We start from the raw sequence: 53,228 nt of genomic DNA, 5'->3' as shown, positions 1-53,228 counted from the left end.
CGCGCTGCCCGGCGGAGGCACCGTGCCCCGCCTGCCAGGCTACCGGCGCTGGATGTGGGACGGCGAGTTCTGCGGCAGCATTCAGCTACGCTGGCAGCCTGGCACCAACGCCCTGCCCATCTACTGCCTTGGCCACATCGGCTACGGCGTGGTCCCGTGGAAGGGCAACCGAGGCTACGCCAAGGCTGCGCTGCGCGCGCTGCTGCCCGAGGCGCGCACCAGGGGCCTCGATCACGTCGACATCACGACCAGCCCCGAAAACCTCGCCTCGCAGCAGGTGATCCGCGCCAACGGCGGCGTGCTGGTGGAAGAGTTCGTCAAGCTACCCGAGCTCGGCGGCACGCCTGAACTGCGCTTTCGCATCGACGTGCGGGAGCTCCGGTAGCGCTACATCTCGAAGGCCTCGACCTGCCTGCCGTCGATGTCGGTAAAGCCGTACTCGCGCGCCAGGTCGGCCACGCGCAGCACCTCGCCGCTCTTGTCCATCACCCGCGCATCGCCGGCCAGCGCCGCGATCGCCCGTCCCAGGTAGCGCGGCGACTCGGTGCGCGCCAGCGCGGGCCGCTCATGCCAGTGCGCCTCATCGGTCTTGTGGCCGGCCAGCACGAACTCCGTGCGCATCCAGCCGGGCGACACGGCAATGGAGGCGACGTTGTGCGACCGCAGGTCTTGCGCCATGCCGAACGCCAGCCGGGTCATCGAAGCCTTCGCGAGGTCGTAGAAGAGGCTGCCGCGCAGATAGTGATCACGGTCCCAGAAGGTGGTGGTGAGGATCAGCCCCTTTTTCTGTCGCACCATCAGCGGCGCGGCACAGCGGCTGGCCACGAGGTGGTTGCGCACGCCGCGGTCGAACATCGAATCCCAGTTCGACAGCGGGTGCTCCCAGAAAGGTGCTTCGAACACGCCATTGAAGGTCTCGTGGCCACCCCAGGCGTTGTTCACCAGCAGGTCGATGCGGCCTGCCTCGCGCTCCACGCGGGCGAAGAGCGCCGCCACTTCTTCCTCGCGGGTGTGGTCGCACTGCACGGCGATGCTGTGTCCGCCCATGCGGGTGAGTTCGTCTGCGGTGTCGTCGATGCTGCCGGGCACGGCCTGCATATCAGACAGGGCCAGCAACTGGCCGTAGGTTTGCGCGGGCCGTTCGCGCGTGCTGCGCCCGGTGACGTACACCGTGGCTCCGGCGGCGCCCAGTTCCAGCGCGATGCCGCGCCCTGCTCCTCGACTCGCGCCAGTCACCACTGCCACGCAATCCTTCAACGGGCGACGGGTGTTTTCGTTCTGCATGTTCGGTTGCTCCTTCGATCTGCCTGTGCAAGAGCGGACGAAGATAGTGCGCGCTCAACACGCCGTCTTGGAAGAACCCGAAACGGCGTGCCCCATGAACTCCGTCGGCGTAACGCCGCAGAGCGCGCGGAACTCGTTGGCCATGTGCGACTGGTCGTAGAAGCCGGTCTCCAGCGCAACATCAGCCCACGCGGGCGACGACTGCAGCCGCAGCGCGCGCAGACAACCATGCATGCGCGCGAGCCGGCTCCAGGCGCGCGGCGAAAGGCCCACATGGGCATGAAAGAGCTGCTGCAGTCGCCGTTCGCCAATGCCGACGGCCATTGCCACCTCGCGCAAGGAGCGACGCCCATCGGATGCGGCGATGAGCTGCGCGGCATGCATGGCAGCGCCTGTGTTGCCTGCGGCGGCGCTGCTGTCGCGAAGCCGGCGTTGCAGAACGGCGTGCAGCAGCGTCACTCGCGCTGCATCGTCCGGCGCCTCGGCCATGCGCCCCAGCAGCTCGGTGCCTTCACCCTGCCACAGCGCATCGAGGTCCACGGCGCTGCCGCCGATCTCGCCCACTGGCAACCCCAGCAGCGCAGCGGCGGCACCAGGGCGCAGGGTGACGGAGAGCCCCTCCACCTTGCGCCGCATGCGCACCACCACAGGCGCGGCCGAAGCGCCAATGGCTTCCACCGCCAGCCCCTCGCCTTCACCGGCGGACGGTGCATCGCCGAGGTTGAACACCAGCCGCACCGCGCCGTCTGGCAGCACGCGTTCGCGCACCTCGTGCCCTTCGGCGAAGGTCTCGCGGTACAGCATGATGTGCGAGACGTGGCCGCGCAGCGCAGCCCCAACCGGGAACGCGCGCAACGTACCCGCAGGCACGCCAGATTCCGGCCCGTGCAAGGGGTCGTCGTCGAGGCGAAGGAAGAGGCGTTCGGCCATGGCAGTCCATTGTGATGAAAACCCCGCCCGGCTGCGAGCCAGCCGCGGTCGCCGAAAATCGACCGCTTCGCCCGCACACACGAATGCCCGCCACCGCCCTCCCCGTCCTCTATTCATTCCGCCGTTGCCCCTATGCGATGCGGGCCCGGCTCGCGCTGATTGCGAGCGGCCAGCGCTGCGAGCTGCGCGAGGTGGTGCTGAAGAACAAGCCAGCCGAGATGCTGGCGGCCTCGCCCAAGGCCACGGTGCCCGTGCTGCTGACCGAAGACGGCACGGTGCTGGAGCAGAGCCTCGACGTGATGCTGTGGGCCCTGCACCGCAACGACCCGCTGCGCTGGCTGCAGCCCGACACCGGCACGCTGCAGGACATGCTCGCACTGGTCGCCATCTGCGACGACGGCTTCAAGCCCCAGCTCGACCGCTACAAGTACCCCGACCGTCATGCGGATGGCGGCGAACCCGCGCGCGAGCGTGGCGCCCAGTTCCTGCGCGACCTCGAAGCCAGGCTGTCGACTTCGCCCCACCTGACTGGCGCGCATGCCACGCTGGCCGATGCCGCCGTCATGCCCTTCGTGCGCCAGTTCGCAATGGTCGAGCCCGCGTGGTTCGATGCACAGCCCTGGCCCCGCCTGCAAGCGTGGCTGTCCGGCTGGACCGCCTCGGACCTGTTCGCACGCGCCATGCACAAGTACGCGCCCTGGAAGACCGGCGACGCCGGCGTCAGCTTTCCGCCGCTCTAGCTAGCCGCCCATCGCCACCGCCGAGGCCCGCTGGATGCATTCGACGAAATGCTGCGCGGCCGGCGTCAGCAGTTGCCCACGGCGCTTGATGACGCTGACGCTCAGCATGGGCAGCTCTTCCTCGATCTCCACTCGCCGGATGCCGTGGCGCTTGAAGGTCAGCGTTGCCAGCGGCTCCACGAACAGGCCGACCAGGTCCATCTGCCCGACCAGCGCCAGCGCCACCGTGACCGATTGCCCCTGGATTACCCGCGCCGGCGGCGGCAGGCCCAGTGGCAGCAGCGGCGACACGGCCTCGCGGCCGCTGAAATGGTCGTCGCCCGGAAGAATCCACTCGGCCTTGTAGAGCTCGCGGATCGAGCGGCTCGCGCGCAGCGGATGACGCTCGCGCAGTCCCACCACCAGCCTCACCGGAAAGAGCTCCATCGCCTCGAACTGCGGATCGAGCCGGCCCGGCACCACATGCGCCACCGCAAAGTCGAGCGAGCCCTCGCGCAGGCGCCCCAGCATCCAGGGCAGCACCGTTTCGCTGAACTGCACGTCGACTGCCGGCAGCCGCGCGTGGAAATCCTTGAACGCGGCCGGCAGCACCGTGAGCGCGAACGAAGTGCTGACGGCCAGCGAGACCTTGCCCGTGAGCCCGTCGCGGATCTGCGCGATCTCGTCGCGTGCGCGCTGCATGTCGGCCAGCAGCAGCCGGGCGCGTGGCGCAAAGGCCTTGCCGAACTCGGTGAGCCGCACGCCCTTGACGCTGCGCTCCACCAGCGGCGCCCCGACTTCGCGCTCCAGCTCGCGCACGATCTTCGTCACGGCCGGCTGGGAAATGCCCAGCACGCGGGCCGCGGCGCGAATGCTCATCTGCTCGACCACCGCCACGAAGGCGTGCAACTGATTGGGTTTCATGACAACCAAAAGTTATCTTTGACGCCCAATTATTGTCTTTTCATGACAGCAGCGAGTCTCTAGCATCCGGCGCGGTCAGTGCGTAGATACCTTCGACCGACATCCTCGAAAAGCAAAGCCAACACTGGAGAGCCATGAGCAACCCAAGCAAGCAGCCCGCGCCGTCCTCGTCCCCCGCTCGCCCCGCACGCAGGCGCCAGACCATCGTGGCCACCACCATCGGCAACGGGCTGGAGTTCTTCGACTTCACCGTCTACGGCTTCCTGGCATTGGTGATCGGCAAACTGTTTTTCCCGACCTTCAATTCGTACGGACAGCTGCTGCTGACGGTGGCGAGCTTCGGCGTGGGCTTCATCATGCGGCCGCTGGGCGGCATCGTGATCGGCGCGTATGCCGACCGCGCGGGCCGCAAGAAGGCCATGACGCTCACCATTTTCCTGATGGCGCTGGGCTGCGCGCTGATCGCCTTCACGCCCACGTACGCGGCCATCGGCGTGGCGGCGCCGGTCGTCATCGTGCTGGCGCGGCTCATCCAGGGCTTCTCGGCCGGCGGCGAAGTGGGTGCATCGACCACGCTGCTGGTCGAGCACGCCACGCCGTCCAACCGCGGCTACATGGCGAGCTGGCAGTTCGCGAGCCAGGGCCTGGGCGTGATGCTCGGCGCTGTCGTGGTGGGCCTGCTGACCTTCACGCTGTCGACGGAATCAATGCAGAGCTGGGGCTGGCGCGTGCCCTTCATCATCGGCATGCTGATCGCGCCGGTGGGCATGTACATCCGCCGCCATCTCGAAGAGTCGCTGCACATCTCGCCGGAAGAAGCCGCCGCGCCGCGCGAGAGCAGCCTGAAGATCGTCTGCACGCAGCACGGCAAGACGGTGTTGGCAGCGATTCTTTCGCTGGTGGGCGGCACCACGGCCGCATATGTCGTCACGTTCTACATGCCGACGTACGCCGTGCGCGAGCTGGGCTTTACGCCGTCGGTGGCGCTGTTCGGCGCCGCGCTCACCGGGCTGATCTCGTTCGCCTTCGCGCCCTTCGTCGGCAAGCTGTCGGACGTGGTGGGCCGCAAGCCGCTCATCGTCTGGAGCCGCATCGCACTGGCGATCCTGATCTACCCGGGCTTCCTGTGGCTCAACGCCTCGCCCACGCCGACGGTGCTGTTCGTCGTGCTCGGCGTGTTCAGCTTCGGCCTGGTGGTGCAGACGGTGCCCGGCATCACGATGCTGCCGGAGATGTTCCCGAAGGCGGTGCGCGCCAGCGGCATGTCGCTGGTGTACAGCGTGGGCGTGGCGCTGTTCGGCGGCTTCGCGCCCTTCATCAGCACCTGGCTGCTCAACGCCACGGGCAGCAAGCTCGCGCCTGCCTGGTACCTTGTGGCGATGACGGTGGTTTCGCTGCTCGGCCTGCTCTGGCTGCGCGACCATACGGGCCGCGACATCGATGCCGCGGGCGCCCACGCAACGGCCTGACGACTTTCTTCACCATTCCACGCACAGGAGTCCCCACCTCATGCCAACAACACAACGCTCCGCCGCCACGCGTTATTTCTCGGGCACGTATGCCGAAGCCCGCGCCAAGTTTCTCGAGGCCGCAGCGCAGCGCGGCGCGGCTGTCGAGTCGTTCGTGCTCGAAGCGCACCTCGGCGCGCTCGGCGAAGAGCTCGCCACCGACGTGGCGTTGATCGGCGCGATCGACGCGAAGAAGCTGCTGCTCGTGACCTCGGGCACGCACGGCCCTGAAGGCTTCTGCGGCTCGGGCACGCAGATCGCCACGCTCAACGATGCCGACCTGCTTTCGCGGCTGGAAAAAGCCGGAGTCGCGCTGCTGCTGGTGCATGCGGTCAACCCGCACGGCTTTTCGCACCTGCACCGCACGAACGAAGACAACATCGACCTGAACCGCAACCACATCGACTTCAATGCGCCCCTACCGGTGAACGCCGAGTACGCGGATGTCGAACCGCTGGTGCTGCCCGCGACCTGGCCACCGACACCCGCCGACGAAGCTGCCGTGGCCGCCTACGTCCAGCAGCACGGCATGACCGCCTTCCGCGCGGCGGTGACCAAGGGCCAGTACACCTCGCCCGACGGCCTGTTCTACGGCGGCACCGCGCCCTCGTGGAGCAACGGAACCATCCGCAAGATCCTGCGCAAGTACGCCGCATCGGCTACCCACATCGGCTGGATCGACGTGCACACCGGCCTCGGCCCCTACGGCCATGGCGAGAAGATCTACCCGGGCCGCAATACGCCCGAAGACCTTGCGATGGCCCACGCCTGGTGGGGCGCGGACGTGTTCGCGCCCTTTGCCGGCGACTCGGCCTCGGCCGACGTGTCGGGCCCGGTGATCTCGACCGCGTACGACGAATGCCCGAACGCGAAGATCGCGCCGATGGGCCTGGAGTTCGGTACGTTGCCCGACCTCGAAGTGCTGACTCGCCTGCGCGCCGACACCTGGCTGCGCCGCCACCCCGAGGCACCGGAAGCGCAGAAGCGCGAGATCCGCGCAGAACTGCGCGACGCGTTCTACTGCGACAACGACGAGTGGAAGGGAATGATCCTCGGGCAGACCCGCGTCGTGCTGCTGCAGACGCTGCAGGGCCTTCGCAAGGCCTGATCGATCAGCTGAAGTTCGGCGCGCGCCGTTCGCGCAGCGAGGCAATGCCCTCACGCACGTCGGCGCCCGCAAAGCCCATGAATTCGAGCGCCAGCGAGGCGTCGAAGGTCGGGCCGGCCTGGCGCAGCCAGTTGTTCAGCGCGTACTTGGTGAGGCGAATGGCGCTCTGGCTGCCGGCCGCGAGCCGGTCGGCCACTTCGTAGGCACGCGGCAGCAGGTCGGCCTCTTCCACCGCGAGCGACACGAGGCCGATGCGCTCGGCCTCCTCGCCGCTCACCGGCTCGCACAGCAGCAGGTGGTACTTGGCCTTGGCCATGCCGCACAACAGCGGCCAGACAATAGCCGCGTGGTCGCCCGCAGCCACGCCCAGTCGCGTATGGCCGTCGACGATCTTCGCGTTCTTCGTGGCGATGGAGATGTCGGCCAGCAGCCCCGCCACCAGCCCCGCGCCCACGGCCGGGCCGTGCATGGCGCTGACGATGGGCTTGTCGCAGTTGATGATGTTGTAGACAAGGTCGCGCGCCTCGCGCCACACGCGCTGGCGCACTGCGTCGTCGGTGGTCATGTCCTGCACCATCGCGAGGTCGCCGCCGCCCGAGAAGCCCTGGCCTTCGCCCCGCAGCACGGCGCAGCGCACCGTGTCGTCGGCGGACACGTCGCGCCAGATCTCGGCGAGTTCTCGGTGGCCGTCATGGCCCGCCGTGGGCAGCTTGCCGTTGGCCGCCCGCATCTGGATGTCGAGCACCGCGCCATTCGCACCACGGCGCGCGATGGCGAGGGTCTGGTAGCGGGCGTAGTCCATGGCGGGTGTCTCTTTCTGTGGCTTGTCTGCCGTCTATTTTTTCGCGGCCACTTCGCGGCAGCGCTGCACGTTGGTGTCGAAACGCGAGGCCAGTCCGGGCTCGCACTCGTCGGACGGCGTGAGCTTGCACATGCCGACGACCACGTAGTCCATGACCGCCGACGTGCACATCGGGTAGGCCGCCAGATCGGGGTTGGCCTTGACCTTGAAGCCCCAGCGTTCGGAGAACTGCACCGTGCGGATCATCGCGCCATGGAAGAAGCTGCGGTCCTTGGCGGCGATGGCGGCTTCCATGCGGGGCAGTTCCTCGTTCAGATAGCCGACCGAATCCAGCGGGAAGCCGGACGGGTCCTGCTGCGCGGTGGCCATCGATGCGGCAACGACCAATGGCAAGGCAGCCAGGAGGCGCAGGACGGGAGAAAGCGAGGGGCGGAGGGGCGTGCGTGGAAGGTGCATGGCTTCGAATTCTGCAACGTTTTGAAGCACTTTTGAAATCGCCGCGGTGCGCCCGCGCCACACCTACTTGCCCTTCTTCTGCTTGTCGAACTTGCGCCAGTACTGGAATTCGTCCTCGTGCACCTCGAGATCGACCTCCGAAATGCGCGACTGCAGGCGCTCCTGCACCTCGGCCACGGCCTTGTTGTAGACCAGCGGGCCGATCTCTTCCAGGAAGAAACCGAGCAGCGCCCCCGCCGCGATGTTGCCGATCGGCTCTTCCATGTTCTCGCGGAAATAGCGTTCGATGGACGTGATGGCCTGCTGGCGTGCTTCCTTCGGTATCTCGATGGTCATGGCGGGGTCTCGGGGGTTGGGTCGATCGATTGTGCCGGGGCACGGGGCCTGGCGACGAAGCTGCCGCTACCATGCGCGCACACAACTACACCGGAGACACACACCATGCAGTTCCGCCCCGCCGCACTCGCGGCCTTGGCCCTGGCAGCCCTTGCCGCTCTCCCCGGCTGCACGAACCTGACCCCCACCGTGCCGCAGCGCCAGCTGATGCTGGTCGCCAATGACGAGAAGCAGTCGTGGAACGACGCCGGCGTCGTGAGCCTCGGCCCGATGGGGCGCGACACCGTGCAGGTGCTCGACATCGGCACCGACCCGCTGGCGCCCAAGGTCGTCGGCACGCTGCAGCTGGACAACACCATCGCCGGCCCGCCGACCAACCTCGCGATCACGCCCGGCGAAACGCTGGCGCTGGTCGCCAACTCGCTCAACGTGGTCGAGGAGAACGGCGCGCGCAAGCAAGTGCCCGACAACCGCCTCTTCGTGATCGACCTGACGACCACGCCGCCCAAGCTGCTCGACACCCTGCAGGTCGGCAAGCAGCCCTCGGGCCTGTCGATCAACCGCACGGGCGACCTCGCGCTGGTGGCCAACCGCGCCGACAACTCGGTGAGCGTGCTGCGCATCTCGGGCAAGAAGGTGACGCTGATCGACACCGTAGCCATGGGCGATTCGGTGGCGCACGTGCGCTTCACGCCCGACGGCAAGCGCGCATTGGCGGCCAAGTTTCCGAGCCACAAGATCGCGCTGCTCGACGTGAACGGAGAGAAGGTCAGCTACAACAAGGTCGACCTCGCGGCGGGCCTGTGGCCCTACAACGTCGACGTGACGCCAGACGGCAAGCTCGCGCTCACGGCCGACAACGGCAACTCGGGCGCATCCGACGGCCAGGTCGACACCGTGAGCGTGATCGATCTCGAAGCCGCGCCGCCGCGCGTGGTCGACAAGGTGGTGGTCGGCGACGGCCCCGAAGGCCTGGCCGTGAGCCCGACCGGCAGGCACGCCGTGGCGGTGATCCTGCGCGGCAGCAACTCGTCGAAAAGCGCCTACTTCTACAACCGCAACGGCTCTGTGGTGCTGCTGAAGATCGACGGCAAGAAGGTCACGCGCGCCAACGAGGTGGTGGTGCGCGGCCTGCCCGAAGGCGCGGTGTGGAGCGCAGATGGCAAGTACCTCTACGTGGGCAACTTCATCGACCAGGACATCACGATCCTGCGGCTCGATGGCGACACGCTGGTGCCTACGGGCAAGTCGTTCCAGCTGCAGGGCCACCCGGCTGCGATGCGCGGGACAATGACGCACTGATCGATCCACCCTCCCCCGAACCCGAACGAAGAATCCATGGCGCAACCCAAACGACAACTCCGCACGCTCGAACGCGGCATCCTCTGCCTCGTGATCGGCGCCGCCGTTCTGCTGGGGCCGCGCTTTCTCCAGGGCACGCGCTGGTTCGAGATGGTCGCGGGCGCCTACCTGGTCGGCTGGTTCGCGCTGGTGCTGGGCGTGGCGCTGATCGTGGTCGAGCTGATAAAGCGCGGCAAGACGCGCCAATAAAAAAACCCGCCTTGCGGCGGGTTTCAGCAGCAGGCTCAGACCTTCTTGCCGCGCAACTTTCCGACCAGCTCCACCACGACCAGCACGATGGCGCCGGCCACGATGCCCACGCCGGCATTCACGCCCATCGAGCCCAACGTACCGAACACACCGCCCGTAGCCGCGGCCCAGCCCTCGACCGCATGCCCCAGCGCCGGCACGCCGTGCACCAGGATGCCGCCGCCCACGAGGAACATCGCGGCCGTGCCGGCCACCGACAGCGCCTTCATGAGCCACGGCGCCGTGGCCAGAATGCCGCGGCCCAGGGCCCGCGCGCCTGCGCTGGCGCGCTGGCTCAGGTAGAGGCCCGCGTCGTCGAGCTTCACGATGCCGGCCACGAGGCCGTACACGCCGATGGTCATGATCAGCGCGATGCCGACCAGCACGCTCAGCTGCGTCGTGAAAGGCTGGCCCTGCACGGTGCCCAGCGTGATGGCGATGATTTCGGCCGAGAGGATGAAGTCGGTGCGCACGGCGCCCTTGATCTTGTCCTTCTCCATGGCAACCACGTCGACCGATTCGTCGGCCACGGCCTTCTCGTGGCGCTCGGTGTCGGCGTCGTGCTCCTTCTTGTGCAGGAACTTGTGCGCGAGTTTCTCGGCGCCTTCGAAGCAGAGAAAAGCGCCGCCGACCATCAGCAGCGGCGTCACCAGCCAGGGCAGCCAGGTGCCGATGGCCAGCGCCGCGGGCACGAGAATGGCCTTGTTGACGAACGAGCCCTTGCACACGGCCCACACCACCGGGATCTCGCGATCGGCCTTGACGCCGGACACCTGCTGCGCATTGAGGGCAAGGTCGTCGCCCAGCACGCCGGCCGTCTTCTTGGCGGCCACTTTGGTGAGGATCGACACGTCGTCGAGAACGGTCGCGATGTCGTCGAGCAGCAGGAGCAGGCTGGTGGCCATGGGCAGGATTCGGGCTGAAAAAGAAGCGGCGAGCTTATCCGCAGCCGCCAACCGCCCTTGCAATAACCGTACGAATCACAGAGCGCTGAGCGCAATGGCCAGCACTGCGGCGAGCGATGCGCCGAACAGCGCCAGCCCCACGCGGCGGCGGCGGTGCGTGAGCATCCACAGCGCCATGCCCGACATCGACAGGAAGATCAGGCTGCCGGCCAGCGTGTCGACCAGCAGGATCCACGGCAGCGGCATGCCGCCGCCCTTGTGCATGTTGGTGAGCGTGGCGACAAAGCCGTTGTGCGTGGTGGTGACGCCGACCGAGCGGTTGCCCTGCCAGTACTCGACCTGCACGATCTCGTTGGGGCCGCCGAAGTTGAACACCCAGCGCGCGGGCTGCGTGAGCACGGGGGCGCTCTTGTCGCTCTTGTCGGCCCAGGCGACGGGCTTGGCGGGCTCGATGCGGCGGGAGTTAGGCGGGCCGCTCATGCGCAGCGCACCCTGCAGCCACTGGCTCATGGCCTCGGGCGTTTCCGGCGCAGGGTCGGGCAGTACCAGCTGGGCGCGCGTGCGCTCCTGGGCCTGCGGCAGCTTCAGCACGTCGCGGTGGTTGAGCCAGATGCCGCTGAAACCGAACAGCAGCCCCAGCACCGCGCCCCAAAGGCCGAACCAGCCGTGGGTGCGGCGGATCCACTGCACGGCGGTCGTGCGGCGCTGGTGCGCGCGCACGCGCGCAGCGTGGCCGAGGGCGGTGCTGCCGGAGTCCATGTCAGGAAACGTCGCGCTTCAGGCGGATTTCCTCGACGCGCACGGTGCCGAAGGCGGTGGTCTTGGCGGTCTTCATCTCGCGCTTGAAACCCGCGAGTTCGTGGAAGCGCATGGCGCGGTCGTTGCGGATCGGCACCCAGATGGTGACCGTGGTGCAGCCCTCTTCTTCCAGGCCTTCGCGCGCGGCGTCCCAGAGGGCCACGCCCACGCCCTTGTCCCAGTGCTCGGGCTTGACGTAGATAGCCCAGATTTCGCCGGTGGTGGGCGGGGTCTTGGGGTCGCGCGAGCGATCGAAGCCGACAAAGCCGACGATTTCGCTGCCCAGCACGGCCACACGCACCTGCGGCTCGCTGTATTCGATGGCTTCGCGCCACTTGGCTTCGCGGGTGGCCGGGGCCAGGGCGCGCAGCTCTTCCTCGGGAAGGATGCCTTCGTAGGCGGCCTTGGCGGCGAGGGAATGGATTTCGGCGACGGCCTTGGCGTCGCGCAGGGTGGCGGGGCGAACTTCGTAATCTGACATGAATGCGGGGAAATCAATGGAACCGCGTATTGTCGCCGCACCGCTAAACTGCTTGCCGCATCCGTCGTAACAACAGGAGAAATCGACATGGCCAAGAGTCAGCAACGCAGCACCAAGGAAGCGAAGAAACCGAAGAAGGACACCTCGCCGCCCAAGCCTGTGGGCACTGGCGGCATCGAGCCCGTTCGCACGATCACGACGGCGGTCATTCCCCGCGGCAAGCTCAAGAACAAGTGACGAACGACGCTCCAGCACCTGCCCCAGCGGCCCCCGCGGCCGCGAAGGCCCAGCCGCGCAACCCGCTGCATGGGGTCACGCTGGAGGCCATCGTCACCGCGCTGGTCGACTACTACGGGTGGGAGCACCTGAGCGAGCTCGTTCCCATCCGTTGCTTCACGCTCGACCCGAGCGTGAGCTCGAGCCTCAAGTTCCTGCGCAAGACGCCGTGGGCGCGCGAGAAGGTCGAGAGCCTTTACCTCTTCATGCTGCGCGAGCAACGCCGCGAACAGCAGCAACAACAGCAAAGCCAGCCACCGCAGCCATGAAGGTCCGACTCGAGCCCTCGGGCCTCGACTTCGAGACCGATGCCGGCACCACGCTCCTGAAAGCCGCCGAGGCCGCCGGCATCGAGCTGCCGAGCTCGTGCCGCAACGGCACCTGCCGCACCTGCATCTGCCAGCGGCTGTCCGGCGAAACCCGCCACATCATCGAATGGCCCGGCCTGAGCGCCGAGGAAAAAGCCGAAGGCTGGATCCTGCCCTGCGTAGCGCAGGCGCTGGGTGACATCACGCTCGACGCGCCGGGCGCGCGCGCCCTGTTCGCAGACTAGGACTTGACCGGCGGCCTGACCGAAGGCGCCGCCACCACCAGCCGGTCCCGCTGGGCCAGCGACGGGAAAAGCCTGAACCAGGTCAGCGCAACCAGCATCGTCCCCACGCCGCCCACCACCACCGAGCCGACCGGCCCCAGCAGCGCCGCCGTGGCGCCCGACTCGAACTCGCCGAGCTGGTTGCTCGCGCCGATGAAGATCGAATTGACCGCGCTCACCCGCCCGCGCATGGCATCGGGCGTTTCGAGCTGCACCAGCGTCTGGCGGATCACCACGTTGACCATGTCGGCGCCGCCCGAGACCGCCAGCGCGATCAGCGAGACGACGAAGCTCTTCGAAATGCCGAATACCACCATGCACAGCCCGAAGAGCCCGATGGCCAGCAGCAGCGTGCGCCCCACGCGGCGCTCGACCGGCCGACGCGTGAGCAGGATCGACATCACCAGCGCCCCCACCGCCGGCGCGCCGCGCAGCAGGCCAAGCCCCCAGGGCCCGGTGTGCAGGATGTCCTTGGCATAGATCGGCAGCAGCGCCACCGCGCCGCCCAGCAGCACCGCGAACAGATCGAGCGAGACCGCGCCGAGCACGGGCTTGCGCTTCCAGATGAAATCGACGCCCGCGAACACGGTGGCCAGCGTCACCGGCTCGCGCGCGGCCGGCGTGTAGGCATAGCGAAGCCGCAGCACCAGCGCGCAGGCGACGACAAAGAAGGCCACGCTGGCGCCGTAGACCACCGCCATGCCCGCCACGAACAGCAGCCCGCCGAGGGCAGGCCCGCCGATGATCGCGCCCTGCATGCCCGCCGAGCTGAAGGCCATCGCACGCGACAGCATGCTGGGCGGCACCAGCAGCGGCGTCAGCGCCTGCTGCGCCGGCATCTGGAAGGCCCGCACGGCGCCCAGCACCAGGGACAGGCCCAGCAGCAGGCCGCGCGAGTCGTGCTTTTCCAGCACCGCCAGCAGCAGCACGAGCGCCACCAGCCCCTGTACCGCGAAACAGGCCGCCACGATGCGCCCGCGGTGGTGGCGGTCGACGACGTGGCCAGCCAGCAGCGCCAGCAGCAGCGCGGGCACGAACTGGTAGAGGCCGACGAGGCCCAGGTCCCAGGCGCTGCTGGTGAGCTCGTACATGTGCCAGCCAATGGCCACCAGCAACATCTGCGAGGCGGCGGTGCCGAACAGGCGCGCCGTCCACATCTGCATGAACGGGCGTTCGCGCGTCAGGTCGGAAAAGCTGGGGGGAGAAGAGGAAACGGAGGCTGGGGCGGGGCCGGACATTCGCTCAAGGATAGCCGAGGCCGGATGAGCGGGGCATGAGGGGCCGGGAACGCGGGTGCGGGCCACCATCGCGCTCTCTACACTCTGCGGCATCCATGACGACCGCGCCGCCGCTCCTGCAACCCGTTCACGAAGACCCGCACCTGCTGGTGCTCGACAAACCCGCCGGCCTGCTCTGCGTGCCCGGCCGTGGCGAGGACAAGCAGGATTGCCTGAGCGCACGCGCCATGCGGCAATGGCCCGACGCGCTGATCGTGCACCGGCTCGACATGGCCACGAGCGGGCTGGTGGTGATGGCACGCGGCATCGAAATGCAGCGGGCGCTGAGCGCGGCCTTTGCCGAGCGCCGGGTACACAAGCGCTATGAAGCCATCGTCGATGGCGCGATGCCGGTGCTGGAAGACTGGTCGCTGATCGACGCACCGCTGATGGCCGACTGGCCGCGCAGGCCGCTGCAGAAGACTGACCCGGCCGGCAAGCCCAGCGTCACGCGATGGAAGGCGATTTCATTGCTGCCTGGCGAGCCTGCCGCGACCCATGTGCTGCTGGAGCCACTGACCGGCCGCTCGCATCAGCTGCGCGTGCACCTGCTGTCGATCGGGCACCCGATTCTTGGCGATGCGCTATACGGTGATGCCGCCTTGCAGGCACGCGCGCCACGGCTGCTGTTGCATGCGAGCGAGTTGGGGTTCGTGCACCCGGTGACGCAGCAGGAGCTTTACTTCAAACGGTCGCCCGATTTCGTCGTGGTTTCCTGACCAATTAGTCAGCCAGTCAGCCGCCCTTGACGACCAGCACGGGCATGTTGGCGTCCTGCAGCACGCGCTGCGTCACGCTGCCTAGCAGCAGTTTCTCGATGCCGCTGCGGCCGTGCGAGCCCATCACGATCAGGTCGGCCGCGATGGCGATGGCCGTATCGACGATGCCTTCGTGCACCACGTGGCCGTCGATCACGCGCTGGTCGCTGTGCAGGCCTTCGGCCGCCAGGGCAGCCACGCCGCGTGCGAGCGCCGCGTTGGCGCTGGCCGTGGCTGCTGCGAGGTATTCGTTCTGGCCGAGCGCATAGTCCGCGCCCACGCCGATGAAGGGGTAGTTGTCGATCACGTGAATGAGCGTGATGCGGCTACCGAAAGCCAGCGCGAGGCCGCTGGCCTTGCTGACGGCGAGCATGGAAGTTTCGGAGCCGTCGATCGGAACCAGGATGTGATTGAACATGGCGGGACCTCGCTTTCGTTCGCAGACAGACACGGCCCACATGGAGCCGGGCCCCGAATTTAACCGCTGTTCCGCGGACGGACTGTAGGACTCGTGCCAGCGACGGCGCACTGCACCGCCGCGCGGCTTCAGTCCCCCTGGAAACCCTTGGCGCGGCAGGTGATCACGAGCGTGTCGCGCCAGCCTTCGCCGCCCTCTTCCAGCGGCTGGATCGGCGTCGATTCGTGGATCACGCGCGCATCGTCGAGCACGAGCAGGGTCCAAGGCTCGGTCATGGTGAAGCGCTCGCCGCGGCGGCCGTTGGCTTCGAACACACGCGTCTCGCCGCCCTTGATGCCGTGCCGGCCGACCAGTGCCACGGCCACGAGATCCACACCATCGCGGTGCGCGCCCTCGGGCGTCGGGCGGCCGATGCCGCCGGCGGTGTCGATGCGGAACTGGTGCGCTTCCACGTACCAGCGCTGCCGCGCACCACGCATGTCGCTGCTGGCCTTGCCGAGCTGCTGCAGCAGCCGCTGCCACACGGGTTGCGCCACGGTGGCCTCGAGCATCGGCGCGAACCAGCGCTGCATGCCCCCGTGCAGGGCGTTGTATTCGACCGGCTGCCAGTGCGCGCGATGCGGCACCTGTGCCAGCGTGGCATGGTCGTCGGCTTCGACGGTGAAGCAGGCATGGCGCCGCGTGCGGTAGCGGCCGCCGTCCTTCAGGTATTCGTCGGGCGGGAGATCGTTCCAGTCCGCGTGCAGCGCATTCAGCTGCGCGAGCGGAACGCCGAGCCATTCGCTGACGCCCTGCGGACTGAGCACCGCATAGCCTTGATCGCGCAATGCGGCAGGCAGCTCGGCGGGGGCGATGAACGGGGGAGTGAAAGCGGCCGTGGTCACTGCGCGCTGACCTTCACGTCCTTCCAGAACGCGACGCGGTCGCGGATCTCTTCGGCTTCGGGCTTCGGGTCGGCGTAGTACCAGGCGGCGTCGGTGTTGAGTTCGCCGTTGACCAGCAGCGAGTAGTAGCTTGCGGTGCCCTTCCAGGGGCAGGTGGTCTTGTGGTTGCTGAAGGTGACTGCGTCGCGATTGAGCGAACTCATCGGGAAATAGTGGTTGCCTTCGACGAGCACGGTGTCGTCGCTTTCGGCGATGGTGACGCCGTTCCAGGTTGCTTTCATGGTCTTGGTCTCCAGGGGGAGGGTTGCGGGCGCTGGCCGTTGCGCTGCCGCACGGGGCTTGGGTATTGTGCCGTTGCTTGGCTTGCCCGCTTTCTTCGGGGCGATATGGGCACTATTGCTTTGTTTGTTTTCCGGGGCCGGGTCTCGGCCCGGCGGCCGACTCACTTTCTTTTGCTTCGCCAAAAGAAAGTAAGCAAAGAAAAGGCGACCCTGCCGTCTGCGTCCCTACGCTTCGCTTCGGGCAACCTGCGGTGCTCGACGTAGACGGGGGTCCGCAGAACTCGCTTCGCTCAAACAGCTGCGGCCCTGATCCCGTCTACGTCTGCGCTCCTCGGCGCAGCCAGAAGGGATGGGGGAGCCCACCAGGCCTTCGCTGCGCTCGGCGGGGTGCGACTGCAGGCGCTGCGCGCCTGCGGTGGCCTCATGGCCGAGCGAAGCAAAGGGCCGAGTTGTCTCCAACCCCTCTGGCTGCGCCGAGGAGCGCAGCGTTTCGCGGATAAGGGCTCGCCCTTGTCTGAGCGAAGCGAGTTTGGGCGAGACCCCGCGAAACGCGAGCACCACAGGTTGCCCCTTCGCAAAGCGAAGGGGTCGCAGACAGTGGGGTCGCCTTTCTTTTGCCTACTTTTCTTTGGCGAAGCAAAGAAAAGCAGGTCGCCCGCCGGGGCGAGTCCCGGCCCCGGAACAAAAACTAGGCAGCCAACCAGTGAACGCTAAAGAGCTTCTCAGGATCCGTCCAAACCGCACCAGGCCGAAACCCAGCCCGAGCAGCCAAAGCCCGAAGCCCTTCAACAGTGAACTTATGCGAGTACTCGGTATGAATAGTCTCGCCCTCCTCAAACCCAAACCGTTCCCCATTCAACGAAACGCTCTGAGCCCGCCGGCTAACAAGATGCATCTCGATCCGCTGCCGAGGCGCGTTGTAGAACGCCGCATGCGCAAACCCATCGACATCGAAGTCCGCATCCAGCTCGGCATTCGCCCGACGCAGCAGATTGAGATTGAACTCCCCCGTAACCCCTTGCGCATCGTTGTAGGCCGCATGCAAGCGCCCCGGATCCTTCACCAGATCCACCCCAATCAGCAGCCCACCCCCACGCAACATCCGCGCAGCCAGCTGCAAAAAGGCCAGTGCCTCCTCAGGCTCGAAGTTCCCAATAGTCGACCCCGGAAAAAATCCGACTCGTCGCCCCGAACCAGCCATAGGCGCAGGCAGCACCAGAGGCATCGTGTAGTCCGCAGCAATGGGCTGCACCACCAGCTTCGGATAGTCCGCCTTCAGCCGCTCGGCCGCAGCCTCCAGGTGCTCCCCTGAGATATCGATGGGCAGATAGCGCTTCGGCGCCCGCAGCGCATCGAGCAGCAGCCGCACCTTCGTGAGCGACCCCGCCCCGAACTCCACGATCTCCGCGTTCGGCCCGATCTGTTCGGCGATCTCCCCGGCGCATTCGCCAAGAATGCGCAGCTCAGTGCGCGTCGGGTAGTACTCCGGCAGCTCGCAGATGCGGTCGAACAGCTGCGACCCCGCCGCGTCGTAGAAAAACTTCGGCGAGATGCTGCGTGGCGAGCGCGCAAGCCCGGCTTGCATCTCCCGCCCGAACTCCGACAACGGCGTCGCGGCCGTGGAAGAAGAAGAAACACGCGGCTTCGCAGCAGGCGCGAACGACAGCGACGAGGAAGAAGTTGGATTGCGCATGATCAAAGGTCTTTCGCGAGCCGCAGCCCCGAGAACTGCCAGCGCGCCGCCGGCGGAAAGAAGTTGCGATAGCTGGGCCGCGTGTGCCCTGCCGGCGTGGCCACGCTGCCGCCGCGCAACACCAGCTGCCCCACCATGAACTTGCCGTTGTATTCGGCCGCGATGCCAGGCATCGGACGGAAGCCGGGATACGGGTCGTACGACGAACGCGTCCACTGCCAGACATGCCCGGTCATCTGCGAGATGCCGGGTGCATCGAACGCTGCTTCCCATTCGAATTCGGTCGGCAGCCGAGCGCCGGCCCATTCGGCGTACGCGGCGGCTTCATAGAAACTGAGCTGCGATACGGGTGCATCGGCCTCCATCGGCCGCACGCCGTGCAGGCCGAACACCTGCCAGCCTGCATTGCCCTGCTGCTGCGCGCCAAGGCCAAGGCGTGGATCGTCCGGTTCGAGCCAGTACGCCGGATGCCTCCAACCGTTCGCCTGCACGGCGGCCCAGCCATCGGACAGCCAGAGCTCGGCCCGTTGATAGCCGCCGTCCGCGATGAACTGCGCGTAGTCGCCGCAGTTCACCAGCCGGTCGGCAATCGCATAGGGCTGCAGCAGGGCTTTGTGGCGCGGCGTCTCGTTGTCGAAGGAAAAGCCCTGCCCCGGGAACCCCACGTCGAGTACGCCGCCGGCTTGCTCGATCCAGCGCACGGCGGGCGGCACGGCAGCCAGCCGCAGCGCGGGCCCGCTCGCGGGCTTGTAGGCGGGCAGCAGCGGGTTGCACGACAGTGCGTGCAGGATGTCGGTGAGCAGCAGTTCCTGGTGCTGCTGCTCGTGGTTCAGCCCGAGCGTGACGATGGGCTCGACAGTGGCCCAGTCGAGCCCGCCCTCTTCGAGCAGCGCGACCACGGCCTCGTCAACGTGCCGGCGGTAGGCATGCACCTCGTCTACCGAAGGCCGCGTGAGCAGTCCGCGCTGCGGCCTCGGATGCCGCGGCCCGAGCGCCTCATAGTACGAGTTGAAGAGGTAATGAAAACGCGCGTCGAAGGGCTGGTAGCCGCCGGAATGCGGCTGCAGCAGCACGGTCTCGAAGAACCACGTGGTGTGCGCGAGGTGCCACTTGGTCGGGCTCGCGTCGGGCATCGACTGGATGCACTGGTCTTCGGCGGAAAGCGGAGCGGCAAGCGCCAGGCTCGTGGCGCGCACCTCGCGAAACCTGTCGCGCAGTGTGCTCGCCGCCTGTGTGATCGGCCGGGAAAGCGTCATGGGGTCTCCAGTCGGGTCAGCCGCAAGTTTTAGCCCATCCGGGCTGCGGCGGCGCGTAGGACAAAACGCCGCCGCCCTGCCGCCGGCACTTCGGCAAAGGGCAGCCACTGTGGCACAAGATTCGAGGCCTTGCAGGCGGCTGCGTATCATCCGTGCGATGCAAACGACCAACCCCTCGGGCAGGCCCAAAGTCGTCATCGTCGGCTGCGGATTCGGCGGACTCGAAGCGGCACGCAAGCTGCAGAGCGCCGACGTGGACGTGACGGTGATCGACAAGACCAACCACCACCTGTTCCAGCCGCTGCTGTACCAGGTGGCAACCGCCGGGCTCGCCGCGCCGTCGATCGCGGCGCCGGTGCGCGCGCTGTTCCGCAAGCAGCCGAACATCACGACGCTGCTGGGCGAGGTGGGCGGCATCGATCCGGCCACGCGATCGGTGCAACTGGCCAATGGGGACCGCGTGCCGTACGACCACCTGATCGTCGCGGCCGGTGCCACGCACAGCTATTTCGGGCACGACGAATGGGCGCCCATGGCCCCGGGCCTGAAGACGCTGGCCGATGCCTTCGAGATCCGCCGCCGCGTGCTGCTGTCGTTCGAGAGCGCCGAGGTCGCGGCCGACCTGGAGCGCCGTCGCGCCCTGCTCACCTTCGTGGTGATCGGCGCCGGCCCCACGGGCGTCGAGATGGCCGGCACGCTGGCCGAGATCGCCAAGCACACGCTGTCGGGTGAGTTCCGCCACATCGACCCCGCCAGCGCACAGGTGCTGCTGGTCGAAGGCGGCCCGCGCGTGCTGCAGGCCATGCCCGAGTCGCTGAGCCAGAAGGCACTCGAACAGCTGGAGAAACTGGGCGTCGAAGTGCGGCTCAACGCGCGCGTGACGTCCATCGATGCCACCGGGCTCGAAGTGCAGACCGGTGGTGGCGCAGACGGTGCACCGGTCGCCAGCTACCGAATCGATAGCAGCTGCGTGGTGTGGGCGGCGGGTGTGGCGGCCTCGCCGCTGGGCCGCATGCTGGGCACGGCCACCGGCGTCGAATGCGATCGCGCGGGCCGCATCAAGGTCGAGCCCGACCTGAGCCTGGCGGGCCACTCCGAAATCAGCGTGGTCGGCGACCTCGCCGCCGCCATGAGCCATGCGCCCGGCAAGCCGCCCAAGCCCGTGCCCGGCGTATCGCCCGGCGCCAAGCAGATGGGGCGCGCAGCGGCCGCCAACATCCTGCGCCGCATTGCGGGCCAGCCCACGGTGCCGTTCCGCTATGCGGACTACGGCAACCTCGCGACCATCGGCCGCAATTCGGCGGTGGTCGACCTGGGTACGCCCTTCGGCCCGCTGCGCTTCAGTGGTCGGCTCGCGTGGCTGTTCTGGCTGTTCGCGCACGCGTATTTCCTGATCGGCTTTCGCAACCGCATCGTCGTGATGATGGACTGGGCAGGCGCCTACTGGAGCTTCCAGCGCAATGCGCGCGTGGTGGCGGATGTGCAGGGCAAGAGCGAGTCCTGAAGAAGGAGATCACGCGAAATGTCGCTGGCCTTGTGGATCGCGGTGCATGCCGCCGAAGCGCTCTTCTGCCTCTGGGTGCTGCGCTGGGGCGGTGCCGAACGGCTCGAAGGCAGTTTCGCCTCGGGCCTTGTCAGCAACTTCGCGCCGCGCTGGAGCGCCGAGGGGCTGCGCATGGCGGCGCTGATCCTGCTGGTCTTCTGCGCCATCACTTTCGTCGTGGGCCTGTTCGTGCCCTCGCTGCGCTGCTGGGTCGGCGGCTCCTGCTGAGCACCGCCAACCCACCCTACTCCATCAGGTCCCGATCACGCCGCCATCGTTCTTCGTGATGGCGATGGTCGCCGAGCGCGGACGGCCCGCGCCGTCGGGCCACTTCGACACGGCGAGCGGACGATCCGGGTCGCTGCGCTCGTTGGCCGGCTCGCCCGGGTGCTGGATGTTGATGAACAGCGTGCGCAAATCTGGCGTGGCCGTGAGCCCGGTGATCTCGCAGCCGGCCGGGCCGAGCAGGAAGCGGCGGATTTCGCCCTTGGTCGGGTCGCAGGCCAGCATCTGGTTGTTGGGCAGGTTGCTGTACTCGCCCTTGCCCAGCGTGGAAGTCGACACGTCGGTCTCGATCCACAGCACGCCGCGCGCATCGACCATCAGGCCGTCGGGGCTGCCGAAGGTGTCGCCCTTGATGTTGCCCTGCGCTTCATAGCGCGTCTGCTTCGGGTCGCCCGCGAGCACGAGGTGGTTCCAGGCGAACTTGGTCGCGTCGAGGTCGCCGGTTTCCTTCCAGCGGATGATCTGGCCCATCGTGTTGTTGGAGCGCGGATTGGCCGCGTCCATGAAGGGCTGGCCGGCGCCGCCGCGGTTGCTGTTGTTGGTCAGCGTGCAGTAGACCTCCTTGGTGAGCGGGTCTACGGTGGTCCACTCGGGGCGGTCCATCTTGGTGGCGCCCAGCAGGTCGCTGGCCTGGCGTGCCTTGATGAGCACGTCGCCTTGCGTGGTGAAGCCCTTGTCGGCCACCAGGCCGTTCTTGCCCTGCACCAACGGCAGCCATTCGCCGGTGCCGTCCACGTCGAAGCGGCCGACGTACAGCGTGCCGTGGTCGAGCAGGTCGCGGTTGGCCGCGGCGCCGCCGGGCTTGACGCTGTCGCGGCTCACGAACTTGTAGATGTACTCGAAGCGCGAGTCTTCGCCCATGTAGATGACGGCGCGGCCGTCGTTGGTGAGCGCGGTGGCGGCGCCTTCGTGCGCGGCGCGGCCGAGCGCGGTGCGCTTGCGCGGCGTCGAGGTGGGGTCTTGCGGATCGATCTCGACCACCCAGCCGTAGCGGTTCGATTCGTTCGGATTCTTCGACACATCGAAGCGCGCTTCATGCTCGTGCCAGCGGTACTTCGCACCATTGCCCTTCCTGATGCCCCAGCGCTTCTGGTGGGCGTCGGGCGTGTCGGTGCCTTCGAAGTAGTCGGCGAAGTTTTCTTCGCAGGTCAGGTACGTGCCCCACGGCGTGTGGCCGTTCGAGCAGTTGTTGAAGGTACCCAGCACCTGCGTGCCCGACGGGTCGGCGGCGGTGCGCAGCATGGCGTGGCCGGCTGCGGGGCCGGTGAGCGTCATCGGCGTCAGGGCGGTGATGCGGCGCGCGAAGCGCGAGGGTGCAAGCTGCGTCCACTTGCCGCCGTCGCGCTGCAGCTCGATGACCGACACGCCGTGCGCATTCATCGACTTGCGCACCTTCTCGGGCGTCCAGGTCTTTGTGCCGTCGGTGTGCAGCAGGCCGTCGTCGACGTATTCGTGGTTCAGCACCAGCAGGCCGCGGTTGGAGCCATCGACCGGAAAGAAGGCCATGCCGTCGTGGTGCATGCCGGCCTGCAGTGCCTGCTCTTCAGCGGTGTTGGAGCCGTCGGTCTTGAAGGCGGGCATGGCGCCCGCGATGCCGGTGGCGTCGCCCCAGCGGTAGAGCACCTGGGTGCTGTAGCCCTCGGGCACAACCACGGTGTCGACGGCGGCCATCGGCACGCTCCTGAAACCGATGGCACGGCCCAGCGAACCCGCCGTGCCGCCTGTTGCCGCACACCCGGCCAGCGGGCCGAACAGCCCCGCAATCGCGGCAGCGAGGCCGCCTCGCACGAGCATGCGCCGCTTCGGGTCGGACACTTCGTGGATCGTGGGGTTGGCGGACGGGTTGGAGTCCTCCATGCGGGCGAAGTCTTTGGCCATGCTCTTGTCGTCGTGGGGTTACAGAGCCGGGCATAGTGTCGCCGCCTCGTGAATTCCGCATGACACGGGCCTGTAACAGGAACTCAGAAGAAGCCGCCCCAATGCGGCTGCTCGCCGCGCTGGCGCTTGCGCCAGTCCCAGGGCGGTGTCGGCTTCGAGTCGGCCCACAGGCCGGCGTGCCGGGCACGCGCGCTGTCCTGCAGCTTGAACAGCCCGCCGCCGCGTTTGGTGGCCAGGTGGTTGTAGTCGTACACCCAGGCCCAGCCTTCGGACACCATGCGGCTGCCGGCGTCCTCGCCGTTGCAGCGCACGTCGGCCACCGTGCGGCCATAGCGGTCGGTGTCGATCTCGGTGATGAGCGCCTGCTCGCGAAAGCAGATGTTGCTCAGCGCCTGCTTGCTGCGCTGGCCGTAGGGCTGGGCTTTTTCGGGCGCGTCGATGGCGGCGATGCGCACCTTCACGCGCTCGTAGGCGCCGATGCGGCCGCAGCGGGCGGTGAGCGTGTCGCCGTCGCTGATGCCCACGACGAGGCAGGTGCGGGGAGCGGCTTGGCTCAGGAAGGGAGAAAAGGCAAGAAGGCAGGAAAGCAGCAGCGTGCGTGAATGCATGAAGAAGCGGGGAGATAGGCAGAATGGCAGGACCGATCGAGGCTAAGTGATCCACCCGGCGGAACCGATCGGTACACAGACTTTTTCTTTTGAACCACGCTTCGAAGGAGAGCACGCACCATGCAAGAACCTACCCAGGACGACTGGTTCCTTGCGGCCAACGACGCATGGGACGCTGGCGCGCACAAGAAGGCCCTCTCGCTGTTCCTCAAGGCCGCAGCCGCGGGCGAGACCCACGCGCTCAACAGCGTCGGCTATTTCCTCGACCATGGCATCGGCGTGAAGAAGAACCCCGCGGCCGCGCGCGACTGGTACCGCAAGGCCGCCAAGGCGGGCGACGTGGCGGGGTGCGCCAACCTCGCCATCTGCTACCGCGACGAGGGCAATTTCCGCTGGGCGCGCTTCTGGTTCGAGAAGGCCTATGCGCAGGGCGACGGCGATGCAGCGCTGGAGCTGGGACGGCTCTTCCTGTGGGAAGGGCCGAACCAGAACCGGCACAAGGTGGTGGACTACCTGGGCAAGGCGGTGGCCTCGCAGTCCATCACTCCGAACGGACGCACGGAGGCGGGGGCGCTGCTGAAGTCTCTGGGCCTCATCAAGTGAAGCGCGCTCACTTCGCCGCGTTCTCGTCCTCCTGCAGCAACCGCCACATCACCTTCCCGCTGCCGCTCTTTGGCAGCGCATCGACGAACTGCACCTTGCGCGGAATCTTGTAGACAGCCATGTTCTCGCGGCACCAGTCGATGATCTGCTGCTCGGTCGTGTCCTTGTGCGTGGCGCGCAGCACCACGACGGCCTTGACCGACTCGCCGCGGTAGTCGTCCTTGGTCGAGATGACGCAGGCCTCCTGGATCGCGGGGTGGCGAAACATCAGCAGCTCGACCTCGGCCGGCCACACCTTGAAGCCGCTCGCATTGATCATCCGCTTGAGACGGTCGGTGATGAAGAAGTAGCCGTCCTCGTCCATGCGGCCCATGTCGCCCGAACGGAAGAAGCGCTTGCCCTCGAATTCGACAAAGGCAGCGGCCGTGGCATCGGGGCGCTTCCAGTAGCCCTGGAACACCTCGGGGCCGTGGATGATGATCTCGCCTGATTCGCCGATGGGCATCTCCTTCAGCGTGTCGGGGTCGACCACGCGCGCGTCGGTGCTCATGAACGGAATGCCCAGGCATTGCTGCTTGGGATGGTCCGACGGGTTGGTGTGCGAGGGCGCGGCGGTTTCAGTGAGGCCGTAGCCCTCCTGGTACTTCAACCCGTACTGCTCGAACAGGCGCTGCGCCACGGCCTGCGGCATCGCCGCGCCACCACCGCCGATGTAGGTCATGCTCGACAGGTCATAGCTCGCGAAGTTGGGGCTGGCCATGAGGTCGATGACCATGGTCGGGATGTTGGTCCAGGCCGTTACCTTCCAGCGCGAGATCAGCCGGCCGGCCACGTCGCGGTCCCAGCGCGGCATGATGATCAGCGTGGCCGCTGCGAGGATGGCCGTGTGCATCATGCTCACCACGCCGGTGATGTGGAACATGGGCACCACGGCCAGCACCACCGTCTCCGAGGTCGACCCGCCCCACATCTGGCCGGAGACCGCGTTGTGCATCAGGCTCGAATGGTGGTGGATGCAGCCCTTGGGCAGGCCGGTGGTGCCGCTGGTGTAGGGCAGCAGCGCCATGTCGTCGGCGCCCACCACGTGCTCGGGCGGCGGATGACCGGCCTCGAGCGCGTCGGTCCAGGCGATGACCTTGCCGCCGTCCAGCGCGGGCAGCGGATGGCGGGTGGTGAGCCAGTCTTTCCAGGCGGGGGCCGGGGCGTCGTCGCCCGACGCGTCGGCGTCGAAGGCGTCGGTGAACTGGGTCACGATCATGTGGGCGAGCCGATGCTCGGGTGGCAGCGCATTGCTGGCCTTGGCCAATTCGGGCGCCAGGTCGCCGGTGATGATGGCCACCTTGGCGTCGGGATCGGTGATGTAGTGCTTGAGCTCCTCGGCCCGGTTCATCGGGTTGACCGGCACCACCACCGCATTGGCGCACAGGATCGCGAAATGCGCGATCACCAGCTGCGGGCAGTTCTGCATGTCCAGGATCACGCGGTCGCCGCGCTTCACGCCCAGCGCATGCAGCGTGCCAGCCAGGCGCTCGGCCTGGGCGGCGAACTCGCGGTAGCTGATCACGCGGCCGAAGAACACGAGCGCGGGCTTGTCGGGATAGCGTGCGGCCGAGGTGGCCAGGTTATGCCAGAGGGAGGTGGCGGGGACGGTAATCGAATGCGGGAGGCGTTTGGGCCAGAACTTGTAATGCGGGCGTTGTTGCATGGTGAGTACAGGCGGGACAAAGAAAAGCGCGACAGCCCGCCAGCCTAAGCCGCCAAGGCCGCCGCTCCCATCGGGGAAGCCCCCGGAGCGTCGCCTAGGTGACGCCATTTCTTCTCACATGCGCAACCTTCTGCTCTCGCGCCTTGCGACTACAGACACGGGCCGCCTTCCGCGCGATACCTGTCAGCCCCCACCTACCGAATGAAGGAACTCACATGGCAGCAGAAAAGCACGCAAGCGTTCACTGGGAAGGTGCCGGCAAGACCGGCAAAGGCCAGGTCAGCACCGAGACCGGCGCCCTGAAAAACTACCCCTACGGCTTCGCCAGCCGCTTCGAGGACGACAAGCGCGGCACCAACCCCGAGGAAATCGTCGGCGCGGCGCATGCCGCCTGCCTCACGATGGCCTTCGCCTTCGCGCTCGAAAGAGAAGGCCTGGCCGCCACGAAGATCGACACCAGGGCCGCCGTGCGGCTGGCCAAGGACGGCGATGGCTTCAAGATCGACCGTATTGCGCTCGAACTCGACGCCTCCGTGCCGAACCTCGACGAAGCCAGGTTCCAGCAGATCGCGGCTGCCGCCAAGGCCGGCTGCCCGCTGTCGAAGGCGCTGGCGAGCGTGCCCGAGATCACGCTGAAGGCCACGCTGGCCGGCTGAACCCGCTGCTTATGATCGTCTCCCAATAAAAAGGAGACGGATCATGAACAAGCCTGCCCGGACCGCGCTCGCGGTCCTTTCTTTCGCCCTCGGCACGGCCGCGATGGCGGCCTACCCCGACAAGCCGATCAAGGTCGTCATCGGCTTTCCGGCCGGCGGCCCGCTCGACCAGCACGCGCGCCTGCTCACCGACAAGCTGCAGGCCGTGCTCGGCCAGCCGCTGATCGTCGACTACAAGCCCGGCGCGGGCGGCTCGGTAGGCGCCGACGCGGTCGCCAAGAGCCCGGCCGACGGCTACACGCTGATGCTGGCCAACACCGGCGTGGCCGTGATCAACGGCGCGCTCTACAGCAAGCTGCCCTACAACACGCAGCGCGACTTCGTGCCCATCGCGCGCACCGCCATGCAGCCGCTGGCGCTGCTGGTCACGCCCAAGCTGCCGGCGCAGAACCTCAAGCAGTTCGTCGACTACGCCAAGGCGCGGCCGGGCCAGGTCAACTACGGCTCGGCCGGCAACGGCGGCATCAGCCACCTGGTGCCCGAGATGTTCAAGACCGCGACGGGCATCTTCATGGTGCACATCCCCTACCGCGGCAGTGCGCCGGCCTTCACCGACCTGATGGGCGGGCAGGTGCAGTTCATGGCCGAGTCGATTCCGCAAGCCGCCAACTATCACAAGCAGGGCAAGGTGCGCGCACTGGCCGTGACCAGCCGCGAGCGCAACCCCGCCCTGCCCGACGTGCCGACCGTGATCGAGTCGGGCGTCAAGGGCTTCGAGGTGGTGGGCTTCTATGGCTTCTTCGCGCCGAAGGACACGCCGAAAGACGTGGTCGCCAAACTCAGCGACGCATTCAGGCAGGTGCTGAACAACCCCGAGGTGCGCGACCGCATGGTGAGCCAGGGCGCAGACCCGGCCTTCCTGGGCAGCGAGGATTTCGCGCGCTTCCTGGCAACGGAAACGCCGCGCTGGGAAAAGGCCGTGAAGGCGTCGGGCGCGCGGATGGACTGATTCCGCACGCCTTCAGCGCGGCTCAGCGCGGCGTGGCCGCATGCCGCTCCAGCTGCGCACGGTCCAGAAGCTCGATGCTGCGGTAGCGCACGCGCAGCGTGCCGTCTTCTTCCCACAGCTTCAATTGCCGGTTCACGCTCTGGCGCGACACGCCGAGCATGAACGACAGGTCTTCCTGCGACACGCCCAGCAGCGTGCCGCCGCCCTCGCCCGGGCTTTGGGCGCGCGCGTCCAGCGTGAGCAGCCGGTGCGCGAGCCGCACCTGCAGCGGCATCAGGATCACGTCGTCGATCCACGCCAGCGCCTGGCGCAGCCGCAGGCAGACCAGCCGGGTGAAGGCCATGTGCACGTCGGGATGTTCGGCCACCAGCCGGTGGAAGTCGGCCGCCGCGACCACCGCCATCTCGGTCGTGTCGGCCGCGCAGGTGTCGTAGACGCGCTCGCGCCCGACCAGCAGCGACACCTCGCCGAACCAGTGGCCGGGTTCGAGCATCGCGATCACCGCCTCGCGCCCGCCCGGCGCGACCACGCTCACGCGCAACGAACCGCTGACCACGCCGAACAGCGCATCGGGCGACGACCCCTTGTGAAAGAGCGACTCGCCGCGCGCCAGCATGCGCCGGTGCGCCACGGCGAGCAGCCGCTGCTGCACGTCCCCGGCCAGCCGCATGTCGCTGTTGTGCACCGGTGACGGCTGCGCGTCCGGCGCGGCGCTGGTGGCGTTGGATGAAGGGGGCGTGCGTGGCATCGCGGGTTTGTCCCGAGCGGCGATTGCCAACACCGGACAGTCTTGTTGCGGGAGCGTGCCGATAGTAAGCAGCGAGCCCGGACCTGCGCATTCGCAGCAACCCGATGTCACCTGTCATCCCTGTCACATGGAGCACACCCCGATGAACGACAACAACACCCCACGCACCGAACTTCAAGCCCGCCGCGAGCGCCTCGTGCTCGACCATTTCGCCGACGAGACCCGGCAGGACTTCGACGCCGTGCTCGGCACCTTCCCGCATCCGCACTACGAACTGATTCCCAGCGGCGAAGTGCACGACGGCATTGCCGACGTGCGCCAGTACTACGCCGACACGCGCCGCGCCTTTCCCGACCAGCGGCACGAGATCATCCAGTTGCGGCACGCCGACGATTCGGTGGTCGTCGAGTTCTGGCTGCTGGGCACGCACCGCGGTCCGCTCAAAGGCCTGCCGCCGACAGGCAACAGCTTTCGCTGCCGCATGAACGCGTTCTTCATCTTCGAAGGCGACCGGCTGGTGTGCGAGCGCGTGTACTTCGACACGCTGACGATGCTTCGGCAGCTGCTGGCCGGTGTGCCCGCGGAGCATGTCGCCGCGCTGGTAGGCGGGTTGCTGGGGCAGCCAGCCGCAACTCGCGCACCCGAGGCGGCGGCTGCATGACTGCGCTGCGCAACGATGCGCTCGCAGGCCGCCACGCCATCGTGACGGGCGGCGCGCGCGGCATCGGCCTTGCAATAGCGCGGCGCTATCTGGCAGCCGGCGCCAGCGTCGCGCTGTGGGACCTCGATGCGTCAGTACTGGCAAATGCGCTGCGAACGCTCGCACCGCTCGGCACCGCCACCTCGGCAGTCGTCGACGTGCGCGACGAAGATCAGGTCGCCCGTGCCGCCGTCCAGTCGCAGGAACGCTTCGGCGGCATAGACATCCTCGTGAACAACGCCGGAGTGCTCGGGCCGACCGTGCCTGCCTGGGAGCACACGCCCGCGCAGTGGCGCAACGTGCTCGACATCAACCTGACGGGCGCGTGGCTGTGCTGCCGCGCGGTCGCACCGGTGATGCTCGCCCGCCGGCGTGGCCGCATCGTCAACATCGCCTCGGTTGCCGGCAAGGAGGGCAACGGCTTCAACGCCGCCTACTCGGCCTCCAAGGCCGGGCTCATTTCGCTGACCAAGTCGCTCGGCAAGGAGCTGGCTGCATCGGGCGTGCTGGTGAACTGCATCACGCCCTCGGCGGCCGACACCGAAGTGTTCGCGGCTGTGCCCGCCGAGCACCGCGAACAGCTGCGCACCGCCCTGCTCTCGCGCGTGCCGATGGGGCGCTTCGTCGAGGTCGACGAGGTGGCCGCGATGGCGGCATGGCTGGCATCGGACGACTGCTCTTTCAGCACCGGCGCGGTGTTCGACATTTCGGGCGGCCGCTCGATGTACTGAGAGCCTGCGCGCCAAAAGCCAAGGAGAACTTCCCATGACCCGAGACCCCGACCCGACCGGCTTCGCACACCTGGCGGATTTCGACGGCACCCGCGACGCCACCATGCCGCAAGACCGCCTGCGCGCCATCCGCCGCTCAGCCGAAGGCCTGCGCGAACGCCTGCTCGATGCGCCGCCGGTGCGCTTCGCGCGCAGCTTCAACCTGCTGCGCATTCCGTACCCCGCATGGTTCGCCTTCACCGGCGTGTATTCGCAGCAGCTGCTCAAGCCGCACATGGTCCACCTGCTGGCGCGCACCGTGCTGATCCAGTACGACGACTTCGAAGGCCGCCTGCGCACACTGCTGTTCACGCCGGCCGATTTCGAGGCCGGCAACGAAACGCCCTACTTCAAGCGCCTGGGCGAGCAAACGCCGAAATTTCTGCACAAGGCCATCGCACCGGTCTACCAGACTGTCCTGCAGGCGCTGGCAAGCTGCGGCGTCGCGCCGGAGCAAGTCGACTTCATCACCTACGACCACCTGCACACGCAGGACGTACGCCGCTGGCTCGGCAGCGCCGCCATGCCGGGCCTGCTGCCGAACGCCAGGCTGCTGGTGCACCGCCAGGAACTCGCCAGCGTGCAAGGCTTGCTGCCGGTGCAGGCCGAGTGGTACTGCCCGCACGGGCTCGAAGGCGTGCCGGCCGAGCGCATCGTGCCCTTCGACGGCAGCATCCAACTGGGCCGCGGCCTTGCGCTAGTGCATACGCCGGGCCACACAGAGGGCAACCATTCGCTGGTCTACCGCATCGCCGACGGCCTGCGCGTGAGCAGCGAGAACGGCGTGGCGGCCGACAGCTGGGCGCCGCTGCAGTCGCGGCACAACGGCATCCGCCGCTACGCGCAGGCTACCGGCGCGGAGGTGATCCTCAACGGCAACACGCAGGAAAGCAGCAACGACCAGTACCTGTCGATGGTGCTGGAGAAGACTCTCGCCGGCACCTCGTCTTCGCACGGGTTCAGCAACGTGGTGCCGTCGGCTGAATGCTCGCCGCACTGGCTGTTTCCGGGCGCGCCGGCCAGCCACCTGTGGGGCGAGACCTGCTTCGGCACGCCCACCGTCGCCTGACAAGCCGCCGCAGGAACAACACAGAAGGAGACACAGACGATGAACACCGCCACCCTCCATGCCGCGGACGCACGCACGCCGGCCGACACCACCGACGCCGCGCTCTTCCGCAAGATCACCTGGCGCCTGATGCCGCTGCTGTGCGCCTGCTACGTGCTGAACTATCTCGACCGCACCAATGTCGGCTATGCACAGCTGCAGATGAAGGACCAGCTGGGCTTCAGCGACGCGGTGTTCGGCCTGGGCGCGGGCATCTTCTTCATCGGCTATGCGGTGTTCGAGATTCCGAGCAACCTGATGCTCGCGAAGATCGGCGTGCGCGCAACGCTGCTGCGCATCATGGGCCTGTGGGGGCTGGCATCGGCGGCGATGATGTCCGCAACCACGCCCACGCAGTTCTACGTGCTGCGCTTTCTCATCGGCGTGTTCGAGGCCGGCTTCGCGCCGGGCGTGCTGTTCTACCTGACGCTGTGGTTCCCGTCGCACCGCCGCGCACAGGCCACAGCGCTGTTCTTCATGGCTTTCGGCGCGGCGCCCATCGTGGCAGGGCCGATCGCCGGGCTCACCATGACCTACCTGGACGGCGTGCTGTCGCTGCGCGGCTGGCAGTGGCTGTTCCTGCTCGAAGGCATTCCGAGCGTGCTGCTGGGCGTGGCGGCGTTCCGCTGGCTGTCGAACAGTCCGTCGCAGGCGGCCTGGCTGTCCGCAGCCGAGAAGCAGCGCGTGGCGCGCCTGCTGGCCGAAGACCAGGCCGCGAACGGCGCCACCGGGCGCCACACCTTCGGCGCGGCCATGCGCGACGCCCGGGTCTGGCTGATCGGCTTCATGTCGTTCCTGATCATCCTGGGCATCTACGCCATGTCGTTCTGGCAGCCCACGATCCTGAAGTCGATGGGGCTCAGCGTGCTGCAGATCGGCTTCTATTCAGTCATTCCGGCGGTGGCGGGCATTGCGGCCAACATCGTCGTGGGGCGGCATTCGGACCGGTGCAAGGAGCGCCGCTGGCACTTTGCGCTGAGCGCAGTGGTGGGCGCCGCCGGGCTGGCGCTGACCACGCTCTTCATGCACAACGCCTTTGCCGCCGTGCTGTGCCTGGCACTGGCGGCCATGGGCATTTCCGCCGCGTTCACAGTGCTCTGGTCGGTGCCCGGCAATTTCATGTCGAAGAGCGCCGCGGCCGCGGGCATCGCGCTCATCAGCACCATCGGCGGGAGCGCAGGGCTGGTGGCGCCGATGATGGTCGGCGCGCTGAAGACGCTGACGGGCGGCTTCACCCTCAGCCTCTACGTGCTGAGCGGGGCCCTGGTGCTGTCGGCATTGCTCATGCTTGTGGCCTTGCCGGCGAGCGCACTGGGCCGGGGACAAGCCCGGCGCTGAGCCCGCGCGCCCCTTTCGGGGTCATGTTCCATTTAGGTGCACAGATCTTGCATACCAGTTGGCACAGAAGCTGCTGGTATGCAGGCCTATGGCCATCTCCGCATCCGAAATCAGTGCACGCATCGTCGAAGCGGTGATGGCGCAGAAGCTCGCGCCGGGTTCGCGCCTGGGCGAGCAGCAGCTGGCGATGCTGTTCGACTGCAGCCGCACCATCGTGCGCGAGGCCCTCACGCGGCTGGCAGCGCGCGGCATCGTCACGGTGAGCGCGCGGCGCGGCTGGTTCGTCATCGAGCCCTCGCAGGACGAGGCGCGCGAGGCCTTCGAGGCGCGGCGCGTCATTGAGCTGGGCCTCATCCGCAGTGCGGGCAGCACCGGAAAGATCGAGAAGACCGCTCTGCGCCAATTGAAGGCGCACCTCCAGCGTGAAAAGGCCGCACTGAAAGAAAGCGACGTCGGCAACCGCAGCTTCCTGCTGGGCGACTTCCATGTGTGCCTGGCCGAATGCCTGGGCAACACGCTGCTGGCCGACACGCTGCGCGACTACACGGCGCGCACCACGCTGATCGCCATGCTCTACCAGTCCACGCACGACGCGGTGCAGTCGTGCGAAGACCACGTGCAGATCGTCGCGGCGCTGGAGCGCGGCGACCATGCCGCCGCCGAAGCATTGATGGCCGCGCACATCGGCACGGTGCAGTCGGCGCTGCGCGTGCAGGCGCCCACCGATCCGCTCGCGCAACTGCGCGATGCGCTGGCGCCGCTGCAAAACACCAATGCCGCCCCGGCGCCCAAGGCCAAAAAGCGCCGCAAGGCTGCCGACGCCGCGTCCCCCGATTCAGATTCTTCGACTTACCTAGGAGCCTTGCTATGACCTTCTCTGCATCCAAACGCCACCTCGCCCTTGCGCTTGCTTCAGTCGCCATGCTGGCTTCGGCCGGCGGCGCGTACGCCCAGAACGCGCTCGACAACGTGCTCAAGGCCAAGACGATCAAGATCGCCGTGCCCACCGACTACCCGCCCTACGGCTCGGTCGACAAGAACATGAAGCCGCAGGGCCTCGACGTTGAAATGGCCGAGCTCATCGCCGCCAAGCTCGGCGTGAAGGTCGAGCTGGTGCCCGTGACCAGCGCCAACCGCATTCCGTACCTGCAGACCAGGAAGGCCGACCTGGTGATCTCCACGCTCGGGAAGAACCCGGAGCGCGAGAAGGTGATCGAGTTCACGTCGGCTTATGCGCCCTTCTTCCAGGCCGTGTACGCCGCCAAGAGCATGAAGCTCACCAGCTTCGCCGACATGGCCGGCAAGACCGTCGCCGTGACGCGCGGCGCGATGGAAGACCAGGAGCTGAACAAAGTGGCGCCGCCGAACGTCGACTATCGCCGCTTCGAGGACAACAACGCGACGATCGCGGCCTTCGTGGCCGGCCAGACGCAAACCCTCGCGACCAGCGCGGCGGTTGCTGGCGACATGCTCGCCAAGAATCCGAAGGTAAGCGCCGAGTTCAAGCTGCTGCTGAAAGACAGCCCCTGCTTCGTCGGCGTAGCCAAGGGCGAAACCTCGCTGAAGACCAAGGTCAACGAAATCATTGCCGCCGCCAAGAAGGACGGCACGCTGGACGCCATGTCGAAGAAGTGGCTCGGCAAGGCAGCCGGCGACCTGCCCGTCTGATCGAACTGCGCGGCCATGAACATCGAGTTTGACTTTGGCGCGGTGCTCGCCGAATGGCCGCTGCTGCTGCGCGGCGTGGCGTGGACCGTCGGCCTCACCGCCGTGGGCACCGTGCTGGGCATGATCGTCGGCACCTTCTGCGCATGGGCGCGCTCGGGCGGCCCGAAGTGGCTGCGCGCCATCGTGGGTACCTATGTGGAGCTGATCCGCAACACGCCCTTCATCGTGCAGCTGTTCTTCATCTTCTTCGGGCTGCCGGCGGCGGGCGTCAAGCTTTCGCCGGAGGTGGCTTCGGTGATCGCGATGGTGATGAACCTGGGCGCCTACTCCACCGAGATCATCCGCGCCGGCATCGAGGCCACGCCCAAGGGGCAGATCGAGGCGGCCGTGAGCCTGGCGCTGAGCAAGTCGCAGGTATTCCTGCGCGTGGTGCTGCCGCCGGCGCTGAAGAAGGTGTGGCCCGCGATGGTGAGCCAGATCGTCATCGTGATGCTGGGCTCCGCCGTGTGCGGGCAGATCTCGACCGAGGAGCTGAGCTACGCGGCCAACCTGATCCAGAGCCGCAACTTCCGCGCCTTCGAGGCTTTCATCATCGCCACGCTGATTTACCTGGCGCTGTCGGTGGCGCTGCGGCGGCTGCTCGACTGGGCGGGTCCGAAGTTCTTCTTCGGCCGCTGACCGAATACCGAGGCCTTTTTCACCATGGCTGATTTTTCTCTCTGGGACATCCTGCGCAACCTGCTGATGGCGTTGCGCTGGACCGTCGTGCTGTCGCTCATCGCCTTCATCGGCGGTGGCCTCGTGGGCGCGCTGCTGCTGTTTTTGCGGATGCGCGGCGGCAAGGCGATCGGCAGGGCCGTGAGCCTTTACGTGCAGCTCTTCCAGGGCACGCCGCTGCTGATGCAGCTGTTCCTGGCCTACTTCGGCATTGCGTTGTTCGGCATCGACGTGTCTGCGTGGACGGCCGCGAGCGTGGCGCTCACGCTCTACACCAGTGCGTTTCTCACCGAGATCTGGCGCGGCTGCGTGGCCTCGATCCCGAAGGGCCAGTGGGAAGCCTCGGGCAGCCTGGCCTTGAGCTTCGGCGAGCAGATGCGCCACGTGATCCTGCCGCAGGCCGTGAAGATCGCCATTGCGCCAACGGTCGGCTTTCTGGTGCAAGTCATCAAGGGCACGGCGCTGGCGTCGGTGATCGGCTTTGTCGAACTCACCAAGGCCGGCAGCATGATTTCGAACGCCACCTTCAAGCCCTTCGTGGTGTTCAGCTGCGTGGCCCTGCTTTATTTCGTGCTGTGCTTCCCCGTGAGCCTGTACGCCAAGAATCTCGAGAGGAAAACCCATGGCCGCCGTGCTTGAACCGCAACAACCCGCCACCTCGGTGGGCGCCCCCATCGTGCGCATCACCGCGCTGCGCAAGTCGTACGGCACCAACGAAGTCCTGAAGGGCATCGACCTCGACGTGAAGCGCGGCGAGGTAATCGCCATCATCGGCAAGAGCGGCTCGGGCAAGAGCACGCTGCTGCGCTGCATCAACGGACTCGAAGTGTTCCAGGAAGGCTCGCTCACGGTCGACGGCAAGCCCCTGCTGCACGAAAGCGCCATGGCCATGCGCGAACTGCGCCAGCGCGTGGGCATGATCTTCCAGAGCTTCAACCTGTTCCCGCACCTCACGGTCGGCAAGAACGTGATGCTCGCGCCCACGCTGGTGAAGAAGCGCGGCAGCCTCGAAGCCGCCTCGCAGGCGCGCAAGCTGCTCACGCGCGTGGGCCTGGCCGAGAAGTTCGACGCCATGCCCGACCAGCTCTCTGGCGGCCAGCAGCAGCGCGTGGCCATTGCCCGCGCGCTGGCGATGGAACCAGCCGTGCTGCTGTGCGACGAAATCACATCGGCGCTCGACCCCGAACTGGTGGGCGAGGTGCTGCGCGTGGTGGAGTCGCTGGCCGACGAAGGCATGACGCTGCTGATGGTCACGCACGAGATGAGCTTTGCGCGCAAGGTCAGCGACCGCGTGATCTTCATGCACCAGGGCCGCGTGCACGAGATGGGGCCGCCGGCGGAACTGTTCGGGAATCCGCAGACGGCGGAGCTCAAGCAGTTCCTGTCGTCGCTGCATGACTGAGTGATTGAGGCCGAGAGGGGTCTTGCGGTCGGTCGGCTATCCTCCGCCACCGCGATGTACATAGAGCAAGCACCCCCCTCCGAAGCGGCCACAGTTGCCGCCGTTCTGAACGAAGCCGCCCAATGGCTCGCCGCCGATGGCCGGCCGCTGTGGTCGGCCGCCGACGTCGGCCTCGAGCGCGTGCAGCGCGACACCGATGCCGGGCGCTACTTCATCGCACGCGAGAACGGCGACGTGGCCGGGGTGGTGCGGCTCGACATGGAAGACCCCTTCTTCTGGCCCGAGATCGAACCGGGCAGCTCGGCGTTCGTGCACAAGCTGGCTGTTCGCCGGGCGTGGGCCGGGCGCGGCGTGTCGACCGCCCTCCTGGCCTTTGCACGAGAGCGCGCCTTCGAGCTCGGGCGCAGGCATCTTCGGCTCGATTGCGTGGCAGACAGGGCGGCCCTGCGAAGCCTCTACGAACGCTTCGGTTTCCTGCTGCACAGCGAGATTCAAAAGGGCACCTCGTCCTTTGCCCGCTACGAACTCCCCTTGGACAACTAGCCAGCCTCGCTCCGCACCATGCAATTCAAATGGATGGAGGACTTCATCGCGCTGGCGCAGACGCGCAGCTTCACGCGCGCGGCCGAGCTTCGCCACGTCACGCACCCGGCCTTCGGGCGGCGCATCCGCGCACTCGAGTCGTGGGCCGGCGCGACGCTGATCGAACGCGGCAGCTCGCCGGTCGTGCTGACGGCGGCAGGCGAGAGCTTCCTGGACAACGCCAGCCAGGTGGTGCGCAGCGTCGAGGGCTCGCGTGAAGAGGTGCACAACGTGGCCGGCCGGCAGGCCCGCACTGTGACGCTGGTCACGGGCCGCACGCTCGCGCGCACGGTGATGGCCGACTGGCTGGTGCGGCTGCAACCCGTGCTGCGCGACGGCGAGGTGCGCGTGCTGACGGGCGCGCTGGCGGAAACGGTGCGGATGCTGGAACACAACGAGGTGGATTTCTCGCTGATCTTTCACCACGCCGCACTCACTTTCCGGCTCGATGGGCGGCAGTTTTCCCATGTGACGGTGGCGTCCGACAAGCTTGTGCCCGTGTCGCGCACCGATGCGCAAGGCCTTGCCAGGCACAGCTTCGACGGCACCGGCCAGGTGCCATTTCTGTCCTATGCCCGCACGCTCGCCATGGGCCGCATGGTGGAAGACCTGCTTGCCAACAATCCGCAGGCGCCGCGCCTCCAGCGTCGCATCGAATGCGATTCGGCCGACGCACTCTACGAGTACGTGCTGAGAGGGCTGGGCGTGGCATGGCTGCCCTGGTCGATGGTGCAGGGCGATTGCAAGGCCGGCCGGCTGGTGCCCGTGGGCGGCCGGCGCATGGAGGTGCGCTTCGAGGTTCGGCTCTATCGGCCGAAGCGCCGGCTGGGTCCGCTGGCCGAGGATGTGTGGCGGGCAATGACGCCGCGCTAGCCCAATCGGCACGGCTTCGTGCCAGCAAGGCACCACGCAGGAATGATCGGCCCCGCAGAATCCTCGGGATTACTACAACTCCGAGGCAACGATGCGTCTTCCCCGTGCTTTCTCCTCCTGTCTCGCCGTGGCCCTGTGCGGCCTTGCCTGGGCCGCCTCCGGCCCGGCCAATGCCCAGGCCTACCCGAACAAGCCCATCACGCTAGTGGTGGCCTACCCGCCGGGCGGCTCTACCGATCTCACCGGGCGTGCGCTCGGCGTCGAGTTGTCCCATCGCCTTGGCGTACCGGTGATCATCGACAACGTGGGCGGTGCCGGTGGCGCCATCGGCGCGCAGAAGGTCGCCAATGCCGCGCCCGATGGCTACACGCTGCTCGCCGGTGCCAGCAACGAAGTGGCAATCAACAGGCTGGTCAACAGCAACGTGAAGTACGAGCCGAAGGACTTCACGCCCATCGGCCTGATTGCCTCGCAGCCGCTGGTCCTGGTGGCCGCCCCGGGCGCCGGCGTGAAGAACACCGGCGAATTCCTCGCGCTGCTGAAGAAGAACCCCGGCAAGTACAGCTACGGCAGCTCCGGCGTCGGAACCTCGCTGCACCTGGCCGGAGAAATGCTCAAGCAGCAGGGCGGCGTCTTCATGACGCACGTGCCCTACCGCGGCGTGGCGCCGCTCACCAATGACCTTCTGGGCGGCAACATCGACTTCGGCGTGTTCGTCCTCTCCAGCGCCCTGCCCTACATCCGCAGCGGCAAGATGGTGGCGCTGGGCACCACCGAGGCCAGGCGCTCGGCCATCACGCCCGACCTGCCGGCGCTCAGCGAGAGCCCGAGCCTCAAGGGCCTGGACATCGGCGTCTGGTTCGCGCTGCTGGGGCCGGCGAAGCTGCCGGAGCCGGTGCTGGCCCGGCTGAAGACGGCACTGAACGAGACGCTGCAGTCGCCCGACTTCCGCAAGAAGATGGAAGCCGCCAGCTCGGTCGTGCCGACGTCGAACGTGGACATCGACAAATTCCTGGTCACCGAGACCGCCAAGTACAAGACCATCGTCAAATTCGCCAACATCAAGGAATGAGCTTGTCCACGCTGTTTCAACTCCCCGCCCCCGACCTCTCTGCCTGGCGCGCCGGCAACACCGGCGTCGAAGGCGTCTGGCACTTCGAAGCCGAAGCGCCCGGCCGGCACGTGATGATCAGCGCACTCGTGCACGGCAACGAAGTGTGCGGCGCCTGGGCGCTCAAGGGCCTGCTGGAGGCCGGCGTGCGCCCGCAGCGCGGCACGCTCACGCTGGCGTTCTGCAACCTGGAAGCCTTCGACACCTTCGACGTGGCCGACCACGATGCCTCGCGCTTTGTCGACGAAGACCTCAACCGCCAGTGGCTGCCCGATCGCATCGAGGCCGGTGGCACGCGGGAGAGGCGTCGTGCCGCGGCGCTGCTGCCCTATGTGACTCAGGCCGACTGGCTGCTCGACCTGCACTCGATGCACGAGCCCTCGGCGCCGCTGACGCTCACCGGCATCCAGCCGCGCAATCTGCGGCTGGCGCAGGCAATGCGCAGCCCGGAGCACGTGGTCATCGACGCAGGCCACAAGGACGGCGTGCGCATGCGCGACTTCGGCCGGTTCGGCGCGCCCGATGCCGACGCGCAAAGCGACGCCCTCGCACTGCTGGTCGAATGCGGATTCCATGGCGACCCGGCCAGCCGCACGGTGGCGCAAGACCAGTGCGCGCGCTTCCTGCGGGCGGCCGGCACGCTGGACGATGCCGCCATCGCGCAGCAACTGCCCGGCTGGCTGCAGCCCGACGCACCCCGGCAGTGGGCGCTGGACGTGACCGGCCCCGTGGTGGCGCGCGGCGAGGACTTCCGCTTCGCGCAGCCCTTCACCGGCCTGGAAGTGATCGAACGCGCGGGCACCGTGATCGGCTGGAACGAGGGCGAGCCCGTGGTCACGCCCTACGACGACTGCGTGCTCGTGATGCCCTCGACACGCCAGGCCAAGCCGGGCGTGACGGTGGTGCGATACGCCCGTCGCCGGCTCCTCTAAGGCCTCCCCGGGGGCGGCTGGCGGGAACCTTTGCGGCTGTGGCAAGCTCGGGCCGGTATGAACCTCCGCACCCCGTCCCCCACCTCCCGTCGCCGGGTGCTGCGCGCGCTGCTGGGCGCCGCGGCCCTGCAGGCGCCCTTCGCGGCGCTGGCCGGCTTCAATTTCTTCACCAGCGAATACACCGCCACCCGCGACGAGCTGCAGACGCAGATCGCCAAGCGCTTCCCGGTGGCCGAGCGCTATGCCGAGATCTTCATGGTCGGGCTGCGCGATCCGCAGTTGGGCCTGGACGCACGCGGCAACCGCGCGGCCATCACGGCCACGCTGACCATCGCCAGCCCGCTGCTGGCGGCCTCGCCGGTGCAGGGCCTGGTGTCGGTCAGCAGTGCGCTGAGGTACGACCCGGCCACGCGCGCGCTGCGGCTCGACCAGCCCAAGGCCGAGCGCCTCGAGCTGCAGGGCGTCGAAGGCCGCGACGCCGAGCGGCTGCAGAAGATCGGCGCGGTGGTCGCGCAGGAACTGCTGCAGGGCCAGGTGCTGCGCAGCTTCACGGCCGACGAACTCACGGTCGGGCGCAAGACCTACGAGATCGGCGACATCACGGTGCAAGACAACGGGATCAAAGTGCAGCTCAAATGAAATACGCCCTTCTCTCTGCTGCCCTTTCCGCCCTGCTCATGGCAGGCTGCGCCGCCGTCCTGCCCACGGCCAAGCAGCACTTCGACCTCGAAGCCCACCGCGGCGGACGCGGGCTGGCTCCCGAGAACACGCTGGCCGCGTTCTCCAATGCCGTCGACCTTGGCGTGACCACGCTCGAACTCGACATCGGGCTCACGGCCGACGGCGTTGTCGTGATCTCGCACGACACCTCGCTCAACCCCGACCACACGCGCGATGCGAGCGGCGCATGGCTGGCGCCGAACACCGGCGCGGCCATCCGCTCGCTCACGCTGGCCCAGCTGCAGACCTACGACGTGGGCCGCCTCAACCCGACGAGCAACTACGGCAAGCAGTTCGCGCTGCAGCAGCCGCGCGACGGCGAGCGCATTCCCACTCTGGCCGCGCTGTTCGCGCAGGTGCAGGCACGCGGCGCCGACGCGGCCACGGTGCGTTTCAACATCGAGACCAAGATCGACCCGACCAAGCCTGAGGAAACCGCCGCGCCCGAGCCGATGGTGCGCGCGCTGCTCGCCGAGATCGACAAGGCGAAGATGGCCGACCGTGTGACGATCCAGAGCTTCGACTGGCGAACGCTGGCGCTGGTCGGCAAGCTCGCGCCGCAATTGCCGCGCGCCTACCTCACAACGCCCCGCACGCTGAAGGACAGCCGCTGGACCGCCGGAATCGATGCGGCCGGCTTCGCCTCGGTGCCGCAAATGGTCAGGGCCGCTTCGGCCAACGCGCCGGGCCCGGTGATCTGGTCGCCGGCCTTTGCCGACCTCACGCCTACCGTCATCAAGGAAGGGCAGAAGCTGGGCCTGAAGGTGCTGCCCTGGACCGTGAACCAGCGCGCCGACATGCAGCGGCTGATGGACTGGGGGGCGGACGGGATCATCACGGACTACCCGGACATCCTGCGCGACCTGATGCGCGAGCGCGGGCTGTCGCTGCCTCCGCCCGGAAAGAACGGCAAGCAATGAGCGCAGCACAGCAACTCGACACCATTGCCGCGCGCATCGCTGCCCTACGCACTAATGACGGCGGCTCCGTCACCACGCTGTCGAACGAAGCCCGCGCCAGCACCGAGCTGCTCGGCGCCCTGCCACCGCGCTACGGCGAGGTACTGCTGAGCCTGCTCGACCGGCTGGAGTCGAGCGCGCTCTTCAGCGAGGAAAGCTGCTCCTTCAGCCAGAAAGACCTGCTCGACAACCTGCAGGTGTGGGTGGACAAGGCCCGGGGCCAGCTGGTGTCTTGAACTGATGTCTTAGGACGCAGGTTTATCATCCCGCCCATGCGCACCCTGCTGCTCGCCCTCATGATCGTCCTGCTGCCCATCCGCGGCTGGCTCGGCGATGCCATGGCGGTCGAGATGGTGCGGCATTCGCTGCCGGCGGCTGAGGCGGCCGTGTCCATGGCGACAACGGCCACCGAAGCCCACTGCCACGAGGCGATGGATGCCGGCAGCAGCATGGACATGCAGATGGACATGGCGGACCACGCCGGTTCGCATGACAACAGCAGCAACGACGGCGCCGGCCATCAAGGCTGCGGCACCTGCACCGCCTGCCAGGTCTGCCATACGGTGGCCCTTGGCGGCATGCCCCTCGTCGACATCGTGCACAGCGCGCCCCAGGCGCCGCCCGCGGCACACGCGGCCCGCTTCGCCAGCGCAGAGCCCGCACAGGGCCTGAAGCCGCCCATTTCCTGATCTCCCTGCCCGTAGTCCGTCCGCAGTGAGCCCTTTCCGGCTCGCAGCGTCCGTCGTATTGCTCATGGAGATCGAGCGTGAACCCCATTGTTCGCCGGCAGCTTGCCGGCCCCCCTTGCTATCGAAGAAGTAGCGCGCTGCTCAAACGCGCCACCGCACTCGCGAGCGTCCTGATACTGGCAGGCTGCGCCAGCCTCTCGCCCGACGGCGGCACCGCCGACGTGCAGGCGCTGGTCAACGGCAACCCGCTGATGGCGGGCACCGCAGCCCAGCGCACGCCCGACGAAGCCTCGCAAAAGAGCGTCGATGCCCTGCTCGCCAGGCCGCTGGACGTCGAAGCCGCGGTACGCATCGCGCTCATCAACGGCCCGCGCGTGCAAGACGCCTTCGCCACCCTGCAACTTAGCGATGCCGACCGTGTGCAGGCCGCGAGCCTGCCGAATCCGGTGCTTTCCTTCAGCCGCCTGGCGCAGGGCAGCGAACGCGAGTTCGAGCGGATGCTCAGCTTCAACGTGGTGGGCCTGGTCACGCTGCCATGGCAGGCCCGATGGGCCGGCCAGCGGCACGAGGCGGCCAAGCTGCAGGCTGCGCAGAGCGTGCTGATGCTCGCCGCTGACACTCGCCGCGCCTGGGTGCGCGCAGTGGCGGCGCAGCAGAGCGTGGTCTACCTGCGCGACGCGAAGGAGGCCGCGGAAGCCGGCGCCGAACTCGCGCATCGCATGGCCCAGGTCGGCAACTGGAGCGCGTTGCAGCGCACCCGCGAACAACTGCTGCTGGCCGACGCGGCCGCGCAGCTCGCGCGTGCCGAACAGGCGGCTGTCGCTAGCCGCGAGCAGCTCACGCGCCTGATGGGCCTGAGCGGCGCTCGCGCCGGCTACACCCTGCCCGACCGCCTGCCACCGCTGCCGCAAGCCGCGCCCGAACTGGGCGACGTGCAGGCGCTGGCGCTGCGCGACCGCCTCGACGTGCGTTCGGCGCAAGCGCAGAACACCGCCGTGGCCGGCTCGCTGGGCCTGACGCATGCCACCAGCGTGATCAACGCGATGGAACTGGGCGTGGTGCGCAACACCACCTTCGACAACGACGCCGACCGCACGAAAAAGACCAAGCGCGGCTTCGAACTCGACCTGCCCATTCCGATCTTCGACTGGGGACAGGCCCGCAATGGCCGCGCCGAGGCGCAATACCTGCAGTCGGCCGCCCGCGTGCGCGACGTGGGCGTGCTGGCCGCGAGCGAGGCGCGCGAAGCATGGCAGGGCTGGAACACCGCCTACGCCATCGCCCGCCGCTACCGCGACGAGGTGCTGCCGCTGCGCAAGAAGGTCAACGAGGAGATGGTCCTTCGCTACAACGGCATGCTCGCGAGCGTGTGGGAGCTGCTTGGCGAAACGCGCGCCAGCATGCTCGCCGTGAACGCAGGCATCGAGGCGCAGCGCGATTTCTGGCTGGCGGACACCGATCTGCAGCTGGTGCTCACGGGCAGCTCGCCCGGTGGAATGACGGCTGCGCAGACCGCGTCGGCCGGCGATGCCCCCGCAACGGGAGGCCATTGAAATGAATCGTCGCAACTTCTTCGCAGGCGCAGCCACCGCTGTTGCCGCAACCACCGTCAGCCGTGTGTCCATGGCAGCACTGCCCGAACCTGTGTCGCAAGGCTCCACCGCCACTGCGCCGCCGCTCGTTCCGCCGAACGGCCGCCCCTACAACCCCGTCGTCACGCTCAACGGCTGGACGCTGCCCTGGCGCATGAACGCCGGCGTCAAGGAATTCCACCTCGTCGCCGAACCCGTGGTGCGCGAGATGGCGCCCGGCTTCAAGGTCAACATGTGGGGCTACAACGGCCAGTCGCCCGGCCCGACCATCGAGGTGGTCGAGGGCGACCGCCTGCGCATCTTCGTGACCAACCGGCTGCCCGAGCACACCACCGTGCACTGGCACGGCCAGCGCCTGCCCAACGGCATGGACGGCGTGGGCGGCATCACGCAGCCGCACATTCCGCCGGGCAAGACCTTCGTCTACGAGTTCACCGCGCGCCGGCCCGGCACCTTCATGTACCACCCGCACGCCGACGAGATGGTGCAGATGGCGATGGGGATGATGGGCTTCTGGGTCACGCACCCGAAGGAGAGTCATCCGCTGATCGAGCCCGTGCAGCGCGACTTCTGCTTCCTGCTCGGCAGCTTCGACGTGGAGCCCGGCAGCGCCACGCCCAAGGTCAACACCATGACCGACTTCAACATCTGGAGCTTCAACAGCCGCGTGTTCCCGGCCATCGACACGCTGAACGTGCGCAAGGGCGACCGGGTGCGCATCCGCGTGGGCAACCTCACGATGACCAACCACCCCATTCACATCCACGGCCACGAGTTCGAGGTGACTGGCACCGACGGCGGCCCCGTGCCGCGCACCGCGCGCTGGCCCGAGGTGTCGGTTGACATCGCGGTGGGCCAGATGCGGCAGATGGAATTCATAGCCGACGAGGAAGGCGACTGGTCGCTGCACTGCCACAAGGCGCACCACACCATGGGGCCGATGGGCCACGACGTGCCGACCATGATCGGCGTGGACCACAAGGGCGTGGCCGAGAAGATCCGCAAGCTCGTGCCCGACTACATGGTGATGGGAGACAAGGGCATGGCGGACATGGGCGAAATGGAGATGCCCATTCCCGACAACACCGTGCCGATGATGACGGGCACCGGCCCCTTCGGATCGGCCGAGATGGGCGGCATGTTCACGCTGCTGAAGGTGCGGCGCGACCAGAAGCCCGGCGACTACCGCGACCCGGGGTGGTTCAAGCACCCGGCCGGCACGGTCGCACGCGAAGTGCCGAACGCGAACGTGCCGCCGGCCACGCGCAAGGAAACACCCGCGCCGTCGATGAAGAACAGCAGCCCCGACGCAACCGTGCGCAAGCCCTCCGGGTCTGGCGCACACAACCACTGATTCCTTTACCCCTTCCTCTCCGGAGCTCAAATCATGAACAAGACACTCATCAAGTCCATCGCCGCGGGCCTCGTGCTCGCGGCTGCCACTACTGCTTCGTTGGCCCACGAGGCCCACAACGGCCCCAAACCCAAAGGCGCCGCCGCGCTCGCGCCCGAGCAGAAGGCCTGGGGCATCGCAGGCAAGGCCAATGCGGTGAAGCGAACCATCGACATCGCGATGGCCGACGACATGACCTTCACGCCCTCGGTCATCGAAGTGCGCGAAGGCGACACCATCCGCCTGCGCCTGAAGAACCGCGGCAAGGAACTGCACGAACTCGTGCTCGGCACCACCGCCGAGATCGAGGCTCACGCGGCCATGATGAAGAAGTTCCCGGACATGGAACACGACGACCCGTGGATGGTGCATGTGCCCGCCGGCAAGACCGGCGACATGGTCTGGACCTTCAACCGCGCCGGCGATTTCGACTTCGCCTGCCTCGTGAAGGACCACTACGAACTCGGCATGGCCGGCCGCATCCGCGTGCTGGCTGCCGCTGGCAAATCCTGAAGGAGAAACCATGCAACGAAGAAACCTGCTGCTGGCACTGGCTTCCACTGCCGTGCCTTTCACTGCGATGGCCGCGGCACCGATGGTCGAGATCTGGAAAGACCCGAACTGCGGCTGCTGCCAGGACTGGGTCAAGCATCTCAACAAGAGCGGCTTTGCCACGCGCGTGCACGACGAAGGCAACACGGCCGCGCGCACCCGCCTGGGCATGCCCGCCAAGCTGGGCTCGTGCCACACGGGCCTCGTCGGCGGCTACGCCATCGAAGGCCACGTGCCCGCACGCGAAGTGCAGCGGCTGCTCAAGGAAAAGCCCAAGGCCGTCGGCCTCGCCGTGCCCGGCATGCCGATCGGCTCGCCGGGCATGGACGGCCCTGCCTACGGCGACCAGCGCGATCCCTACGACGTGCTGCTGGTGCTGGCCGATGGCAGCACGCGCATCTATCAAAGCTATCGCTGAATCAACCGACAACCGAGGAAAGCAAACTCATCATGAAGAAACTGTTCACCGCACTCTGTGCCGCCCTGCTCGCTGCAGCCGCCTTCGCGCAGGCCGCATTGCCGTCCGTCGAAGGCGAGGTCCGCAAGATCGACACCGACGCGAAGAAGATCACGCTGAAGCACGGCGACATTCCCAACCTCGAGATGACGGGCATGACGATGGTCTTCCGCGTGAGCGATCCCGCGCTGCTCACGAAGGTGAAGCCCGGCGACAAGGTGCAGTTCACGGCCGACAAGGTCGACGGCGCGCTCACTGTGCTGTCGATAGCTCCGGCAAACTGAGCTTCGCCCGCAGTGCCCCTTCGAACAGGGCATTGAGTTCGTGCTGGGGAATCTGGCTGCCCGCGTAAGAGACCGTTCCGTGCGCGTGCAGTTCCCGCGCGCTGCGCCTCACGAGCGCCATGACCGAGCGTGCGATCGATCCCCCCACGCTGATCCGCGCGGCCCCTGCATCGATCAGCTCGAAAGCGCTGGCGGACGCCTCGTTCAACCCCACCACGATGTTGAGGGGGCCCGCGATTTCGCGCGCCAGCGTCGCGACCCGGGACAGATCAGTAACCCCGGGCACGAACACGCAGTGCGCCCCCGCCTCCATGAAGTGGTTGGCGCGCCGGATCGCGACGTTCAGTGCATCGTCGCCGGGAAGCAGGAACGCATCGGTGCGTGCGTTCAGCACGAAGCCGCCACCCGCGGCATCGATGGCGGCACGGGCGGCTGCGATGCGGGCGACGGCCAGCCCCTCGTCGAACAGGCGCCCATGCTCGGCATCGGTATCCTCAATGTTGCCGCCCGCCGCACCCGCGTCGATGGCCATGCGAACGGTGTCGGCGACTTGCTCCGGCGCGTCCCCGTAGCCGGCTTCCAGGTCGGCACTCACGGGAATGGCCACCGCCTCGGCGATCTTCCTGACCACGGCGAGCATCTCCTCGCGGCTGACTGAGAGGCGGGCATCCCTGACGTTGTAGTCCGGCTTTCCCAGCGAGAACGCGATGCCGGCGCTGGTGGTGCCGATTGCCTTGAAGCCCTCTGATGCGAGCAGCACCGCGCTGCCCGGATCCCAGGCGTTGGGCATGATGAATCCGCGCTTCGCCCGATGCAGTTCGAGGAAGGTGCGGCCGCGCGCAATGCGTGTCTCCTGGTCCATTTCAACTCCGCCGTGATGGATGAAGGCGCGATGGTGATGTGGAGGTAGATGCGCGTCAAACGCATAATATTTCTTTGATCTATCGATCTCTTGCATGGGTGGCGTCAAATGGATTCAGAAGCTCTTGCCACGTTCCTGACGGTGCATCGGCGAGGCGGCGTGTCTGCAGCTGCGTCTGCGCTTGCACGCACGCAATCGGCAATCAGTCGCCGCATCGCGCTGCTGGAGGAGGAGCTGGGCGCGCCGCTGTTCGAGCGCATCGGTCGCGGGCTCCGGCTGAGCCAGGCGGGCCAGGCCCTGGTGCCCCACGCCGAGAAGGTTGCCGCTGCGCTCGGCGACGCTGCCGCCGCGGTGGAGGCCGCCAAGTCCGGCGCGGCAGGCACGGTGCACATCGCGGCTGTCGGAACGCTCGCAAGCTCCGGCCTCGCTGCCGTGCTCGCCACACTCAAGTCCTCGCTTCCCGACCTCGACATCCGCCTGCAGACAGCAACCAGCGCCGAGGTCAGCGAGAAGGTCCGTGCCGGCGATGCGGCCGTGGGGTTGCGCTACTACGAAGATCCGTCGCCGGACCTCCTGTGCAAGATCATTCACCACGAGCGACTTGTGATCGCATGCGCGCCGACCCATCCGCTCGCGGGCAAGCGGTTGAAGTCGCTCGTCCGTCTTTCGAGGGAACGGTGGCTGGCTTTTCCGCAGCAGCCGCGGCGCGCAGAGCCCTACGCGGAGGCGATCTTTTCGCAGTTCCTCGTGCGGGGCGTGGAGCGGATCGACTGGACCGCCATCGACAGCCTGACCGCTCAGAAGCGCCTGGTCGAAGCGGGATTCGGCCTGGCGCTCCTCCAGGAAAGCGCCATTGCCGAGGAAGTCGGACAAGGCAATCTCGCGCTGATCCGAGTCGCGGATCTCGATGTGAGCGTTCCCGTAGCTTGCGTCGTGCGCCGGTCGGCATTTCTCAGCCGCGCGACGCGCGCACTACTCACGGAGCTGGAGCGCGGCGAACTCTAGGACTTGAAGCGCCCCGGGTCGAAAGGCGCCAACGGTATCTCCGCAGCAACGCCCGTGAGCAACTGCGCCACCAGCCGCCCCGTGCGCGCCGAGCCACACAGGCCGACATGGCCATGCCCGAAGGCCAGCACGATGTCGGCGCTGCCGCCTGACGGGCCGATGCAGGGCAGCCCGTCGGGCAGGCTCGGGCGGTGTCCGAGCCAGTGCTTCACTGAAGGCGCGCCGGGCGCGGGTCGTGCAAGCGACGGAAACATCGATTGCAGATGCTCGTGCAGGATTTCGGCGCGGCGCCAGTCGGGCGCCGCTTCGAGGCCCGCGATCTCGACCTGCCCTGCCGCGCGCAGGCCGCCGTCCATCCAGTGCGCGATGAGCTTGCCGTCGGCCACCATGGTCGGCGTGCGCGGGCCGGCCGTGGCGTCTTCGACGACCACGTGGTAGCCGCGCTCCGACTCCAGCGGCACCGCGGAGCCGGCGGCTGCGGCCAGCGGGCCTGAGCGGGCACCGGCGCAGATGGCGGCGCCGTCGCAGGCGATTTCGCCGGCCTCAGTGCGCACGGCGCGCAGACGGCCGCCCTCGATGCGAAAACCCGTCGCGCGGGCGGCGACACGTTCGGCGCCCGCATCGAGTGCATGCTGCGCCAGGGCCGCCACGTAGGCGCCCGGATTGCGGCAGTGGCCGGCTTCGGGCACGAAGATGCCGAGCGTGTAGCGCGCCGCCAGATCGGGCTCGCGGCGGCGCAGTTCGTCTTCCGGCCATTCCTCCCACTGGACGCCGACGCGCTGGCGCACGCGCCAGCCCAGCGCATCGCCGTCGAACTCGGCGCGCGAACGGTAGGCGTGCAGCAGCCCGCGCCGCTCGATGAGCTGCGGCACGCCGGCCTCGGCGGCCAGTTGCGCATGCAGCGCGGGCGCGTCGGCCAGCAGCGTGCGCAGTGCGTCGGCCGTGCGCTGCACGCGCGCCTCGGTCCAGCCCGAGGCCAGGTAACGCAGCAGCCATGGCAGGGCGCGCGGCAGGTAGCGCCAGCGCAGGGCGAGCGGCCCGAGCGGGTCGGCCAGCCAGCCCGGCACCTTGCGCCAGGCACCCGGCAGCGCGGGCGGCACCACGGAGTGCGACGACAGCCAGCCGGCATTGCCGTAGCTCGTGGCCTGCGGACCACCCGGTTCGCCGGGCTCCACCACCGTCACGCGCAGGCCCGCGCGCAGGGCTTCGATGGCGGTGGCGCTGCCCACCGCGCCCGCGCCGATCACCACGACATGACGGCGGCCGCCGTCTGGGGAGAAACTTCTTGCAACTGTCATGGTGGGGATCGTAGAGGGTGCGGTCTCATAATCGGCCGCCATGTCTGCCCCGTCTTCCACCCCCACTCATTCCGCCGGTTCCATCACCGACGTCGCCGGCATCGAGGTCGGCCACTTCTCCGACACCCGCCGCCCCACCGGCTGCACCGTCGTCATGGCGCGCGACGGCGCCGTGGCCGGCGTGGACGTTCGCGGCGCCGCACCCGGCACGCGCGAGACCGACCTGCTCGCGCCCGGCAACCTCGTGCAGCAGGTACACGCCGTGATGCTCGCGGGCGGCAGCGCCTGGGGCCTGGCGGCGGCCGACGGCGCGATGCGCTGGATGGAAGAACGCAGCATCGGCATGGACGTGCGCTTCGGCACCCTGCCCATCGTGCCGGCCGCCGTGCTGTTCGACCTGCCCATGGGCGACGCGCGCATCCGCCCCGATGCCGCAGCCGGCTATGCCGCCTGCGAGGCCGCGAGCACCGCTGCCCCCGCCGAAGGCAATGTGGGCGCCGGCACCGGAGCGCTGGTGGGCAAGCTCTTCGGCGTGCAGCGCGCGATGAAGGGCGGCATCGGCACCGCATCGGTCACGGTTGGCGGCGTCACTGTGGGCGCGCTGATCGCGGTGAACTCGCTGGGCGACGTGATCGATCACAACACCGGCCAGCCCGTGGCCGGCGCGCGCACCGAAGACGGCAAGGCGCTGCTCGACACCCGCCGTGCCCTGCTGCGCGGCGACAGCCCAAAGCCCCTGCTGGCGGGCACCAACACCACCATCGGCGTGATCGCCACCGACGCGGTGCTGACCAAGGTACAGGCCAACCGGCTCGCCATGGTCGCGCACGACGGGCTCGCGCGCTCCATCAACCCGGTGCACACCATGAGCGACGGCGACACGCTGTTCGCGCTGGCCACCGGCCGCGTGCCGCTGGAAGGCAACGCCCCCGGCATGACGGTGCTCAGCACCATGGCCGCCGAGGCGGTGGCCATCGCCACGCTGCGCGCGGTGCATGCGGCGCGCACGGTGACGGTGGGCGAGCTGCACATTCCCTGCGCGGCGGATCTCGCTGCAGCGCGCGGCTGAACACGAGAAGACCACCATGGCGTTCCCCAGAACCCTGAAGCTGATCCTGCTGTCGATCCGCGACCTCATCGCCTCGGCGGGGCCGATCATTTTCATCGTCATCGGCCTGCTGATCGCCGCCTACTGGTGGCTGCAGCCGCAGCCGCCCAAACACGTGACGCTGGCCACCGGCCCCACGGGCAGCGCCTATGCGCAGTTCGGCAAGCGCTATGCCGAAGCGCTCAAGCACAGCGGCATCGAAGTGGAGCTCAAGCCCACCTCGGGCTCGACCGAGAACCTGCAGCTGCTGCGCACCGGCGGGGCCGACGTGGCCTTCGTGCGCGGCGGCAGCGCCGACCCGGTAGCCGACGAAGAGGCCGGCCTCACTTCGCTCGGCAGCCTGTTCTACGAGCCGATCTGGCTCTTCTACCGTGCCGACTCGGCCCAGAAGATCGATCGCAAGACCGGCACGCTGACCACGCTCGCCCAATTGCGCGGCCTGCGCGTGAACATCGACCTTCCGGGCAGCGGGCTGCCAGACATCATGGAGCGCCTGCTCAAGGCCAACAGGCTGGGCCCCGAAGATCTGCTGCTGTCGAACCTCGAACAGGCGTCGGCCGCCGAGGCGCTGCAGGCCGGCCTTCTCGATGCCATCGTGCTGTCTTCCGCGCCGCAATCGCCGCAGGTGCAACGGCTGCTGCGTTCGGACGACATCAAGCTCATGGACTTCGGCCAGGCCGACGCCTACTCGCGGCGCTTTCCGTTCCTCTCGGCGGTGACGCTGCCGCGCGGCGTGGTCGACCTGTCGAAAGACCTGCCGCCGCACGACGTGGCGCTGCTCGCAGCCACCACCTCGCTGCTGTCGCGTGACGAAACCCACCCCGCGCTGCGCCAGCTGTTCGCGCAGGCGGCGCAATCGGTGCACAGCGGCGCCGGCTGGTTCAACCGGGCGCGCGACTTTCCCAACACCCGCACCAGCGAACTGCCGGTGAGCCCCGAGGGCGACCGCGCCATCAACGGCACGCCGCCGATCTGGCAGCGCTACCTGCCCTTCTGGGCCAGCAACCTGGTCGAGCGCATGTGGCTGGTGCTGGGCGGCCTGCTGGTGCTGATGCTGCCGCTGAGCCGCGTGGTGCCGCCGCTGTACCAGTTCCGCGTGCGCCGGCGCGTGTTCCGCTGGTATGCGCGGCTGCGCGACATCGAGGCGAAGGTCGATGCAAAGACGGAAGTGAAAGAGGCCGAACAGAAGTCCCTGCTCGAAGACCTCGACCAGCTCGACCGTACGGTCAACAAGGTGGCGGTGCCGCTGTCATATGCCGACGAGCTCTATGCGCTGCGCAACAACATCTATGCGGTGCGCAAGCGGGTGCTGGCCCGTGCGCCGCAAGTCAGCAGTGCGGGCGGTGGGGCAGGACCGACGACCGCGGCGAACGATGCCGCCTGATGGCGCCCTGCATTCGACCTTGCGCACGCTGATCGATTTCGCACAGCCGCGCGGCGATGGTGCAAGTCGGCTGCGCCTGTCTTTCGGTGCGCCGTCGCGCGTGCTGGTGGCGCGGACAGCCGCAGAGGTGCTGCCTGTGCTCGAAGCCGTCGAGGCGATGGCGCGTGAGGGGCGCTGGTGCGTGGGGTATCTGCGCTACGAGGCTGCGGCGGCCTTCGACCCCGCGTTCGCGGTGCATGCGGCGGACGGGCCTTTGGCCTGGTTCGGCGTGCACGACGAAGCCCTGCCATGGCCGGAAGCCCGGAGCGACGCTTCGGCAGTGCCTTCGGTCGATTGGCAAGACAGCCTCTCGCGCGCCGACTTCGACCAGCGCATGCAGGCCATCCATCGCGCGATTGCGAACGGCGAGCTCTACCAGCTCAACTACACCGCGCCATTGCATGCCGGCTTCCATGGCCATGCACGCGACTGGTTCCTTGCGCTACGAGAAGCGCAGCCCGACGGCTACACCGCCTTTATCGACACTGGCGAAGAGCAGGTGCTGTCGGTGTCACCCGAACTCTTCTTCGACTGGCATGGCGATCGCATCCTGACGCGCCCCATGAAGGGCACCGCCCCGCGCGGCGCCACGCCCGCCGAAGACGAAGCGCTGGCGCAGCGGCTGCGCACCGTGCCGAAGGAGCGGGCCGAGAACGTCATGATCGTGGACCTGATCCGCAACGACCTCTCGCGCGTGGCCCGGCCTTTCTCGGTCCGCGTGCCGCGGCTGTTCCACACCGAGGCGCTGCCGACGGTGTGGCAGATGACGTCCGATGTCGAGGCCCTCGTGCGCGAAGGCACCACGCTGGCCGACGTGTTCGGTGCGCTGTTTCCGTGCGGCTCGATCACCGGAGCGCCCAAGGTCAGCGCGATGCGCATGATCCGCGAACTGGAGCCCGAGGCGCGCGGTGTGTATTGCGGCGCCGTAGGCGTGGTGCAGCCCGGCGGGCATGCGACTTTCAATGTACCGATCCGTACCGTGACGCTGCGCGGCAGCGAGGCACGCTGCGGCATCGGAAGCGGGATCACGGCCGACGCGCAAGCCGACGCCGAGTGGGAAGAGTGGCGGCACAAGCGTGCCTTCCTGTCGCACGCAAAGCGGCCCGTGAATCCGCCTTTCGAGCTGCTCGAAACACTGGCACTGGCGGAAGGCGAATTGCGCGATGCATCGGCGCACCTGGCGCGCATGGCAAACGCCGCCCGGCATTTCGGCTACGCGTGGAACGAAGCGCTCGTCGCCGCCTGCCTGTATCGTCTTCAGGCACAGCACACGGCCGGCATGTGGCGCGTGCGCCTGCTGCTCGATGCGCAAGGCACGCCCCGCGCCGAGGCGTTCGCGATGGAAGCGCCGCCCACGCGCGTGCAGCTGCAGCT

The 53,228-nt window shown here is 67.8% G+C and carries 62 protein-coding genes (2 of these 62 cut by a window edge); 41 read left to right on the top strand and 21 right to left on the bottom strand.

Annotation, left to right across the window (positions count from 1 at the left end; genetic code table 11):
• Positions 1-385: the 3' portion of a GNAT family N-acetyltransferase gene (locus ACTG4X_RS11960; RefSeq protein ID WP_093059126.1), read on the top strand. 203 nt of this gene lie to the left of the window's left edge; only the last 385 of its 588 coding nucleotides appear in the window; the start codon falls outside the window, past its left edge; it ends in the stop codon at positions 383-385.
• Positions 386-387: 2 nt separating this feature from the next.
• Here ACTG4X_RS11960 and ACTG4X_RS11955 read toward each other — a convergent pair whose 3' ends face one another.
• Complete coding sequence (locus tag ACTG4X_RS11955; RefSeq protein ID WP_097199570.1) at positions 388-1,284, bottom strand: SDR family NAD(P)-dependent oxidoreductase; 897 nt, start codon at positions 1,282-1,284, stop codon at positions 388-390.
• Positions 1,285-1,338: 54 nt separating this feature from the next.
• Complete coding sequence (locus ACTG4X_RS11950) at positions 1,339-2,214, bottom strand: helix-turn-helix transcriptional regulator (RefSeq protein WP_097199571.1); 876 nt, start codon at positions 2,212-2,214, stop codon at positions 1,339-1,341.
• An 83-nt stretch (positions 2,215-2,297) separates the two neighbouring features.
• Here ACTG4X_RS11950 and ACTG4X_RS11945 point away from each other — a divergent pair, with 83 nt between their 5' ends.
• Positions 2,298-2,954, top strand: a complete 657-nt coding sequence (locus tag ACTG4X_RS11945; protein WP_097199572.1) for a glutathione S-transferase — start codon at positions 2,298-2,300, stop codon at positions 2,952-2,954.
• Here ACTG4X_RS11945 and ACTG4X_RS11940 read toward each other — a convergent pair whose 3' ends face one another.
• Positions 2,955-3,857 carry a LysR family transcriptional regulator gene (locus ACTG4X_RS11940; protein ID WP_093059122.1) on the bottom strand — a complete coding sequence of 301 codons (903 nt, stop codon included), beginning with the start codon at positions 3,855-3,857 and terminating at the stop codon, positions 2,955-2,957.
• A gap of 134 nt (positions 3,858-3,991) precedes the next feature.
• Here ACTG4X_RS11940 and ACTG4X_RS11935 point away from each other — a divergent pair, with 134 nt between their 5' ends.
• Both ACTG4X_RS11935 and ACTG4X_RS11930 read left to right on the top strand, forming a co-directional pair.
• The gene (locus tag ACTG4X_RS11935) at positions 3,992-5,326 is read left to right on the top strand and encodes an MFS transporter (protein ID WP_097199573.1); all 1,335 of its coding nucleotides are present in this window, start codon (positions 3,992-3,994) and stop codon (positions 5,324-5,326) included.
• Between the two features lie 40 nt (positions 5,327-5,366).
• Positions 5,367-6,473, top strand: a complete 1,107-nt coding sequence (locus ACTG4X_RS11930; RefSeq protein WP_097199574.1) for a M14 family metallopeptidase — start codon at positions 5,367-5,369, stop codon at positions 6,471-6,473.
• A gap of 4 nt (positions 6,474-6,477) precedes the next feature.
• Here ACTG4X_RS11930 and ACTG4X_RS11925 read toward each other — a convergent pair whose 3' ends face one another.
• From ACTG4X_RS11925 to ACTG4X_RS11915, 3 genes are all read right to left on the bottom strand, one after another.
• A complete protein-coding gene (locus ACTG4X_RS11925; RefSeq protein ID WP_093078754.1) occupies positions 6,478-7,275 on the bottom strand; it encodes an enoyl-CoA hydratase/isomerase family protein in 798 nt (265 codons plus the stop codon).
• A gap of 33 nt (positions 7,276-7,308) precedes the next feature.
• A complete protein-coding gene (locus ACTG4X_RS11920; protein WP_256329652.1) occupies positions 7,309-7,668 on the bottom strand; it encodes a hypothetical protein in 360 nt (119 codons plus the stop codon).
• 126 nt (positions 7,669-7,794) lie between these two features.
• Positions 7,795-8,067, bottom strand: a complete 273-nt coding sequence (locus ACTG4X_RS11915) for a DUF2164 domain-containing protein (protein WP_093177823.1) — start codon at positions 8,065-8,067, stop codon at positions 7,795-7,797.
• 105 nt (positions 8,068-8,172) lie between these two features.
• Here ACTG4X_RS11915 and ACTG4X_RS11910 point away from each other — a divergent pair, with 105 nt between their 5' ends.
• Positions 8,173-9,369: a YncE family protein gene (locus ACTG4X_RS11910; RefSeq protein ID WP_440533881.1), complete on the top strand. Its 1,197-nt coding sequence runs from the start codon at positions 8,173-8,175 to the stop codon at positions 9,367-9,369.
• A 36-nt stretch (positions 9,370-9,405) separates the two neighbouring features.
• Positions 9,406-9,618 (top strand): hypothetical protein, encoded by a 213-nt coding sequence (locus tag ACTG4X_RS11905; RefSeq protein WP_440533880.1) that lies wholly within the window; start codon positions 9,406-9,408, stop codon positions 9,616-9,618.
• A 35-nt stretch (positions 9,619-9,653) separates the two neighbouring features.
• Here the strand turns inward: ACTG4X_RS11905 and ACTG4X_RS11900 are convergent, their stop codons facing one another.
• The 3 genes from ACTG4X_RS11900 to ACTG4X_RS11890 form a co-directional block, all read right to left on the bottom strand.
• Positions 9,654-10,562, bottom strand: coding sequence for a DUF808 domain-containing protein (locus ACTG4X_RS11900; RefSeq protein ID WP_440533879.1), 909 nt, complete (start codon positions 10,560-10,562; stop codon positions 9,654-9,656).
• A gap of 75 nt (positions 10,563-10,637) precedes the next feature.
• Positions 10,638-11,321 (bottom strand): PepSY-associated TM helix domain-containing protein, encoded by a 684-nt coding sequence (locus ACTG4X_RS11895; protein WP_097199577.1) that lies wholly within the window; start codon positions 11,319-11,321, stop codon positions 10,638-10,640.
• 1 nt (position 11,322) lies between these two features.
• Entirely contained in the window at positions 11,323-11,841 is a 519-nt protein-coding gene (locus ACTG4X_RS11890) for a GNAT family N-acetyltransferase (RefSeq protein WP_093059111.1), read from the bottom strand.
• A gap of 87 nt (positions 11,842-11,928) precedes the next feature.
• Between ACTG4X_RS11890 and ACTG4X_RS11885 the strand changes: the two genes are divergently transcribed.
• Genes ACTG4X_RS11885 through ACTG4X_RS11875 form a run of 3 tightly spaced genes read left to right on the top strand, consistent with a single transcriptional unit; the run spans position 11,929 to position 12,670 of the window.
• Positions 11,929-12,078, top strand: coding sequence for a hypothetical protein (locus tag ACTG4X_RS11885; RefSeq protein WP_013542593.1), 150 nt, complete (start codon positions 11,929-11,931; stop codon positions 12,076-12,078).
• Positions 12,075-12,386, top strand: a complete 312-nt coding sequence (locus tag ACTG4X_RS11880) for a VF530 family DNA-binding protein (RefSeq protein ID WP_093059110.1) — start codon at positions 12,075-12,077, stop codon at positions 12,384-12,386. The genes ACTG4X_RS11885 and ACTG4X_RS11880 overlap by 4 nt, the downstream gene beginning before the upstream one ends.
• Complete coding sequence (locus ACTG4X_RS11875) at positions 12,383-12,670, top strand: 2Fe-2S iron-sulfur cluster-binding protein (RefSeq protein ID WP_093059109.1); 288 nt, start codon at positions 12,383-12,385, stop codon at positions 12,668-12,670. The genes ACTG4X_RS11880 and ACTG4X_RS11875 overlap by 4 nt, the downstream gene beginning before the upstream one ends.
• Here ACTG4X_RS11875 and ACTG4X_RS11870 read toward each other — a convergent pair.
• On the bottom strand, positions 12,667-13,947 hold the full coding sequence (locus ACTG4X_RS11870) for an MFS transporter (protein WP_257014892.1): 1,281 nt from the start codon (positions 13,945-13,947) through the stop codon (positions 12,667-12,669). The genes ACTG4X_RS11875 and ACTG4X_RS11870 overlap by 4 nt on opposite strands.
• Positions 13,948-14,042: 95 nt before the next feature.
• On the opposite strand from ACTG4X_RS11870, the gene ACTG4X_RS11865 reads away from it, so the two are divergent.
• Positions 14,043-14,705, top strand: a complete 663-nt coding sequence (locus ACTG4X_RS11865) for an RluA family pseudouridine synthase (RefSeq protein ID WP_440533878.1) — start codon at positions 14,043-14,045, stop codon at positions 14,703-14,705.
• 16 nt (positions 14,706-14,721) lie between these two features.
• Here the strand turns inward: ACTG4X_RS11865 and ACTG4X_RS11860 are convergent, their stop codons facing one another.
• The 5 genes from ACTG4X_RS11860 to egtB form a co-directional block, all read right to left on the bottom strand.
• Positions 14,722-15,162, bottom strand: a complete 441-nt coding sequence (locus ACTG4X_RS11860; protein ID WP_007833935.1) for a universal stress protein — start codon at positions 15,160-15,162, stop codon at positions 14,722-14,724.
• A gap of 128 nt (positions 15,163-15,290) precedes the next feature.
• Positions 15,291-16,046, bottom strand: a complete 756-nt coding sequence (locus tag ACTG4X_RS11855; protein WP_440533877.1) for a 2OG-Fe dioxygenase family protein — start codon at positions 16,044-16,046, stop codon at positions 15,291-15,293.
• Complete coding sequence (locus ACTG4X_RS11850) at positions 16,043-16,327, bottom strand: DUF427 domain-containing protein (protein ID WP_093059105.1); 285 nt, start codon at positions 16,325-16,327, stop codon at positions 16,043-16,045. Before ACTG4X_RS11850 ends, ACTG4X_RS11855 begins: the two co-directional genes overlap by 4 nt.
• A gap of 688 nt (positions 16,328-17,015) precedes the next feature.
• On the bottom strand, positions 17,016-18,020 hold the full coding sequence (egtD, locus tag ACTG4X_RS11845) for an L-histidine N(alpha)-methyltransferase (RefSeq protein ID WP_440533876.1): 1,005 nt from the start codon (positions 18,018-18,020) through the stop codon (positions 17,016-17,018).
• 2 nt (positions 18,021-18,022) lie between these two features.
• Positions 18,023-19,276 carry an ergothioneine biosynthesis protein EgtB gene (gene egtB / locus ACTG4X_RS11840; protein ID WP_440533875.1) on the bottom strand — a complete coding sequence of 418 codons (1,254 nt, stop codon included), beginning with the start codon at positions 19,274-19,276 and terminating at the stop codon, positions 18,023-18,025.
• Between the two features lie 157 nt (positions 19,277-19,433).
• On the opposite strand from egtB, the gene ACTG4X_RS11835 reads away from it, so the two are divergent.
• Both ACTG4X_RS11835 and ACTG4X_RS11830 read left to right on the top strand, forming a co-directional pair.
• Positions 19,434-20,780, top strand: a complete 1,347-nt coding sequence (locus ACTG4X_RS11835) for an NAD(P)/FAD-dependent oxidoreductase (protein WP_440533874.1) — start codon at positions 19,434-19,436, stop codon at positions 20,778-20,780.
• A gap of 18 nt (positions 20,781-20,798) precedes the next feature.
• The gene (locus tag ACTG4X_RS11830) at positions 20,799-21,047 is read left to right on the top strand and encodes a hypothetical protein (RefSeq protein WP_097199583.1); all 249 of its coding nucleotides are present in this window, start codon (positions 20,799-20,801) and stop codon (positions 21,045-21,047) included.
• A gap of 24 nt (positions 21,048-21,071) precedes the next feature.
• Here ACTG4X_RS11830 and ACTG4X_RS11825 read toward each other — a convergent pair whose 3' ends face one another.
• Complete coding sequence (locus ACTG4X_RS11825) at positions 21,072-22,982, bottom strand: PhoX family protein (RefSeq protein WP_440533873.1); 1,911 nt, start codon at positions 22,980-22,982, stop codon at positions 21,072-21,074.
• A gap of 83 nt (positions 22,983-23,065) precedes the next feature.
• Complete coding sequence (locus ACTG4X_RS11820; protein ID WP_440533872.1) at positions 23,066-23,590, bottom strand: thermonuclease family protein; 525 nt, start codon at positions 23,588-23,590, stop codon at positions 23,066-23,068.
• Between the two features lie 120 nt (positions 23,591-23,710).
• Between ACTG4X_RS11820 and ACTG4X_RS11815 the strand changes: the two genes are divergently transcribed.
• The gene (locus tag ACTG4X_RS11815) at positions 23,711-24,193 is read left to right on the top strand and encodes a tetratricopeptide repeat protein (protein WP_093058310.1); all 483 of its coding nucleotides are present in this window, start codon (positions 23,711-23,713) and stop codon (positions 24,191-24,193) included.
• Positions 24,194-24,200: 7 nt separating this feature from the next.
• On the opposite strand, the gene ACTG4X_RS11810 is transcribed toward ACTG4X_RS11815, so the two are convergent.
• On the bottom strand, positions 24,201-25,898 hold the full coding sequence (locus tag ACTG4X_RS11810) for a long-chain fatty acid--CoA ligase (protein WP_440533871.1): 1,698 nt from the start codon (positions 25,896-25,898) through the stop codon (positions 24,201-24,203).
• 215 nt (positions 25,899-26,113) lie between these two features.
• Here ACTG4X_RS11810 and ACTG4X_RS11805 point away from each other — a divergent pair, with 215 nt between their 5' ends.
• Positions 26,114-26,554 (top strand): OsmC family protein, encoded by a 441-nt coding sequence (locus ACTG4X_RS11805; RefSeq protein WP_440533870.1) that lies wholly within the window; start codon positions 26,114-26,116, stop codon positions 26,552-26,554.
• Positions 26,555-26,597: 43 nt separating this feature from the next.
• Entirely contained in the window at positions 26,598-27,563 is a 966-nt protein-coding gene (locus ACTG4X_RS11800; RefSeq protein WP_093058307.1) for a Bug family tripartite tricarboxylate transporter substrate binding protein, read from the top strand.
• 22 nt (positions 27,564-27,585) lie between these two features.
• Here ACTG4X_RS11800 and ACTG4X_RS11795 read toward each other — a convergent pair whose 3' ends face one another.
• Positions 27,586-28,311 (bottom strand): Crp/Fnr family transcriptional regulator, encoded by a 726-nt coding sequence (locus ACTG4X_RS11795; protein ID WP_097199586.1) that lies wholly within the window; start codon positions 28,309-28,311, stop codon positions 27,586-27,588.
• A gap of 142 nt (positions 28,312-28,453) precedes the next feature.
• On the opposite strand from ACTG4X_RS11795, the gene ACTG4X_RS11790 reads away from it, so the two are divergent.
• From ACTG4X_RS11790 to ACTG4X_RS11685, 22 genes are all read left to right on the top strand, one after another.
• Positions 28,454-28,972, top strand: coding sequence for an ester cyclase (locus ACTG4X_RS11790; RefSeq protein WP_093058326.1), 519 nt, complete (start codon positions 28,454-28,456; stop codon positions 28,970-28,972).
• Positions 28,969-29,742, top strand: coding sequence for an SDR family NAD(P)-dependent oxidoreductase (locus ACTG4X_RS11785; RefSeq protein WP_440533869.1), 774 nt, complete (start codon positions 28,969-28,971; stop codon positions 29,740-29,742). The genes ACTG4X_RS11790 and ACTG4X_RS11785 overlap by 4 nt, the downstream gene beginning before the upstream one ends.
• Positions 29,743-29,776: 34 nt before the next feature.
• Positions 29,777-30,850 (top strand): hypothetical protein, encoded by a 1,074-nt coding sequence (locus tag ACTG4X_RS11780; RefSeq protein ID WP_440533868.1) that lies wholly within the window; start codon positions 29,777-29,779, stop codon positions 30,848-30,850.
• A gap of 39 nt (positions 30,851-30,889) precedes the next feature.
• The gene (locus ACTG4X_RS11775; protein ID WP_440533867.1) at positions 30,890-32,227 is read left to right on the top strand and encodes an MFS transporter; all 1,338 of its coding nucleotides are present in this window, start codon (positions 30,890-30,892) and stop codon (positions 32,225-32,227) included.
• A gap of 88 nt (positions 32,228-32,315) precedes the next feature.
• On the top strand, positions 32,316-33,098 hold the full coding sequence (locus ACTG4X_RS11770) for a GntR family transcriptional regulator (protein ID WP_093058302.1): 783 nt from the start codon (positions 32,316-32,318) through the stop codon (positions 33,096-33,098).
• Complete coding sequence (locus ACTG4X_RS11765; protein WP_093177854.1) at positions 33,095-33,895, top strand: transporter substrate-binding domain-containing protein; 801 nt, start codon at positions 33,095-33,097, stop codon at positions 33,893-33,895. The genes ACTG4X_RS11770 and ACTG4X_RS11765 overlap by 4 nt, the downstream gene beginning before the upstream one ends.
• A gap of 15 nt (positions 33,896-33,910) precedes the next feature.
• Positions 33,911-34,573, top strand: coding sequence for an amino acid ABC transporter permease (locus tag ACTG4X_RS11760; RefSeq protein WP_093058300.1), 663 nt, complete (start codon positions 33,911-33,913; stop codon positions 34,571-34,573).
• 24 nt (positions 34,574-34,597) lie between these two features.
• The gene (locus ACTG4X_RS11755; protein ID WP_093058299.1) at positions 34,598-35,251 is read left to right on the top strand and encodes an amino acid ABC transporter permease; all 654 of its coding nucleotides are present in this window, start codon (positions 34,598-34,600) and stop codon (positions 35,249-35,251) included.
• Positions 35,235-36,014, top strand: a complete 780-nt coding sequence (locus ACTG4X_RS11750) for an amino acid ABC transporter ATP-binding protein (protein ID WP_093078782.1) — start codon at positions 35,235-35,237, stop codon at positions 36,012-36,014. Before ACTG4X_RS11755 ends, ACTG4X_RS11750 begins: the two co-directional genes overlap by 17 nt.
• Positions 36,015-36,068: 54 nt before the next feature.
• Entirely contained in the window at positions 36,069-36,557 is a 489-nt protein-coding gene (locus ACTG4X_RS11745; RefSeq protein ID WP_440533866.1) for a GNAT family N-acetyltransferase, read from the top strand.
• An 18-nt stretch (positions 36,558-36,575) separates the two neighbouring features.
• A complete protein-coding gene (locus tag ACTG4X_RS11740) occupies positions 36,576-37,469 on the top strand; it encodes a LysR family transcriptional regulator (RefSeq protein ID WP_093058296.1) in 894 nt (297 codons plus the stop codon).
• A gap of 91 nt (positions 37,470-37,560) precedes the next feature.
• Positions 37,561-38,541: a Bug family tripartite tricarboxylate transporter substrate binding protein gene (locus ACTG4X_RS11735; RefSeq protein ID WP_093078787.1), complete on the top strand. Its 981-nt coding sequence runs from the start codon at positions 37,561-37,563 to the stop codon at positions 38,539-38,541.
• 2 nt (positions 38,542-38,543) lie between these two features.
• On the top strand, positions 38,544-39,512 hold the full coding sequence (locus ACTG4X_RS11730) for a succinylglutamate desuccinylase/aspartoacylase domain-containing protein (protein ID WP_371127407.1): 969 nt from the start codon (positions 38,544-38,546) through the stop codon (positions 39,510-39,512).
• 57 nt (positions 39,513-39,569) lie between these two features.
• Entirely contained in the window at positions 39,570-40,151 is a 582-nt protein-coding gene (locus ACTG4X_RS11725; protein WP_093078789.1) for a DUF1439 domain-containing protein, read from the top strand.
• Complete coding sequence (locus tag ACTG4X_RS11720) at positions 40,148-41,152, top strand: glycerophosphodiester phosphodiesterase (protein ID WP_440533865.1); 1,005 nt, start codon at positions 40,148-40,150, stop codon at positions 41,150-41,152. The genes ACTG4X_RS11725 and ACTG4X_RS11720 overlap by 4 nt, the downstream gene beginning before the upstream one ends.
• Positions 41,149-41,427, top strand: coding sequence for a hypothetical protein (locus ACTG4X_RS11715; protein ID WP_440533864.1), 279 nt, complete (start codon positions 41,149-41,151; stop codon positions 41,425-41,427). Before ACTG4X_RS11720 ends, ACTG4X_RS11715 begins: the two co-directional genes overlap by 4 nt.
• Before the next feature lie 36 nt (positions 41,428-41,463).
• On the top strand, positions 41,464-41,880 hold the full coding sequence (locus tag ACTG4X_RS11710) for a hypothetical protein (protein WP_440533863.1): 417 nt from the start codon (positions 41,464-41,466) through the stop codon (positions 41,878-41,880).
• Positions 41,881-41,957: 77 nt separating this feature from the next.
• Positions 41,958-43,433 (top strand): TolC family protein, encoded by a 1,476-nt coding sequence (locus ACTG4X_RS11705; protein ID WP_440533862.1) that lies wholly within the window; start codon positions 41,958-41,960, stop codon positions 43,431-43,433.
• A 1-nt stretch (position 43,434) separates the two neighbouring features.
• Positions 43,435-44,826, top strand: coding sequence for a multicopper oxidase family protein (locus tag ACTG4X_RS11700; protein WP_093058288.1), 1,392 nt, complete (start codon positions 43,435-43,437; stop codon positions 44,824-44,826).
• Between the two features lie 33 nt (positions 44,827-44,859).
• Positions 44,860-45,378, top strand: coding sequence for a cupredoxin domain-containing protein (locus ACTG4X_RS11695; RefSeq protein ID WP_093078798.1), 519 nt, complete (start codon positions 44,860-44,862; stop codon positions 45,376-45,378).
• A 10-nt stretch (positions 45,379-45,388) separates the two neighbouring features.
• Positions 45,389-45,835, top strand: a complete 447-nt coding sequence (locus tag ACTG4X_RS11690; RefSeq protein ID WP_097199601.1) for a DUF411 domain-containing protein — start codon at positions 45,389-45,391, stop codon at positions 45,833-45,835.
• 32 nt (positions 45,836-45,867) lie between these two features.
• Entirely contained in the window at positions 45,868-46,158 is a 291-nt protein-coding gene (locus ACTG4X_RS11685) for a copper-binding protein (protein ID WP_093177869.1), read from the top strand.
• Here ACTG4X_RS11685 and ACTG4X_RS11680 read toward each other — a convergent pair.
• Positions 46,127-47,116: an isocitrate lyase/PEP mutase family protein gene (locus ACTG4X_RS11680; RefSeq protein ID WP_440533861.1), complete on the bottom strand. Its 990-nt coding sequence runs from the start codon at positions 47,114-47,116 to the stop codon at positions 46,127-46,129. The genes ACTG4X_RS11685 and ACTG4X_RS11680 overlap by 32 nt on opposite strands.
• A 12-nt stretch (positions 47,117-47,128) precedes the next feature.
• Between ACTG4X_RS11680 and ACTG4X_RS11675 the strand changes: the two genes are divergently transcribed.
• Positions 47,129-48,025 (top strand): LysR family transcriptional regulator, encoded by an 897-nt coding sequence (locus ACTG4X_RS11675; protein ID WP_440533860.1) that lies wholly within the window; start codon positions 47,129-47,131, stop codon positions 48,023-48,025.
• Here the strand turns inward: ACTG4X_RS11675 and ACTG4X_RS11670 are convergent.
• A complete protein-coding gene (locus ACTG4X_RS11670; protein ID WP_440533859.1) occupies positions 48,022-49,323 on the bottom strand; it encodes an NAD(P)/FAD-dependent oxidoreductase in 1,302 nt (433 codons plus the stop codon). The genes ACTG4X_RS11675 and ACTG4X_RS11670 overlap by 4 nt on opposite strands.
• A 40-nt stretch (positions 49,324-49,363) precedes the next feature.
• On the opposite strand from ACTG4X_RS11670, the gene ACTG4X_RS11665 reads away from it, so the two are divergent.
• The 3 genes in view from ACTG4X_RS11665 to pabB are tightly spaced (at most 16 nt apart) and all read left to right on the top strand, a layout consistent with a single transcriptional unit that may run on beyond the window.
• The gene (locus tag ACTG4X_RS11665) at positions 49,364-50,392 is read left to right on the top strand and encodes a P1 family peptidase (RefSeq protein ID WP_440533858.1); all 1,029 of its coding nucleotides are present in this window, start codon (positions 49,364-49,366) and stop codon (positions 50,390-50,392) included.
• Positions 50,393-50,408: 16 nt separating this feature from the next.
• The gene (locus ACTG4X_RS11660; protein WP_426392099.1) at positions 50,409-51,815 is read left to right on the top strand and encodes a TAXI family TRAP transporter solute-binding subunit; all 1,407 of its coding nucleotides are present in this window, start codon (positions 50,409-50,411) and stop codon (positions 51,813-51,815) included.
• On the top strand, positions 51,805-53,228 hold the 5' portion of the coding sequence (pabB, locus tag ACTG4X_RS11655; RefSeq protein WP_440533857.1) for an aminodeoxychorismate synthase component I. The gene runs 364 nt beyond the window's last position; only the first 1,424 of its 1,788 coding nucleotides appear in the window; it begins with the start codon at positions 51,805-51,807; its stop codon lies off the right edge, out of view. Before ACTG4X_RS11660 ends, pabB begins: the two co-directional genes overlap by 11 nt.

Origin of the sequence: Variovorax sp. YR566 (genome assembly GCF_051992195.1) — a bacterium.
Taxonomy (GTDB): Bacteria; Pseudomonadota; Gammaproteobacteria; order Burkholderiales; family Burkholderiaceae_C; genus Variovorax.
Note: the sequence above shows the minus strand (reverse complement) of the source record. Positions and strands in the feature narration are given on the sequence as shown.

Coding starts and splice junctions, on each gene's coding strand:
- ACTG4X_RS11955 (WP_097199570.1), bottom strand. CDS start 1,284: ATGCAGAACGAAAACACCCGTCGCCCGTTGAAGGATTGCGTGGCAGTG.
- ACTG4X_RS11950 (WP_097199571.1), bottom strand. CDS start 2,214: ATGGCCGAACGCCTCTTCCTTCGCCTCGACGACGACCCCTTGCACGGG.
- ACTG4X_RS11945 (WP_097199572.1), top strand. CDS start 2,298: ATGCCCGCCACCGCCCTCCCCGTCCTCTATTCATTCCGCCGTTGCCCC.
- ACTG4X_RS11940 (WP_093059122.1), bottom strand. CDS start 3,857: ATGAAACCCAATCAGTTGCACGCCTTCGTGGCGGTGGTCGAGCAGATG.
- ACTG4X_RS11935 (WP_097199573.1), top strand. CDS start 3,992: ATGAGCAACCCAAGCAAGCAGCCCGCGCCGTCCTCGTCCCCCGCTCGC.
- ACTG4X_RS11930 (WP_097199574.1), top strand. CDS start 5,367: ATGCCAACAACACAACGCTCCGCCGCCACGCGTTATTTCTCGGGCACG.
- ACTG4X_RS11925 (WP_093078754.1), bottom strand. CDS start 7,275: ATGGACTACGCCCGCTACCAGACCCTCGCCATCGCGCGCCGTGGTGCG.
- ACTG4X_RS11915 (WP_093177823.1), bottom strand. CDS start 8,067: ATGACCATCGAGATACCGAAGGAAGCACGCCAGCAGGCCATCACGTCC.
- ACTG4X_RS11910 (WP_440533881.1), top strand. CDS start 8,173: ATGCAGTTCCGCCCCGCCGCACTCGCGGCCTTGGCCCTGGCAGCCCTT.
- ACTG4X_RS11905 (WP_440533880.1), top strand. CDS start 9,406: ATGGCGCAACCCAAACGACAACTCCGCACGCTCGAACGCGGCATCCTC.
- ACTG4X_RS11900 (WP_440533879.1), bottom strand. CDS start 10,562: ATGGCCACCAGCCTGCTCCTGCTGCTCGACGACATCGCGACCGTTCTC.
- ACTG4X_RS11895 (WP_097199577.1), bottom strand. CDS start 11,321: ATGGACTCCGGCAGCACCGCCCTCGGCCACGCTGCGCGCGTGCGCGCG.
- ACTG4X_RS11890 (WP_093059111.1), bottom strand. CDS start 11,841: ATGTCAGATTACGAAGTTCGCCCCGCCACCCTGCGCGACGCCAAGGCC.
- ACTG4X_RS11885 (WP_013542593.1), top strand. CDS start 11,929: ATGGCCAAGAGTCAGCAACGCAGCACCAAGGAAGCGAAGAAACCGAAG.
- ACTG4X_RS11875 (WP_093059109.1), top strand. CDS start 12,383: ATGAAGGTCCGACTCGAGCCCTCGGGCCTCGACTTCGAGACCGATGCC.
- ACTG4X_RS11870 (WP_257014892.1), bottom strand. CDS start 13,947: ATGTCCGGCCCCGCCCCAGCCTCCGTTTCCTCTTCTCCCCCCAGCTTT.
- ACTG4X_RS11865 (WP_440533878.1), top strand. CDS start 14,043: ATGACGACCGCGCCGCCGCTCCTGCAACCCGTTCACGAAGACCCGCAC.
- ACTG4X_RS11860 (WP_007833935.1), bottom strand. CDS start 15,162: ATGTTCAATCACATCCTGGTTCCGATCGACGGCTCCGAAACTTCCATG.
- ACTG4X_RS11850 (WP_093059105.1), bottom strand. CDS start 16,327: ATGAAAGCAACCTGGAACGGCGTCACCATCGCCGAAAGCGACGACACC.
- egtD (WP_440533876.1), bottom strand. CDS start 18,020: ATGCGCAATCCAACTTCTTCCTCGTCGCTGTCGTTCGCGCCTGCTGCG.
- egtB (WP_440533875.1), bottom strand. CDS start 19,276: ATGACGCTTTCCCGGCCGATCACACAGGCGGCGAGCACACTGCGCGAC.
- ACTG4X_RS11835 (WP_440533874.1), top strand. CDS start 19,434: ATGCAAACGACCAACCCCTCGGGCAGGCCCAAAGTCGTCATCGTCGGC.
- ACTG4X_RS11830 (WP_097199583.1), top strand. CDS start 20,799: ATGTCGCTGGCCTTGTGGATCGCGGTGCATGCCGCCGAAGCGCTCTTC.
- ACTG4X_RS11825 (WP_440533873.1), bottom strand. CDS start 22,982: ATGGCCAAAGACTTCGCCCGCATGGAGGACTCCAACCCGTCCGCCAAC.
- ACTG4X_RS11820 (WP_440533872.1), bottom strand. CDS start 23,590: ATGCATTCACGCACGCTGCTGCTTTCCTGCCTTCTTGCCTTTTCTCCC.
- ACTG4X_RS11815 (WP_093058310.1), top strand. CDS start 23,711: ATGCAAGAACCTACCCAGGACGACTGGTTCCTTGCGGCCAACGACGCA.
- ACTG4X_RS11810 (WP_440533871.1), bottom strand. CDS start 25,898: ATGCAACAACGCCCGCATTACAAGTTCTGGCCCAAACGCCTCCCGCAT.
- ACTG4X_RS11805 (WP_440533870.1), top strand. CDS start 26,114: ATGGCAGCAGAAAAGCACGCAAGCGTTCACTGGGAAGGTGCCGGCAAG.
- ACTG4X_RS11800 (WP_093058307.1), top strand. CDS start 26,598: ATGAACAAGCCTGCCCGGACCGCGCTCGCGGTCCTTTCTTTCGCCCTC.
- ACTG4X_RS11795 (WP_097199586.1), bottom strand. CDS start 28,311: ATGCCACGCACGCCCCCTTCATCCAACGCCACCAGCGCCGCGCCGGAC.
- ACTG4X_RS11790 (WP_093058326.1), top strand. CDS start 28,454: ATGAACGACAACAACACCCCACGCACCGAACTTCAAGCCCGCCGCGAG.
- ACTG4X_RS11785 (WP_440533869.1), top strand. CDS start 28,969: ATGACTGCGCTGCGCAACGATGCGCTCGCAGGCCGCCACGCCATCGTG.
- ACTG4X_RS11780 (WP_440533868.1), top strand. CDS start 29,777: ATGACCCGAGACCCCGACCCGACCGGCTTCGCACACCTGGCGGATTTC.
- ACTG4X_RS11775 (WP_440533867.1), top strand. CDS start 30,890: ATGAACACCGCCACCCTCCATGCCGCGGACGCACGCACGCCGGCCGAC.
- ACTG4X_RS11770 (WP_093058302.1), top strand. CDS start 32,316: ATGGCCATCTCCGCATCCGAAATCAGTGCACGCATCGTCGAAGCGGTG.
- ACTG4X_RS11765 (WP_093177854.1), top strand. CDS start 33,095: ATGACCTTCTCTGCATCCAAACGCCACCTCGCCCTTGCGCTTGCTTCA.
- ACTG4X_RS11760 (WP_093058300.1), top strand. CDS start 33,911: ATGAACATCGAGTTTGACTTTGGCGCGGTGCTCGCCGAATGGCCGCTG.
- ACTG4X_RS11755 (WP_093058299.1), top strand. CDS start 34,598: ATGGCTGATTTTTCTCTCTGGGACATCCTGCGCAACCTGCTGATGGCG.
- ACTG4X_RS11750 (WP_093078782.1), top strand. CDS start 35,235: ATGGCCGCCGTGCTTGAACCGCAACAACCCGCCACCTCGGTGGGCGCC.
- ACTG4X_RS11745 (WP_440533866.1), top strand. CDS start 36,069: ATGTACATAGAGCAAGCACCCCCCTCCGAAGCGGCCACAGTTGCCGCC.
- ACTG4X_RS11740 (WP_093058296.1), top strand. CDS start 36,576: ATGCAATTCAAATGGATGGAGGACTTCATCGCGCTGGCGCAGACGCGC.
- ACTG4X_RS11735 (WP_093078787.1), top strand. CDS start 37,561: ATGCGTCTTCCCCGTGCTTTCTCCTCCTGTCTCGCCGTGGCCCTGTGC.
- ACTG4X_RS11725 (WP_093078789.1), top strand. CDS start 39,570: ATGAACCTCCGCACCCCGTCCCCCACCTCCCGTCGCCGGGTGCTGCGC.
- ACTG4X_RS11720 (WP_440533865.1), top strand. CDS start 40,148: ATGAAATACGCCCTTCTCTCTGCTGCCCTTTCCGCCCTGCTCATGGCA.
- ACTG4X_RS11715 (WP_440533864.1), top strand. CDS start 41,149: ATGAGCGCAGCACAGCAACTCGACACCATTGCCGCGCGCATCGCTGCC.
- ACTG4X_RS11710 (WP_440533863.1), top strand. CDS start 41,464: ATGCGCACCCTGCTGCTCGCCCTCATGATCGTCCTGCTGCCCATCCGC.
- ACTG4X_RS11700 (WP_093058288.1), top strand. CDS start 43,435: ATGAATCGTCGCAACTTCTTCGCAGGCGCAGCCACCGCTGTTGCCGCA.
- ACTG4X_RS11695 (WP_093078798.1), top strand. CDS start 44,860: ATGAACAAGACACTCATCAAGTCCATCGCCGCGGGCCTCGTGCTCGCG.
- ACTG4X_RS11690 (WP_097199601.1), top strand. CDS start 45,389: ATGCAACGAAGAAACCTGCTGCTGGCACTGGCTTCCACTGCCGTGCCT.
- ACTG4X_RS11685 (WP_093177869.1), top strand. CDS start 45,868: ATGAAGAAACTGTTCACCGCACTCTGTGCCGCCCTGCTCGCTGCAGCC.
- ACTG4X_RS11680 (WP_440533861.1), bottom strand. CDS start 47,116: ATGCAAGAGATCGATAGATCAAAGAAATATTATGCGTTTGACGCGCAT.
- ACTG4X_RS11675 (WP_440533860.1), top strand. CDS start 47,129: ATGGATTCAGAAGCTCTTGCCACGTTCCTGACGGTGCATCGGCGAGGC.
- ACTG4X_RS11670 (WP_440533859.1), bottom strand. CDS start 49,323: ATGACAGTTGCAAGAAGTTTCTCCCCAGACGGCGGCCGCCGTCATGTC.
- ACTG4X_RS11665 (WP_440533858.1), top strand. CDS start 49,364: ATGTCTGCCCCGTCTTCCACCCCCACTCATTCCGCCGGTTCCATCACC.
- ACTG4X_RS11660 (WP_426392099.1), top strand. CDS start 50,409: ATGGCGTTCCCCAGAACCCTGAAGCTGATCCTGCTGTCGATCCGCGAC.